50 protein-coding genes and 1 pseudogene (2 of these 51 cut by a window edge) are annotated in these 57,671 nt (G+C 51.6%); 37 read left to right on the plus strand and 14 right to left on the minus strand.

Annotated elements, in window-relative coordinates:
* The 6 genes from BN3772_RS04520 to BN3772_RS04545 all read left to right on the plus strand — a co-directional run.
* Positions 1 to 1,880, plus strand: partial view of a glycoside hydrolase family 52 protein gene (locus BN3772_RS04520; RefSeq protein WP_042197134.1) — the 3' portion only. Its footprint begins 277 nt before the window's first position; 1,880 of the gene's 2,157 nt are visible here — the last part of the coding sequence; its start codon lies off the left edge, out of view; it ends in the stop codon at positions 1,878 to 1,880.
* Positions 1,881 to 2,543: 663 nt separating this feature from the next.
* Positions 2,544 to 4,715, plus strand: coding sequence for an alpha-glucuronidase family glycosyl hydrolase (locus BN3772_RS04525; RefSeq protein WP_042197136.1), 2,172 nt, complete (start codon positions 2,544 to 2,546; stop codon positions 4,713 to 4,715).
* 12 nt (positions 4,716 to 4,727) lie between these two features.
* A complete protein-coding gene (locus tag BN3772_RS04530; protein WP_042197402.1) occupies positions 4,728 to 5,522 on the plus strand; it encodes a Nif3-like dinuclear metal center hexameric protein in 795 nt (264 codons plus the stop codon).
* A gap of 198 nt (positions 5,523 to 5,720) precedes the next feature.
* Positions 5,721 to 6,809, plus strand: a complete 1,089-nt coding sequence (gene tnpB / locus BN3772_RS04535; protein ID WP_086074403.1) for an IS200/IS605 family element RNA-guided endonuclease TnpB — start codon at positions 5,721 to 5,723, stop codon at positions 6,807 to 6,809.
* A 245-nt stretch (positions 6,810 to 7,054) separates the two neighbouring features.
* On the plus strand, positions 7,055 to 8,653 hold the full coding sequence (locus BN3772_RS04540; RefSeq protein WP_086074404.1) for an extracellular solute-binding protein: 1,599 nt from the start codon (positions 7,055 to 7,057) through the stop codon (positions 8,651 to 8,653).
* A gap of 46 nt (positions 8,654 to 8,699) precedes the next feature.
* Positions 8,700 to 12,239, plus strand: coding sequence for a glycoside hydrolase family 2 TIM barrel-domain containing protein (locus BN3772_RS04545; protein ID WP_042197139.1), 3,540 nt, complete (start codon positions 8,700 to 8,702; stop codon positions 12,237 to 12,239).
* A gap of 635 nt (positions 12,240 to 12,874) precedes the next feature.
* On the opposite strand, the gene BN3772_RS04550 is transcribed toward BN3772_RS04545, so the two are convergent.
* Positions 12,875 to 13,528 (minus strand): GntR family transcriptional regulator, encoded by a 654-nt coding sequence (locus tag BN3772_RS04550; RefSeq protein WP_042197141.1) that lies wholly within the window; start codon positions 13,526 to 13,528, stop codon positions 12,875 to 12,877.
* Between the two features lie 317 nt (positions 13,529 to 13,845).
* On the opposite strand from BN3772_RS04550, the gene uxuA reads away from it, so the two are divergent.
* The 4 genes from uxuA to BN3772_RS04570 all read left to right on the plus strand — a co-directional run bounded on the left by uxuA (position 13,846) and on the right by BN3772_RS04570 (position 18,407).
* On the plus strand, positions 13,846 to 14,922 hold the full coding sequence (uxuA, locus tag BN3772_RS04555) for a mannonate dehydratase (protein WP_042197144.1): 1,077 nt from the start codon (positions 13,846 to 13,848) through the stop codon (positions 14,920 to 14,922).
* 1 nt (position 14,923) lies between these two features.
* On the plus strand, positions 14,924 to 16,534 hold the full coding sequence (locus BN3772_RS04560; protein ID WP_042197146.1) for a mannitol dehydrogenase family protein: 1,611 nt from the start codon (positions 14,924 to 14,926) through the stop codon (positions 16,532 to 16,534).
* Positions 16,535 to 16,552: 18 nt separating this feature from the next.
* Entirely contained in the window at positions 16,553 to 17,959 is a 1,407-nt protein-coding gene (uxaC, locus tag BN3772_RS04565) for a glucuronate isomerase (RefSeq protein WP_042197148.1), read from the plus strand.
* 157 nt (positions 17,960 to 18,116) lie between these two features.
* Positions 18,117 to 18,407 carry a MazG nucleotide pyrophosphohydrolase domain-containing protein gene (locus BN3772_RS04570; protein ID WP_042197150.1) on the plus strand — a complete coding sequence of 97 codons (291 nt, stop codon included), beginning with the start codon at positions 18,117 to 18,119 and terminating at the stop codon, positions 18,405 to 18,407.
* A gap of 57 nt (positions 18,408 to 18,464) precedes the next feature.
* Here BN3772_RS04570 and BN3772_RS31150 read toward each other — a convergent pair whose 3' ends face one another.
* Positions 18,465 to 18,647 (minus strand): hypothetical protein, encoded by a 183-nt coding sequence (locus BN3772_RS31150; protein ID WP_042197152.1) that lies wholly within the window; start codon positions 18,645 to 18,647, stop codon positions 18,465 to 18,467.
* Between BN3772_RS31150 and BN3772_RS04575 the strand changes: the two genes are divergently transcribed.
* Positions 18,579 to 18,929 (plus strand): ATP-binding protein, encoded by a 351-nt coding sequence (locus tag BN3772_RS04575; RefSeq protein ID WP_244444681.1) that lies wholly within the window; start codon positions 18,579 to 18,581, stop codon positions 18,927 to 18,929. The two genes, BN3772_RS31150 and BN3772_RS04575, sit on opposite strands and share 69 nt — an antisense overlap.
* Before the next feature lie 273 nt (positions 18,930 to 19,202).
* On the opposite strand, the gene BN3772_RS04580 is transcribed toward BN3772_RS04575, so the two are convergent.
* Together BN3772_RS04580 and BN3772_RS04585 are read right to left on the minus strand one after the other, a co-directional pair.
* A complete protein-coding gene (locus BN3772_RS04580) occupies positions 19,203 to 20,153 on the minus strand; it encodes a class I SAM-dependent methyltransferase (protein ID WP_042197157.1) in 951 nt (316 codons plus the stop codon).
* An 84-nt stretch (positions 20,154 to 20,237) separates the two neighbouring features.
* Positions 20,238 to 22,631 (minus strand): ABC transporter ATP-binding protein/permease, encoded by a 2,394-nt coding sequence (locus BN3772_RS04585; protein WP_042197159.1) that lies wholly within the window; start codon positions 22,629 to 22,631, stop codon positions 20,238 to 20,240.
* Positions 22,632 to 22,841: 210 nt separating this feature from the next.
* Between BN3772_RS04585 and BN3772_RS04590 the strand changes: the two genes are divergently transcribed.
* From BN3772_RS04590 to BN3772_RS04605, 4 genes are all read left to right on the plus strand, one after another.
* Positions 22,842 to 23,516, plus strand: a complete 675-nt coding sequence (locus BN3772_RS04590) for a response regulator transcription factor (protein WP_042197161.1) — start codon at positions 22,842 to 22,844, stop codon at positions 23,514 to 23,516.
* The gene (locus tag BN3772_RS04595; RefSeq protein WP_042178885.1) at positions 23,513 to 24,553 is read left to right on the plus strand and encodes a HAMP domain-containing sensor histidine kinase; all 1,041 of its coding nucleotides are present in this window, start codon (positions 23,513 to 23,515) and stop codon (positions 24,551 to 24,553) included. Before BN3772_RS04590 ends, BN3772_RS04595 begins: the two co-directional genes overlap by 4 nt.
* A gap of 381 nt (positions 24,554 to 24,934) precedes the next feature.
* Positions 24,935 to 25,477, plus strand: a complete 543-nt coding sequence (locus BN3772_RS04600; RefSeq protein ID WP_042197164.1) for a GNAT family N-acetyltransferase — start codon at positions 24,935 to 24,937, stop codon at positions 25,475 to 25,477.
* Between the two features lie 117 nt (positions 25,478 to 25,594).
* A complete protein-coding gene (locus BN3772_RS04605) occupies positions 25,595 to 26,179 on the plus strand; it encodes an NAD(P)H-dependent oxidoreductase (RefSeq protein ID WP_042197166.1) in 585 nt (194 codons plus the stop codon).
* A gap of 112 nt (positions 26,180 to 26,291) precedes the next feature.
* Here the strand turns inward: BN3772_RS04605 and BN3772_RS04610 are convergent, their stop codons facing one another.
* Positions 26,292 to 27,323 (minus strand): S-layer homology domain-containing protein, encoded by a 1,032-nt coding sequence (locus BN3772_RS04610; RefSeq protein ID WP_086074406.1) that lies wholly within the window; start codon positions 27,321 to 27,323, stop codon positions 26,292 to 26,294.
* A gap of 162 nt (positions 27,324 to 27,485) precedes the next feature.
* Between BN3772_RS04610 and BN3772_RS04615 the strand changes: the two genes are divergently transcribed.
* Both BN3772_RS04615 and BN3772_RS04620 read left to right on the plus strand, forming a co-directional pair.
* Entirely contained in the window at positions 27,486 to 28,199 is a 714-nt protein-coding gene (locus BN3772_RS04615; protein ID WP_042197168.1) for an ABC transporter ATP-binding protein, read from the plus strand.
* On the plus strand, positions 28,192 to 29,790 hold the full coding sequence (locus BN3772_RS04620; protein WP_042197170.1) for a hypothetical protein: 1,599 nt from the start codon (positions 28,192 to 28,194) through the stop codon (positions 29,788 to 29,790). Before BN3772_RS04615 ends, BN3772_RS04620 begins: the two co-directional genes overlap by 8 nt.
* Positions 29,791 to 29,872: 82 nt before the next feature.
* Here BN3772_RS04620 and BN3772_RS04625 read toward each other — a convergent pair whose 3' ends face one another.
* Positions 29,873 to 30,316 carry a MarR family transcriptional regulator gene (locus BN3772_RS04625; RefSeq protein ID WP_042197173.1) on the minus strand — a complete coding sequence of 148 codons (444 nt, stop codon included), beginning with the start codon at positions 30,314 to 30,316 and terminating at the stop codon, positions 29,873 to 29,875.
* A gap of 154 nt (positions 30,317 to 30,470) precedes the next feature.
* On the opposite strand from BN3772_RS04625, the gene BN3772_RS04630 reads away from it, so the two are divergent.
* Positions 30,471 to 31,442, plus strand: a complete 972-nt coding sequence (locus tag BN3772_RS04630; RefSeq protein ID WP_042197176.1) for an aldo/keto reductase — start codon at positions 30,471 to 30,473, stop codon at positions 31,440 to 31,442.
* A 186-nt stretch (positions 31,443 to 31,628) separates the two neighbouring features.
* Positions 31,629 to 33,089: a S8/S53 family peptidase gene (locus tag BN3772_RS04635; protein WP_042197179.1), complete on the plus strand. Its 1,461-nt coding sequence runs from the start codon at positions 31,629 to 31,631 to the stop codon at positions 33,087 to 33,089.
* A 76-nt stretch (positions 33,090 to 33,165) separates the two neighbouring features.
* Here the strand turns inward: BN3772_RS04635 and ahpF are convergent, their stop codons facing one another.
* Both ahpF and ahpC read right to left on the minus strand, forming a co-directional pair.
* The gene (ahpF, locus tag BN3772_RS04640; protein WP_042197181.1) at positions 33,166 to 34,695 is read right to left on the minus strand and encodes an alkyl hydroperoxide reductase subunit F; all 1,530 of its coding nucleotides are present in this window, start codon (positions 34,693 to 34,695) and stop codon (positions 33,166 to 33,168) included.
* A gap of 14 nt (positions 34,696 to 34,709) precedes the next feature.
* Positions 34,710 to 35,273: an alkyl hydroperoxide reductase subunit C gene (gene ahpC, locus BN3772_RS04645; RefSeq protein WP_042197182.1), complete on the minus strand. Its 564-nt coding sequence runs from the start codon at positions 35,271 to 35,273 to the stop codon at positions 34,710 to 34,712.
* 344 nt (positions 35,274 to 35,617) lie between these two features.
* Here ahpC and BN3772_RS04650 point away from each other — a divergent pair, with 344 nt between their 5' ends.
* From BN3772_RS04650 to BN3772_RS04665, 4 genes are read left to right on the plus strand one after another with little or no spacing between them, the layout of a single operon-like run.
* Positions 35,618 to 36,196: an RNA polymerase sigma factor gene (locus tag BN3772_RS04650; protein WP_042197185.1), complete on the plus strand. Its 579-nt coding sequence runs from the start codon at positions 35,618 to 35,620 to the stop codon at positions 36,194 to 36,196.
* Positions 36,177 to 36,485, plus strand: coding sequence for a hypothetical protein (locus BN3772_RS04655; RefSeq protein ID WP_042197187.1), 309 nt, complete (start codon positions 36,177 to 36,179; stop codon positions 36,483 to 36,485). The genes BN3772_RS04650 and BN3772_RS04655 overlap by 20 nt, the downstream gene beginning before the upstream one ends.
* A gap of 36 nt (positions 36,486 to 36,521) precedes the next feature.
* On the plus strand, positions 36,522 to 36,902 hold the full coding sequence (locus BN3772_RS04660) for a PLDc N-terminal domain-containing protein (RefSeq protein ID WP_042197189.1): 381 nt from the start codon (positions 36,522 to 36,524) through the stop codon (positions 36,900 to 36,902).
* 13 nt (positions 36,903 to 36,915) lie between these two features.
* The gene (locus tag BN3772_RS04665; protein ID WP_042197191.1) at positions 36,916 to 37,296 is read left to right on the plus strand and encodes a p24 family protein; all 381 of its coding nucleotides are present in this window, start codon (positions 36,916 to 36,918) and stop codon (positions 37,294 to 37,296) included.
* A 93-nt stretch (positions 37,297 to 37,389) separates the two neighbouring features.
* Here BN3772_RS04665 and yidC read toward each other — a convergent pair whose 3' ends face one another.
* Complete coding sequence (yidC, locus tag BN3772_RS04670; RefSeq protein WP_042197193.1) at positions 37,390 to 38,232, minus strand: membrane protein insertase YidC; 843 nt, start codon at positions 38,230 to 38,232, stop codon at positions 37,390 to 37,392.
* 388 nt (positions 38,233 to 38,620) lie between these two features.
* Positions 38,621 to 39,607: a phosphotransferase enzyme family protein gene (locus tag BN3772_RS04675; protein WP_042197195.1), complete on the minus strand. Its 987-nt coding sequence runs from the start codon at positions 39,605 to 39,607 to the stop codon at positions 38,621 to 38,623.
* 237 nt (positions 39,608 to 39,844) lie between these two features.
* On the opposite strand from BN3772_RS04675, the gene pnuC reads away from it, so the two are divergent.
* From pnuC to BN3772_RS04690, 3 genes and pseudogenes are all read left to right on the plus strand, one after another.
* Positions 39,845 to 40,522: a nicotinamide riboside transporter PnuC gene (pnuC, locus tag BN3772_RS04680; RefSeq protein WP_042197197.1), complete on the plus strand. Its 678-nt coding sequence runs from the start codon at positions 39,845 to 39,847 to the stop codon at positions 40,520 to 40,522.
* Complete coding sequence (locus BN3772_RS04685; protein ID WP_042197200.1) at positions 40,519 to 41,526, plus strand: AAA family ATPase; 1,008 nt, start codon at positions 40,519 to 40,521, stop codon at positions 41,524 to 41,526. Before pnuC ends, BN3772_RS04685 begins: the two co-directional genes overlap by 4 nt.
* A gap of 33 nt (positions 41,527 to 41,559) precedes the next feature.
* A pseudogene (locus BN3772_RS04690) lies at positions 41,560 to 42,228 on the plus strand (NUDIX domain-containing protein); the annotation flags it as partial.
* A gap of 12 nt (positions 42,229 to 42,240) precedes the next feature.
* On the opposite strand, the gene BN3772_RS04695 reads toward BN3772_RS04690, so the two are convergent.
* A complete protein-coding gene (locus BN3772_RS04695) occupies positions 42,241 to 42,831 on the minus strand; it encodes a hypothetical protein (protein ID WP_042197202.1) in 591 nt (196 codons plus the stop codon).
* Between the two features lie 171 nt (positions 42,832 to 43,002).
* On the opposite strand from BN3772_RS04695, the gene BN3772_RS04700 reads away from it, so the two are divergent.
* The 10 genes from BN3772_RS04700 to BN3772_RS04745 all read left to right on the plus strand — a co-directional run bounded on the left by BN3772_RS04700 (position 43,003) and on the right by BN3772_RS04745 (position 52,847).
* Complete coding sequence (locus tag BN3772_RS04700) at positions 43,003 to 43,668, plus strand: TetR/AcrR family transcriptional regulator (protein ID WP_042197205.1); 666 nt, start codon at positions 43,003 to 43,005, stop codon at positions 43,666 to 43,668.
* Complete coding sequence (locus tag BN3772_RS04705; protein WP_042197208.1) at positions 43,661 to 44,959, plus strand: MFS transporter; 1,299 nt, start codon at positions 43,661 to 43,663, stop codon at positions 44,957 to 44,959. Before BN3772_RS04700 ends, BN3772_RS04705 begins: the two co-directional genes overlap by 8 nt.
* Positions 44,944 to 47,262 carry an FtsX-like permease family protein gene (locus BN3772_RS04710; RefSeq protein WP_042197211.1) on the plus strand — a complete coding sequence of 773 codons (2,319 nt, stop codon included), beginning with the start codon at positions 44,944 to 44,946 and terminating at the stop codon, positions 47,260 to 47,262. The genes BN3772_RS04705 and BN3772_RS04710 overlap by 16 nt, the downstream gene beginning before the upstream one ends.
* A gap of 9 nt (positions 47,263 to 47,271) precedes the next feature.
* Entirely contained in the window at positions 47,272 to 48,030 is a 759-nt protein-coding gene (locus tag BN3772_RS04715; protein ID WP_042197214.1) for an ABC transporter ATP-binding protein, read from the plus strand.
* Positions 48,031 to 48,034: 4 nt separating this feature from the next.
* A complete protein-coding gene (locus BN3772_RS04720) occupies positions 48,035 to 48,247 on the plus strand; it encodes a hypothetical protein (protein ID WP_042197217.1) in 213 nt (70 codons plus the stop codon).
* Complete coding sequence (locus tag BN3772_RS04725) at positions 48,231 to 49,790, plus strand: SMI1/KNR4 family protein (protein ID WP_157643542.1); 1,560 nt, start codon at positions 48,231 to 48,233, stop codon at positions 49,788 to 49,790. The genes BN3772_RS04720 and BN3772_RS04725 overlap by 17 nt, the downstream gene beginning before the upstream one ends.
* 18 nt (positions 49,791 to 49,808) lie before the next feature.
* Complete coding sequence (locus tag BN3772_RS04730; protein WP_042197223.1) at positions 49,809 to 50,342, plus strand: DUF1572 family protein; 534 nt, start codon at positions 49,809 to 49,811, stop codon at positions 50,340 to 50,342.
* A gap of 12 nt (positions 50,343 to 50,354) precedes the next feature.
* Positions 50,355 to 50,864: a GNAT family N-acetyltransferase gene (locus BN3772_RS04735; RefSeq protein WP_042197226.1), complete on the plus strand. Its 510-nt coding sequence runs from the start codon at positions 50,355 to 50,357 to the stop codon at positions 50,862 to 50,864.
* Between the two features lie 386 nt (positions 50,865 to 51,250).
* Entirely contained in the window at positions 51,251 to 52,057 is an 807-nt protein-coding gene (locus BN3772_RS04740; protein WP_042197228.1) for a class I SAM-dependent methyltransferase, read from the plus strand.
* Positions 52,058 to 52,268: 211 nt separating this feature from the next.
* Positions 52,269 to 52,847: a Crp/Fnr family transcriptional regulator gene (locus BN3772_RS04745; protein ID WP_042197231.1), complete on the plus strand. Its 579-nt coding sequence runs from the start codon at positions 52,269 to 52,271 to the stop codon at positions 52,845 to 52,847.
* A gap of 7 nt (positions 52,848 to 52,854) precedes the next feature.
* Here BN3772_RS04745 and BN3772_RS04750 read toward each other — a convergent pair whose 3' ends face one another.
* From BN3772_RS04750 to BN3772_RS04760, 3 genes are read right to left on the minus strand one after another with little or no spacing between them, the layout of a single operon-like run.
* Positions 52,855 to 53,568: a DUF4386 domain-containing protein gene (locus BN3772_RS04750; protein ID WP_042197233.1), complete on the minus strand. Its 714-nt coding sequence runs from the start codon at positions 53,566 to 53,568 to the stop codon at positions 52,855 to 52,857.
* Positions 53,569 to 53,623: 55 nt separating this feature from the next.
* Positions 53,624 to 55,246, minus strand: a complete 1,623-nt coding sequence (locus BN3772_RS04755) for a response regulator (protein WP_042197235.1) — start codon at positions 55,244 to 55,246, stop codon at positions 53,624 to 53,626.
* Complete coding sequence (locus BN3772_RS04760; RefSeq protein WP_042197237.1) at positions 55,243 to 56,985, minus strand: sensor histidine kinase; 1,743 nt, start codon at positions 56,983 to 56,985, stop codon at positions 55,243 to 55,245. Before BN3772_RS04760 ends, BN3772_RS04755 begins: the two co-directional genes overlap by 4 nt.
* A 321-nt stretch (positions 56,986 to 57,306) precedes the next feature.
* On the opposite strand from BN3772_RS04760, the gene BN3772_RS04765 reads away from it, so the two are divergent.
* Positions 57,307 to 57,671, plus strand: the beginning of a protein-coding gene (locus tag BN3772_RS04765; RefSeq protein ID WP_042197240.1) for an extracellular solute-binding protein. It continues 1,240 nt past the right edge of the window; 365 of the gene's 1,605 nt are visible here — the first part of the coding sequence; its start codon is at positions 57,307 to 57,309; its stop codon lies off the right edge, out of view.

Below are 57,671 nucleotides of genomic sequence, written 5' to 3' on the forward strand. Positions count from 1 at the left end.
TCAGCCGGACGCTGGGAACGGCAAGTGATACGTGGCAGGCTGGGGACCTGACCTTTAAGGTATATTCTCCTGTCCGGTCCGTACCTGATCCATCCGCCGCTGATGACGAGTCGCTGAAGGCAGCGCTGCTGCCGGCGGTTTTTGCTGAGCTTACGCTCGATAACACCCGGGGAACTATTGCCCGCAGAGGCTTCTTCGGCTACGAAGGCAGCGATCCATACAGCTCCATGCGCAGGCTGGGCGATACGAGCGGCGGGGCTTTTCAGGGAATCGGACAAGGCCGGCTGACGGCTATTGCCTGTGAGGAGGAAGGTGTGCAGTCGGCGCTCGGCTTTACCATGGAAAAGATTCTGGAAGCCAAGCTTGAGCACAATCTGTCCTTTGGTCTGGGCGGCACCGGCGCTGTACTGATGGAGGTTCCGGCGGGCGAAAAGCGGACGTACCGGTTTGCGGTTTGCTTTTACCGCGGCGGTCTGGTAACGACAGGAATTGATGCCAGTTATACGTATACCCGCTTTTTCCGGAATATTGAGGAGGTGGCCGGTTATGCACTGGAGCATTTCGCTGAGCTGACTGCTGCCTGTGCGGACGCTGATGCCTGGATTCAATCGGCCGGTCTCAGCGCAGACCAGACTTTTATGCTGTCGCATGCGATTCACAGCTATTACGGCAGCACGCAGCTGCTGCATGACGGGGAGAAGTATCTGTGGATTGTCAACGAAGGCGAATACCGGATGATGAACACGCTGGATCTGACGGCGGATCAGCTGTTTTTTGAGCTGGTGATGAATCCGTGGACGGTACGGAGTGAGCTGGAATTGTTCGTGGACCGCTACAGCTATGAGGATAAGGTTGTGTTCCCGGGTGAAACCAGGGAGTATCCGGGCGGAATCAGCTTCACCCACGATGTCGGCGTAGCCAATGTGTTCTCGCGTCCGCAGTATTCCGCTTATGAGCTGGCAGGGCTGGATGACTGCTTTTCCTATATGAGTCATGAGGAGCTGGTGAACTGGCTGGTCTCGGCGCTTGTCTATATTGAGCAGACCGGGGACCGTGATTTCACGGATAACATGCTGGCTACGCTCCGGGCCTGCTTCGAGAGCATGCTGAACCGTGACCACCCGGATAGGGAGCAGCGCAACGGCCTGATGGGCCTGGACAGCAACCGGACGCAGGGCGGTGCCGAGATTACCACCTACGACAGTCTGGACACCTCGCTCGGACAGTCGCGCAATAACATCTATATGGCGGGCAAATGCTGGGCGGCCTATGTGGCGCTGGAGAAGTTTTTCGGCCAGGAAGGGCTGGCGGAGCTGGCAGCGGAAGCAGGCCTGCAGGCGGAGAAATGTGCTGCATCCATTGCGGCAGAGCTGAACAGTGAAGGATATATTCCGGCCGTCATTAACGAAAATAATGATTCCCGTATCATTCCGGCGATTGAAGGGCTGATCTTCCCGCTCTTCACCGGATGTCAGGAAGCGCTTGATCCGGCCGGCCGGTTCGCCGGGTACCTCCGTGCGCTGAACACGCATCTGCAGACCGTACTGGTTCCGGGCGTCTGCCTGTTCGAAGATGGAGGCTGGAAGCTGTCCTCCACCAGCAATAACTCCTGGCTCAGCAAAATCTATCTCTCGCAGTTTATCGCCAGAGAGATCCTGCATCTGCCTTGGGAGGAGAGCGGCCGTGCGGCAGATGCTGCCCATGTGGGCTGGCTGCTGCATCCCGAGCTGTCCTACTGGTGCTGGAGCGACCAGATTCTGGGCGGCCTGATCGGCGGCAGCAAATATTACCCGCGCGGCGTTACGGCAATCCTCTGGCTGCTGGAAGGTACGGGCAGCCGTTCGCTGACGGAGCTGGCCCGGCAGGCCTGCGCTAAATAGCGGATTGTGTAACCTGAGCAGGCAGGCTCTATTACTGTTAACTGCAGTTTGTGCAACTAAAAGCAGAGGAAATTCGCGTTTGGACGAAATAGCTGCATTTGGTACAGCTAAATCGGCTGAAATCGGGCTAAGTGTGCATAATCGGCCGGTATAGGTGTACGAAGTACACTTAAAACAGTTAGTGGAGCAAAAATGGCCGATATAGTTGTACAGAGTGCAGCTAAAGTTGTCAGGTATAGCAGACACATACCTTATTGGAATCAGGTCAGGTTCATGCAGGAGTGCTGGGCAAATGTGTATGGGCTAGTAGGCCGGGTGGGTGCGTAAGTCCACAGTAGTACACAAATTTGCCGGCGGGGTGTGGGTGAGCAGCTAGCGGCAGCGGGTGTGCTGAGCAACTAGCTGGTCGGATGTAGCGGGAGGCAAGCCTGGTGAGTAGGGTGGATCAGTGAGCCGGGCGGGTGTAAGTCCGGTGAATAGGGTGGATCAGTGAGCCGGGCGGGTGTACAGAGCCAGCTGTGGAATCGATGTGTGACGCGTAGGCGCAGAACGGACAGGATGAATGAGTATATCAAGTGTGTAGAAGCAAGTGTGTAGAAGCAAGTCTGGTAATGAAATGTGTGAAGTAACAATAAACAGGAACAAGCAGGAGGAGATTTCCGGATGAATGAGGCGGGCGGAATTAACAATCTGTTGCAGGATCATGGCTACAAAGCCTGGCTGAGCTGCCCTGAGCTGCCGCAGGGCAAGCTTCAGGAGCAATATGTGAAATGGTGCGGAGCGGTGAGCGTTACGGAGACGGACGGGACCGTTCAGGCTGCACTCACGGAATGGCGGAGAGGCCTTGCCTCGATGCTGGGCATTGAGGTGCAGGTACAGGCGGAAGCGGCTGCTGAGACTAGATCAGCGAGCGATTCAACGAATGCTGCTGCGGCAAATACCGCAGCCAATATCCCGGCTCGTTCTGCCGGAGCCGGCACAGAACCGTTCGTTGCCTTCGGCATCTTCGGGGGCGGGAACGCGCTGATTAGCAGCGTGTTTGCAGAGGCTGACATCCGCAAGGTGGGCCGCGAGGGCTTTGCCATCCGTACGAGTGCAGAACATAACTGCATTGCGGTTGGTGCCTCCACACCGGCTGGTGTGCTATACGGAGTATTCCATCTGCTGCGGCTCATGGGCACGCTGCAGCCAATCGAAGCACTCGATGAAGCAGTCAACCCGGTCAACGGCCTGCGGATGATTAACCACTGGGATAACTTTGACGGCAGCGTGGAGCGGGGCTATGCCGGCAAGTCCTTTTTATATGACAATAACCGGTTTATCGGGGATATGGAGCGGGTACGCGATTATGCACGCCTGATGTCCTCTGCAGGGATCAATGCCATTGCAATCAACAATGTAAACGTGCATGCGCTGGAGACGCTGTTCATCTCGGAGTATTTGCCGCAGGTGGCCGAAATCGCGAACCAGTTCAGAGTATACGGTATCCGGCTGTTCCTGAGCGTAAATTTTGCCGGTCCTATGCAGGAAGGCGGGGCGGGCACTGCCGATCCGCTCGATCCGGGCGTGCGAACCTGGTGGCAGAACAAGGCGGCTGAAGTTTATCAGGCAATCCCGGATTTCGGCGGCTTTGTGGTCAAGGCGGATTCGGAGAACCGTCCGGGCCCGTTCACCTATGGACGCGACCATGCTGACGGGGCCAACATGCTGGCTGAAGCGCTGGAGCCGTTCGGCGGCATCGTCATCTGGCGCTGCTTCGTGTACAACTGCAAGCAGGACTGGCGGGACCGCAAGACAGACCGGGCAAGGGCTGCCTACGATCATTTCAAGCCGCTTGACGGCAGATTCAAGGACAACGTCATCCTGCAGATCAAAAACGGCCCGATGGATTTCCAGGTCAGAGAACCGGTCTCCCCGCTGTTCGGGGCACTTACGCAGACCAATCAGATTATTGAATTCCAGATCGCCCAGGAATATACCGGCCAGCAGCGCCATGTCTGCTACCTGGTTCCCCAGTGGAAAGAAGTACTGGAGTTCGAGACCCTAGCCAAAGGGGAGTCTTCTCCGGTGAAGCACATCGTGGACGGTTCGCTGTGGGGCAACAGGCTCAGCGGGATTGCGGCGGTGTCCAACACCGGCAATGACATTAACTGGACCGGCCATCTGCTGGCCCAGGCCAACCTGTACGGCTACGGCCGTCTGGCCTGGAATCCCGGGCTTAGCGCGGAAGCCATCGCCGCTGAATGGATTGCCCTGACCTTTGGCAGCAATCAGGAGGTAGCGGATGTGATCAGCGGGATTTTGCTGGATTCATTAGAAATCTATGAATCTTACACTGCACCGCTTGGTGTGGGCTGGATGATCAATCCGGAGCATCACTACGGGCCGAATGTGGACGGCTATGAATATTCGAAGTGGGGCACCTATCATTACGCCGACAACCGCGGGATCGGGGTTGACCGGACAGTGAAGACGGGGACCGGCTACAGCGCCCAGTATATGGGCAGTAACGCTGCACGCTACGAGTCGCTTGAGGAATGCCCGGATGAGCTGCTGCTGTTCTTCCATCACGTGCCGTACACCCATGTGCTCCATTCCGGCAAAACCGTAATTCAGCACATTTACGATACGCATTTTGAAGGGGCGCAGCGGGCGGAAGGGCTGTTGTCCTCCTGGCAGAGCTTGAAGGACAAGGTAAGAGAGGATCTGTATGTGCAGGTGGAACAGCGTCTTACAGGCCAAGCCGCGCATGCGAAGGAATGGCGTGACCAGATCAACACGTATTTTTACCGGAAAAGCGGTATAGAAGATCAGTTGTCACGAATCATCTACTAAATGGATATGAACATGACGATTACCTTCGGAACGGTTATTGACTGGCTTACGGACGGAATCCCCGTGCCGGAGCAGACGGTAGACAGGCTGGAAACAGGAACACCGGAGACGGAGGTGCGGGGAATTGTCACCGCATTTACCGCCTCGCAATATGTGATAGAACAGGCGGCTGCCCTGGGAGCTAATCTGATCCTTTCCCATGAAGGGATCTATTACAGCCATCACGACCAGCGGGAGCGGCTTGGACAGGACCCTGTTTACCTGCAGAAGTCTGCGCAAATTGCCGGAACGGAGACAGGCATCTACCGTTTCCATGACTATGTGCACCGCTATACGCCGGACGGTATTACCGAAGGGCTAATTGCTGAGCTGGGCTGGCAGGAGTATGTGGAGGAGCACCGTCCGGCCGTGTCCGTTCTTACTCTTCCGCCCGCATCGCTGAGAGAAATTGCGGAGTATGTGAAGCGTAAGCTGCAGATATCCTATGTGCGCGCAGCAGGGGGATTAACCGGCTCCTGCAGCCGGATAGGCATCCTGGTCGGCTACCGGGGCGGCAGCCAGCTGGCGATTCCCCTGTACGGGGAAGAGGGGCTTGACCTGATCATTGCCGGTGAAGGCCCGGAATGGGAGACGCCGGAATATGTCAGGGATGCGCTGCAGCAGGGGCGCAGCAAGGCTTTGATTATGCTTGGACACGCCGAGAGTGAAGCTCCGGGCATGAAGCTGCTGGCCGAGCGGCTGGCTGCTCAGTTTCCGGCGGTGCCGGTGCGCTACATCCCGGAACGTCCGGTGTTTGAAGTGATTTAACGCCTGAACCTCCTTGCTGCCAAGGAGGTTTTTGGTTTGGCGGGATGTCCTGGCAGCGGGACAATGCAGGCTTTTTATCTAAAAAAGCTGAGAATACTCCACCCTCGATAGGGTGGGAATGAATCTGCGGTATTTGAACCTAAACCCGAACGTATGTGCTATAATATGAATAATATTACCAAAAATGAGGTGTCGCACATGCTGATACATCAAGCCTATAAATACCGGATCTACCCCACACCGGAACAACAGCAACTCATAAGGCGTATGTTTGGCTGCTGCCGCTTTGTGTTCAATACCTTTTTGGACACTTGGAATCAAAGCTATGCGGAAACGGGAAAAGGTTTGTCCTATCACGCTTGTGCGACAAAACTCCCTGTACTAAAAGCGCAATACGACTGGCTGAAAGAAGTCGATAGCATCGCTTTGCAGTCGGTTGCCCGTCATGTGGCGGATAGCTTTGATCGCTTTTTCAAAAAGCAAAATCAAGCGCCACGCTTTAAGAGCCGGAAGCATCCGGTTCAAAGTTACACGACCAAATTCACGAACGGGAATATCGCCATTGATGGGAGTCGCTTGAAGCTCCCAAAACTCGGCTGGATGCGTTTTGCAAACTCCCGGAAGCTGGAAGGACGGATATTGACTGCTGCCGTGCGTCAAAACGCCAGTGGAAAATTTTTCGTTTCGCTTGGTTGCGAAGTTGAAAAGAACCCACTACCGCAAGTGGACGCACATACCGGAATCGATCTGGGTTTGAAAGAGTATGCTGTAAGCTCGAATGGTGAACGGTATGCCAATCCCCGCTTTTACCGCCAATATGAGAAAAAGCTGGCGCTTTGGCAGCGGCGGATGGCTCGGCGTACTTCGGGCGGCTCCAACTGGAAGAAAGCGAAGCAGCATGTCGCTCGCATTCACGAACGTATTGCGAATAAACGAAATGATTTTCTCCACCAACTGACAACGAAACTGATCCGTGAAAACCAAACGATTAGTATCGAACATCTGCGTGTCGCGAATATGATTCAGAATCCCAAGCTTTCAAAATCCATCGCGGATGCGTCTTGGGGGGAGTGGGTACGGCAACTGACGTACAAAGCCCTTTGGTATGGACGAACCCTTCGGATCGCCGATACGTTCGAACCGACCAGTCAGCGGTGTCACGTGTGTGGCACAATCCACTCGGAAGTTAAGAATCTTGCGGTTCGGGAATGGACGTGCAACGCTTGCGGTACGCTTCATGACCGTGATGAAAACGCCGCTCATAATATTGCACAAGTAGCGGTTTAACCGCCACCTATCCAAATGATAGAACTGCGGGAACGCAGGAATCGCTTGCTAAATAAGAAGAGGTTACTCTTCTGTTCGCAAGAATCCGCCACTTCAAGCGCTAGCTAAGTGGGGGAGAATTCAAGATAATGACAATCCATTATGCATATTGAACATTGCTCCGGGTGCTGGTTATCGCTTACATTGAAGGTGCATGAAATCGCACAGGGCGGTAACCGGACCCATATTTTACAGTGGAGGTCATCATGTTGATCAAAAGTTGGAGAAAAGGAAGGGCCAGGCATTCAGCCGTTTTTGTACTGGGCATTGTCCTGCTTGCCGGAGGCTGCGGGGGCTCTAATAATGAAAGCGCTTTGAAGATTCCTCCGGGCAATCCGTCTGCGGACCCCGCTGATTTTTCCTATCCGATGACAGGGGATATCACACTCACCTTTATGAATGAGCAACTGGGAGGCACGCCGGAGCGTCTGCCGATTGAGGACGAGTACGAGGCCCGGACCGGAATCCGTATCGGGCAGCTGGGAGGCACGCCGATGACCGACCAGAAATTCAGTCTGCTGCTGGCGTCAGGCGAGCTGCCGGATATTTTTCTCAACACCTGGCTGCAGTTTCCCGGCGGTCCCGATAAAGCGGTGGAGCAGGGCTATATTCTCAAGCTGAATGATCTGATCGGACAGTATGCCCCCAACCTGAAACGGACGCTTGCCGAGCATCCCGAAATTGACAAAATGATCAAAACCGATGCCGGCACCTACTACGCCTTCCCGTTCATCCGTTCGGAAAACGGCAGGGTATACGGCGGACCGATTATCCGCCAGGACTGGCTGGACGAGCTGGGGCTTGGCATCCCGGAGACGATCGGCGAGTGGCATACGGTACTGACTGCTTTTAAAGAAAGGAAACAGGCGGCCGCCCCGCTGACGCTCCGTACCTTGTTCCTGGGTGAGCGGACCGGCGGATTTGCCGGCGCCTTCGGGGTGATGGGGAATTTTTACGTTAATGACGGGAAGGTGGTCTACGGCTACCTGGAGCCGGGCTATAAGGAGTACCTGAAGACGATGGCGCAGTGGTATAAGGAGGGGCTGATCGATAAGGATTTTGCCTCTGTCGACGCGGCGACTGTGGATAAAAAAATGGCCTCCGGCGAGAGCGGAGCGACGATCGGCTGGCAATTTTATATTGAGAGCTACAATTCGGCAGCACAGGCCGCCGGGAAACAGGCTGATTTTGCAGCAGCCCCGTATCCTGCAGCCGCCAAGGGGACAACGCCGGAGTTCGGCCAGCTCGACAATGCCTATGCGGGAACCTACTCTGCGGCAATTTCGGCTAATACGAAGCATGTGGAGGCGGCGATGCGGTGGCTTGATTATGCTTTTACCGAAGAGGGAAGTATGCTGAATACCTTTGGCATTGAAGGAACTACGTATACTTTGGTGGACGGCGAGCCGGTGTACACGGACTTTGTGGCGAATAACCCGGACGGTATTTCCAGCGATAAGGTGATGCTCAAATACTCGCACAGCACTAACTTTCCAATGATTCAGCAGGATAATCATCTGCCGGTGAAGTTTGCCCAGACCACTGCGGCCCTGGACATCTGGAAGAATACGAACCACGAGCGCCATCTGCTTCCTCCGGTTACCCCGACAGGTGAGGAATCCGACGAGCTGGGCAGCATTATGAACGACATCAATACCCTGGTGAAGGAGGCAGAGCTCAAAATTATTCTCGGCACCGAGCCGGTGGATAACTACGACAAATACGTGCAGCAGATGCGGGATATGGGGATTGAGCGGGCGCTGGACATTCAGCAGGCAGCCTATGAACGTTATCTGAAGCGCTGAGACCGGGCGGGTATGCCGGAGACACAGATCAGGAGGAGATCATATAATGAACACTTTACGCAAAATAAACGGGGGCTGGCAGTTCAGTAAGCAGCCGCTGTGCTCTGAGCTGACAAAGGTAATGGCGGAGGCGGACTGGATGCCCGTTACCCTGCCGCATGACTGGCTGATCTACGATACGAATGCGCTCTATGAGAACGGGGAGGGCTGGTACACCAGGACGCTTACTCTGGATACAATACCGCCGGAGCGCTGCTGGTCTCTGCGGTTTGAAGGCGTATACATGGACTCTACGCTGTATGTAAACGGACAGGAGGCGGGGGAGTGGAAGTATGGGTATTCCACCTTTGAGTTTGACATTACGCCTTATTTGCAGGAGGGGGATAACACCATTGTAATGCGGGTTGTTCATGAATCGCCTAATTCCCGCTGGTATTCCGGGGCAGGCATCTACCGCTCGGTGTGGCTGCGTGAATATCCGCTGAGTCATATTGCTGCAGACGGAATCTACATTGCTGCACGGCCGGCGGATGCCGGGAACTGGACGGTGGATGTGGATACAGAGCTGGTGCTTGGCGACACTGCCGTCCGGACGCTGGATAATGAGCAGAGCTTGGCGGCTGACGGGGAAAAGGTGGCATATGCGCTTCGTCATACGGTGCTGGACAGCGACGGTAATACAGTAGCCCGGGAGGAGTCCGCAGTGCTGGTGGCGGACGGCAGCGGGACCGTGCATGCCCATAGCAGGCTGGTTGTGGAACAGCCTGCGCTCTGGGACATTGCCAGTCCGAGCCTGTACTGGCTAAAGACAGAGCTGCTGGAAGGCGGGAACGTTATCCAGGAGGAGCGTGAACGGTTCGGCTTTCGGACAGTGGAGCTGGACAGTGACAAGGGATTTTTCCTCAACGGCCGCTCCTTTAAGCTGAACGGGGTGTGCCAGCACCATGATCTGGGTGCGCTGGGGGCAGCGGTTAATACGGCTGCGCTGCGGCGGCAGATCGTGCTGCTGCAGGAGATGGGCGTGAACGCCATCCGCACGGCCCATAATATGCCTGCGGTCGAGCTGATGGAGCTGGCCGATGAGCTGGGCGTGCTGATCGTTTCGGAGGCGTTTGACATGTGGGAGCGCAGCAAGACGCCTTACGACTACGCCCGTTTCTTCCCGGATTGGTGGAGGAAGGATATTGCCAGCTGGGTCCGGCGCGACCGGAACTGTCCGAGCCTGATCATGTGGAGCATCGGCAACGAGATCTATGATACCCACGCAGGTGAGCGGGGCCAGGAGGTTACCCGGATGCTCCAGGATGAGGTGCTGCTGCATGACCCGCGCGGCAACGGCTTTGTAACGATCGGCTCGAACTATATGCCATGGGAAAATGCCCGCAAATGCGCAGACATCGTCAAACTTGCCGGTTATAACTATGGCGAGAAATATTATGATGCTCATCATGCGGAGCATCCGGACTGGATCATTTACGGAAGCGAGACCTGCTCGACGGTGCAGAGCCGGGGTATCTATCATTTTCCGCTGGACCAGCCGGTACTTGCTGACGATGACCAGCAGTGTTCGGCGCTTGGCAACAGCTCAACAAGCTGGGGCGCGAAGAATACAGAAACCTGCATCACCGGAGACAGGGATGCCAAGTATTCCCTGGGACAGTTCCTCTGGACCGGCTTCGACTATATCGGGGAACCGACCCCATATCATACCAAGAACTCCTACTTCGGACAACTGGACACCGCCGGGTTCCCGAAGGATTCCTATTATATTTATCAGGCGGAATGGACGGATTACCGCACTTCCCCGATGATTCATATTTTTCCGTATTGGGATTTCTCCGAAGGTCAGCTGATTGATGTCCGGGTCTGCTCCAATGCGCCGCGGATTGAGCTGTTCCTGGATGATGTCTCCCAAGGTACGTATGACATTGACCATGAAAATGGTCTTCAGCTTGTAGGGAACTGGAAGCTGCCGTACAAGGCAGGGGTTCTCCGGGCCGATGCCTATGATGAGCATGGTCAGGTGATAGCTTCGGAGCAGCGTGCTTCCTTCGGCAATGCCGCCTCCCTTGTGCTGGCAGCAGACAAGCAGGAGCTTGCTGCTGACGGGCAGGATCTGATCTTCGTTACGATCACTGCCGCGGATGCAGCGGGTCTCCCTGTGGAGAATGCCAGCAACCGGGTGCAGTTGAGCATCGAAGGACCGGGACGGCTGGTCGGCCTGGATAACGGGGACAGCACAGATTACGATGCCTACAAAGGCGCAAGCCGCCGAATGTTCAGCGGCAAGCTGCTGGCGATTATCGCAGGCACACTGGAGCCGGGGGCGATTACGCTGCGCGCGGAGTCGGCGGGTATTGCCGGTGCGGAGATCGTGTTGCAGTCCGTGCCGGCTGCTGCGGGAGCGGAAGAGCGGGTGCTCTATGCGGATTGTCCGCTGGAAGCCGGGCGGGGAACCAGCGGGAGCGCCGGGGATACCGTCGGCGATGCCTTGCCTGAGGTGCCGGTTCGTAAGCTGGAGCTCCTCTGCCCCGAAGGCACGCTGCTGACCCCGGATAAGTCCGGCTTGCCCATCCGCGTGAAGCTGCATCCGGAGAACGCCACTTATCAGGATGTGGAATGGCGCATCACCAACGCGGCCGGAGTGGATTCCAATATCGCCTCCCTTGAGGTGAACGGGCATGAAGTGCTGATCACTGCGCTCGGTGACGGCGATGTATATGTAAGGTGCGGGGTAAGGAACGGTGCAGATGGCATCCGGCTGTACTCACAGATGGAACTTAAGCTGAGCGGCTTCGGGCAGGCTTATCTGAACCCATATGAGTTTGTCTCCGCAGCCTATCACAGCAGCGCCAGCTACAATCTGACTAACGGCAATGAACGCGGCGTAGCGACGGCGCGTGAAGGGCAGAGCCTGATCTGCTTCGAGCGGATCGACTTTGGCAGCTACGGTGCTGATGAATTGACACTGCCTATATTCGCTTTGGACAGTGAGGAATATCAGATCGGGATCTGGGAGGGTATTCCCGGCCAGTCTGGTGCAGTGCTGCTGGATACCGTGCTCTATCAGAAGCCGTCACAATGGAATGTATACCAGGAGGAAAGCTACAAGCTGCCTAAGCGGTTGAGCGGAATTGTGACATTGTCCTTCGTCCTGCAGAAGAAAATTCACCTTAAGGGCTTCCGCTTTGCCCGCCGGCACAAAGCCTTCGCCAGTCTCGGCGCCCTGGAGAACAGCCGGATATACGGGGATACGTTCTCTGTTACGGAGAATGCGGTTGAGGGAATCGGCAACAATGTGTCCCTGATCTACGAGGATATGGACTTTGGTGCACAGGGGGCAGTGCGGCTGCAGATCTGCGGGCGGTCTCAGCTTGCGAACAATACGGTCCACCTGCTGTTCGGCAGCCCCGACGGCGACTCCAAGCAGCTTGTTGAATTTCAAGGGGCGGACAGCTATACGGTGCGGGAATTTGTGCTTGAACCAGTGTATGGTGCACAGACTGTGACATTCCTGTTCCTGCCGGGCAGTAACTTTGATCTGCAATGGTTCCGGTTTTTGCCGGGTGGAGAGGAAACAAATTAAGGTAATAAAAACTTTTAACAGCCTGTCCTCGAATTCCGGGGGCGGGCTGTCTTCTGTATCGCTGGCTTTCCTGCAAACAAGGTGAAGCATAACCGTAGTAAACGATATGAGGATAATTGGGTAAAATGGTGTGTTTTGGAATGACAAAGTGTGTGGAAGGTTGAAAATGGAGTTATAGCGCAAGAGGATGAGTCAGGTTAGTTAAAGTAACATTATTAGTTTAGGCAAACGGCCGGAATCAAAGGCAAAAATGCCTCTGATTCCGCCCAAAGTGGGGTAGCGCCGAAATCTGCCAGTTGGCTTGGCTAACTGTTAAGGGTGAAGTGAAGTTCGGGACTTAGTAGTGTGTTCTAGTCAGGAAAAGTGGGGGGATGGGGAAAGTGGGGTTGCTGTGCAAGAGGAGTAGTGAGGGTAGTTGAGTAATATTGTTAGTTGGGTGCGTGGCGGGAATCCGTGAGGTGGGATCAAAGGCAAAAATGCCTTTGATATCGCTCAAAGTGGACGCACGGCCGAAATCAAAGGCAAAAATGCCTTTGATTCCGCCTAAAGTAGGCAAACGGCCAAAATCAGAGGCAAAAATGCCTCTGATCTTCCCGCCGGCAGACGCACCACGCAGATCTGGCCTCCGGGCCGCCCTAGCCCCGGATATAATCCGCAAAATTCTCCTGCAGATAGAGGGAATTGATATCCTCCCGCAGGTGGTGGTGGATCAGCGCCTCCAGCTTGCCGGTTTCACGCCGGGTCATGTATTCGAGGATGCGCTGGTGCTCGTCCCAGATTTCCTCCAGCTTTTCTTTTCTCAGCATGTGCAGTCTGCGGTAGCGGACGTAGTGTACATTGGACTGCTGGATCAGATTCCACAGATATTCCCGTCCGGCCAGCCGGAACAAGGCGGCGTGGAACGCATCGTCCAGATTAAGGAACGGCTCGGTAGCCGCATCTTCAAGGATAACGGCCTTTTGCCGGTCCAGAATGTCCTTCAGCTCATGCACGCCCTTCAGCGCAAGATGCTCGGAGAGATATTTGATGATCTCCTTCTCCAGCGCACTCCGCAGAAAAATAATCTGCTCCACAGATTCCAGATCAATATAGGAAACAAGATTCCCCTTCTTCGGGTAGACATCAATATAAGCTTCAAGGCTGAGCTGCTTCAGCACGTCACGCAGAGGAGTCCGTGAAATCTGGAACCGTTCGGACAGAACGGTCTCACTGAGGATAGCGCCCGGCTTCAGAGTCAGGGTGAGAATTTCCTGCTTTAGTGTTTTCATGATTTCTTCTTTAATTGACATGGCTACTTTTGCTCCATTGGTATATTTTAATGTCTAGTATACATCATGCCAAAGGTTTAAAAAAGAACACAATCGGAGCCTTGTGAAAAAAACTTCAATTAATACTATTGTAAGGGGATACATAAGTGTTTCCAATTGGCTATTGACAACTTTACAAAGTTTAAATTATGATCAAGTCAAACTTGTATACAAGATAAGGCTGAGCATCAGACTAGGCGGATTGGTTTCGCTTCAGACTGGCTGTGCACAAGGGGCTATTGCTTTTCTTTACATTATTTGGTTGTCTTTTGCTTTTACATTATAAGGAGGGTTTATTTATGAACATGACATGGAGATGGTATGGCGAAGGGAACGACAATGTTACTCTTGATCATATCCGGCAGATTCCGGGGGTAATGGGCATTGTCTGGTCGCTGCACCACAAAGTGGCTGGTGAAGTCTGGGAGATGGAGGAAATCCAGAAGGTTGCGGATCAGATTACAGCCAAGGGCTTCAGCACTGCAGTAGTTGAGAGTGTTAACGTCCATGATGATATCAAGATCGGTCTGCCGTCCCGTGATAAATACATCGACATTTACATTGATACGATCCGCAAGCTGTCAAAAGTCGGCGTAAAGGTGATCTGTTACAACTTCATGCCGGTGTTCGACTGGACACGTACGGAGCTCTACAAGGAGCTGCCGGACGGATCGAACGCCCTCTTTTATGAAAAGGCTGCCATTACCGATAATCCGCGCGATATGGTTGACCGCATCCTCAAAGGCGCAGGGGAATTCACGATGCCGGGCTGGGAGCCGGAGCGTCTGGCTAAGCTCGATGACCTGTTCGCGGCCTATGCCGATGTGTCAGAGGATAAACTGTTTGAGAATCTGGTGTACTTCCTGGAGCGTATTATGCCGGTATGTGAAGAAGTGGATATCAAAATGGCTATTCACCCTGACGATCCGGCCTGGCCGATCTTTGGACTGCCGCGCATCATCCGCAGCCGCGACTCCATCCGCCGGATGCTGGATGCTGTAGACAGCCCGTACAATGGACTGACGTTCTGCACGGGCTCGCTCGGCACGAATCCCGAGAATGATCTGCCGGCGATGATCCGCGAGTTCCATGACCGGATTTATTTTGCCCACATCCGTAACGTTAAGGTATTCGATAATGGGGACTTTATCGAAGTGTCCCACCGCGGCCGCGACGGCAGTGTTGATGTAGCTGAAGTGGTTAAGGCCTACCATGAGAGCGGGTTTACCGGCTATGTCCGTCCGGACCACGGCCGCCACTTGTGGGGAGAAGAGAAGAACTGCCGTCCGGGCTATGGTCTCTACGACAGAGCGATGGGTATTATGTACCTGCTTGGTGTATGGGATAGCCTGGAGAACGTAAAGGGGGCGAAGTAACATGCTGCGCCTGACCCGATCCGGTATCCAGAATGAGGCGGCCTCCTGGGAGGCTGCCGGCGTAGAGCTTCCGAAATTCGATTATGATACAGTGGCGAAAAATACGCTGAAGAAGCCGGAATGGGTGCATTTCGGCGCAGGCAACATCTTCCGCGGATTCGTGGCCAATGCCCATCAGAAGCTGCTCGACAGCGGGGCGGCGGACACGGGGATCATTGCAGCGGAGACGTTTGATTTTGAGATGATCGACAAGGTCTACAAGCCGTATGACAATTTGACTCTGCTGGTGCTGATGAATGCGCGCGGCGACTTCCAGAAGAAAGTGGTCAGCAGCATCGTGGAAGGCATCACTGCCGACAAAACCCGCGAGGCGGACGACCAAAGGCTGACTGAAATCTTCGAGAACCCGAGTCTGCAGATGGCCAGCTTCACGATTACCGAGAAGGGGTATTCCCTGACCGGGCCGAACGGCCAGTATCTCGGTATTGTCGAGAAGGATATCGCCGGCGGGCCGGAGCAGCCCATTCATGCGATGAGCATTGTAGCGGCCCTTGCATACAAGAGGTATCTGAAAGGCGCGTACCCGATGACTTTTGTCAGCATGGATAACTGCTCGCATAACGGTGATAAGCTTAAGAGCGGGATCGTCACAATAGCCAAGGAATGGGCGGCAAAAGGCTCGGTGGAAGCGGGCTTCGTAGATTATCTGCTGAATGAGCAGCTGATTACCTTCCCGCTGTCGATGATTGATAAAATCACACCGCGCCCGTCCGAAACCGTCCAGGCTGCACTGCTGGAGCAGGGCATCGGTGAGATGGATGTTATTGTTACTTCCAAGAATACCTATACTGCACCGTTTGTTAATGCCGAGATCAGTGAATATCTGGTTATTGAAGACAAATTCACGAACGGCCGTCCGGCGCTGGAGCAGGCGGGAATTATTTTCACCGACCGGGATACGGTCAATAATATTGAAACGATGAAGGTTACCACCTGCCTTAACCCGCTGCATACAGCGCTTGCCGTGTCCGGCTGCCTGCTCGGCTACACCCTGATCGCTGATGAGATGAAGGACGAGACGCTGCGCAAGCTGGTGGAAATTATCGGCTATAAGGAAGGGCTGCCGGTCGTTGTTGATCCCGGTATTATCAGTCCAAAGCAGTTCCTGGATGAGGTGCTGAAGGAGCGCTTTGCCAATCCGTTCATTCCCGATGCACCGCAGCGGATTGCGACAGATACCTCGCAGAAGGTGGGCATCCGCTTCGGAGAAACGATCAAATCGTATGTCCGCAGGGAGGATCTGGACCCGGCTGACCTGACTGCTATTCCGCTGGCTATCGCGGTATGGTGCCGTTATCTGCTGGCTGTGGATGATAAAGGTGAAGCTTTTACGCTCAGTCCTGACCCGCTGCTCGAAACATTGCAGGGCCATCTGCAGGGTGTGAAGCTGGGCGACACCAGCTCTAATGTGCGTGCTATTCTCGAAGATGAGCAGCTGTTCGGCGTGAAGCTGTATGACATCGGCCTTGGCGGCAAGATTGAGGGCATGTTCTACGAGCTGCTGGCCGGACCGGGAGCGGTAAGAAGCACACTTGAGAAATACGTGAAGTAAAGGCGGGGAGCATACGTAATGAAGGGATTAATCCAGGAGGATTTTCTGCTGCAGTCGGAGGAAGCGCGGATATTGTATCACGAGTATGCCAAGGCGCTGCCGATCATTGACTATCACTGCCACCTTGATCCGCAAGCCATCGCAGAGAATAAACGATTCAGCAGCATCACCGATGTCTGGCTGGGCGGGGATCACTATAAATGGCGTGCGCTGAGAACCTTCGGCGTGGAGGAGAACTATATCACCGGTCCGGCTTCAGATGAAGAGAAGTTCGCCAAGTGGAGCGAGGTGCTGCCCTATACGGTCGGCAATCCGCTGTACCACTGGTCTGCGCTGGAGCTGAAGCGTTATTTCGGTATCGAAGAGCAGCTGAATCCGCACAACTGGCGGGAGATCTATGACCACTGCAACAAGCTTATTGCGACAGACGGCTTCACGGCCCGGGGATTGATCACAAGCTCTAATGTGAAATGGATCTGTACGACCGATGATCCTGCGGATGACCTCAAGCACCATGCTGAATTAGCGGCGCAAAAAGAGTTCAAAACCGGCGTCACGCCAACCTTCCGTCCGGATAAGGCCATGTTAATCGGGGCTGAGACGTTCCCGGCTTATCTGGCCACCCTGGAGCAGGCGGCAGGCTACGCGATTACCAGCTATGACCTCATGGAACGCGCCCTGCTGGAGCGGATCGGATACTTTGATAAGCATGGCTGCATGATCTCGGATCACGGCTTCACCGATCTGCCGTTTGAGGAGGCATCCTCCTCTCAGCTTGAAGCAATTTTCAGCAAACGGCTCAGCGGACAAAGCCTCAGCAAGCTGGAATGTGACCAGTATGCAACGGCCTTGTTCCTGGCCATGGGCCGGGGGTATGCAGCGCACGGCTGGACCATGCAGCTGCATATCGGAGCGCTTCGCAACCCGAATACCCGGATGTTCCGGAAGCTCGGGCCGGATACGGGCTTCGATATCATCGGCGACCACAGCTATGCCGAGCGTCTATACAAGCTGCTGGATGGTCTTGACCGGACAGGCGAGCTGCCGAAGACGATTGTGTATAATCTGAACGGCGCGCAGAATGATGTGCTGGCGGCGATGATCGGGGCTTTTCAGGGTGAAGGCATCAAGGGCAAGGTTCAGTTCGGCTCCGGCTGGTGGTACAACGACCAGAAGGACGGTATGATCAAGCAGCTGACCTCACTGTCTAATCTGGGTCTCCTCAGCTGTTTTGTCGGGATGCTGACCGATTCCCGTTCCTTCCTGTCTTATACCCGCCATGAATACTTCCGCCGGATTCTCTGTAACCTGATCGGCGGCTGGGTGGCAAGCGGCGAAGCGCCGCGCGACCTGCCTTTTCTGGGCGGCATCGTACAGGACATCTGTTATAATAATGCAGAGCGTTACTTTGGATTGGCTGAGTGAGGCTGCATTTATCCGGACTCGCGGCCACAGCTGCAGCAGAACAAAGAATAGTAAGTTTTCACGCAGAGCCCGCTTTTTCGGGCTCTGCGTTTTTTTCATGTATAATGAATTAAGATTTGTAGAAGAGAGAAAAGAAAATGGGCGGGGAGCGGAAGAAATGGATGCAGCAGCGTTTCAGCAGTATGTCAGAAAGTTTAGTGAAATAAAGGGCTTTGATACGAGCACTATTGAGCAGCGGATGCTGTATCTGATGACGGAGGTCGGTGAATTATCCAAAGAGGTGCTGTCCGTCTCCTTTCATCCGGATGCCGAACGTAAAGCTAACCTGGGCTATGAGATGTATGATGTGGTTTGGAATATTTTTGATCTGGCGAACAAGCTGGATATTGATCTGGAACAGGCTTTCCGGGAGAAGCGGGAGATTAATGACCACAGGAACTGGGATTGAATGAATTCTATTTGATATAACTAGTGAAAGGACGGGCAGAATGATGTTGAAAACAGATTACATCGACGTGCCGAGAAGAAGGGGATCAGGCTGCATGCGGTATATGACAGCACGGAAAGTCCGCTCCTGCTTGGTGACAGCCCAAAGATTATCCAGATTCTGACGAACCTGGTGAGCAATGCGCTGAAATTCACCGAACAGGGCGAGGTCAGACTCACTGTCCGGAATGCAGGCTTTCACCCGGAGAATGTCACTTTGTCCGTTGAAGTGAAGGATACCGGAATCGGACTGCCGCCGGACCAGCAGGATATACTGTTCCGCTCCTATTCACAGATTCATGAGCATCGTTCTCCGGGTAAATACGGCGGAGCGGGGCTCGGACTTTCCATCTGCAGACAGCTGGCCGGGCTTATGGGCGGTAAAGTGTGGCTGAAGGAGACCAGTGGTAAAGGATGTACCTTTGCCTTTGCTATTCCATTTGCGCCCGCAGCAGCGCAGAACCTTTCAAGTAAAATATCTTAGGCAGAAATGGCGTTTTAAATGCCGGTTAACGGGTAAATTTGAATTGTGAATTGCTTTCCTGCATCAGTAGCTGCTGACAATCTGGACAATAACACCGGTCATGCAGGGAGCCTCACAAATCCCGCCCTTGTCAGCCGAAAGAAAGAGCAGCGCCTTGCGCAGGCAATGTCGTCGGAGGACAGGTCAAGCGGAGCAAAGGCGGCATGCCGGCATTAGCCGGCGTGCCGTTTTTATTTGCGGTTATACGCCGGCGGCTAAACCTGTATGTAGGGTTCAGAGATTTCCCGCCGGGTTCCGTCTGAACAGGTACACTGCATTGTCGCCCGACGGAGGCAGAAGGAGTGCGGATAAGCGTTCGCTCAGCTCCATGCTGAATGGTCCGGGACTGTGGTAAGCCTCGAAATCACCGGTTGTCTGCGAATTACGTGTTCCAATCACAATATAGAGCTGTACAGAATCCGTCTTGAACACATGTCTTTCATAGGGATTCCTGGGAACAGGCCAGGAGCACATCACGACTTCAGGGTTATATTTGGCCAATGCTGTCTTGGCATCCGCCTTCTCTACAAATGCAGGATAATCAATGTAATGCTTCCAGCTGTAATCATCGGTGGCTGTGCAGTTCATGCCGGCTTCATTCATGAAGCGTGTTAGCGTTCCGTCACCCGCTGCAATCTCCAGGCATTTGCGTCCACCCGTAAGCACTGCCAGCTCCTTAATCAGCTCTTTGGAGTAGAAACAGTAAATCCCCTTTTTGCCCACAAGCGGCATCAGAATCTTCTTGTCCTTAATGAGCCTCCAGAAAAAGCGGAACAAAGGAAGGGATACCGGCTTTCGCTCGAATCCTTTACGGAACAGCAGCTTCTGCAGGATCGTTCCGTCCCAGCGGTTAAAACGGACATTGCCTCCAGAGTTAGCGGATACCGCAACATTCAGCTGCTCCAGCAGGTGGATGGCAAACCGGGCTTTAATTATATTCGGCAGAAAAGCGTTCACGGTGACTTCATTCATCCCGCTTTTGCTGATTTTGGCATTGGCGGTTTTGGCGCTGGCGGTATAACGGCCGATGACGGCCTGTATGACATTAGCTCCGGCATTATTTTTAATCTCACCCAGCTCGCGGAGCACCTCTTCCTTATACTCCGGATATTGCTGCAGCAAGGTCTGTACAGTAATCTCATTTGCCAATATTTTTTTGGCGGTTTCATTTGTGAACTTCCTCATTTTATATACTCCAGTGCTTCGTTTTTTCTTCATTATAAATAAAAAAAGAAGCCGGTCCAAGACCGGCTTCCTGTATGGCAAGAGTTATTCGCTGCGCAGCGCCACGACTGGATCTTTTTTGGCTGCGAATTTGGCAGGGATGAAGCCGCCCAGCATGGTCAGGCCAACGCTGAGTACAACAAGCCCGAGGGCATGCAGCGGATTAAGCTGTGCGACATTCGACAGGTCTGTCAGTGACTTCAGCACCATATTGACCGGAAGGGTCAGCAGATAGGCAATCCCGATGCCAAGCAGGCCGGAAAGCGAGCCGATAATGCAGGTTTCCGCATTGAATACGCGGGTGATATCCTTCTTGCGGGCGCCGAGCGCGCGCAGTACACCGATCTCCTTCGTCCGTTCCAGTACGGAGATATAGGTGATGATTCCAATCATAATCAGGGATACGACGAGTGAGATGGAGGCAAAAGCGATCAGCACCATCGTGATTCCGTCCATAATACCGCTGGAGAGACTGGTTACCATTGCAGCCAGATCGGTGTAGACAATCATTTCTTCATTGCTGTGGCCTTCATTCCATTTGTCGAGATAAGCAACAATATTCTCTTTGGCCCCAAAATCCTTCGGATACAAGGAGATCGATGAGGGTGTTGCTACAGCGCCAAGTGCTGCAAGCGCAGCTTCCTTGGAATTTGCACTGCCCGGGTCGGTGCTCGTGCTTGAGCCGCCCATGCCCATTCCCATACCCATGCCCATACCGCTCATATCAATTCCGCCGATTTGGGAGAATACCTTGCCGGTCAGTACATTCACCTGATCCTGCTGCTCCTGGGCCTGTACAATGGCTGAGCCCTGTGCATTCTCAATGAACTGTTCCGACAGGCTGTCCGAATAAGCGATTCCTGCCGACATGGTGGACATCGGTGAATCCTGCTGCTTGCGGATAATTCCGGAAATCTTCAGGGTAACCGCGTTAGCGTCATTATACATCTCGCTCAGATCGGCGGCGTTGCCGTTCAGGCTGAACATCCCGTCTGCTTCAGTATAATAATCATCATTATAGATCAGCTTAAACTCCCGGCCGACAATATCATCGAAGCTGAGATTAGCTGCATTGTAATCAAGACCGAGGGCTTCGAGAACACTCTGGTTCATACGGTTGTATTCATCGACAACCATTACCAGATCAGTCGGCTGCTCGGGCAGACTGCCGGCGAGCAGATCATAGTAGTCTGCCAGATAGCTGCCTTCTGTACCGTCCGGCTTATCCGGATAGGAGGTGAAATTCAGGCTGGCTGTGTCTACAGGAACAGCGGCTTCGCCGTCCGAACGGAGAATGTTCATATTAACCTTACGGCTGTAAGATACTCCGTCGAGATAGGCAGGGTCGATATTGTCCAGGTAGTCCAGATATTCCTTGCTGAGCACATTGGAATGCAGGACGGTGTTAGCGGTTGGATCATATGGATAAACTTCACTTGCATCGGTGAACTCGGTCCATTTGCTGTCAGCCGCTTCCGGTTGTGCTCCCGGAGGATTGGACATATCGATCTGCGCGGCTGTTTCGCTGATCGTCACAGGGAAGTTGGATAAAGCACCGGATTCATAGCTGCTGATCTGCTTGTCGAACCCGTTCGATAAGGACAGGATCAGTGCAATTCCGATGATCCCGATGCTGGAGGCGAAGGCAGTCAGCGCCGTTCTCCATTTTTTGGTCGAGATATTTTTACCGGATAATTTAAGTGCGGTAAAGTAGCTCATTGCCGTCTTTTTCAGCTGATAATTCGTGTTAGTCTTAAGATCAGCCGGGGGATTGGTATCAGAGATGACTTTACCATCCCTGAATTGCACAGTCCGGTCGGCATAGGCTTCTGCCAGCTCCGGGTTATGGGTAACCATAACAACAAGCTTGTCTTTGGCAATCTCCCGGATCAGCTCCATAATCTGCTCACTGGTCACGGTATCAAGTGCGCCGGTCGGCTCATCCGCGAGAATAATGTCAGGGTCGTTGGCCAGTGCTCTGGCAATGGCAACACGCTGCATCTGGCCGCCGGACAGCTGGCCCGGCTTTTTGTGGATATGCTCCTTCAGCCCGACTTTTTCCAGCGCTTCTACAGCCTTCTTGTGTTTAACATCGGCGCTTACGCCGCTCAGGGTCATCCCCATCTCCACGTTATCGGTTATGCTCAGGTGGGAGATCAGATTATAGCTCTGGAAAATAAAACCGACACTGTTGTTGCGGTAGGCATCCCAGTCGCTGTCCTTGAAGTTCTTGGTTGAGGCTCCGTTGATGATCAGGTCACCGCTGTCATATTGGTCAAGCCCGCCGATAATGTTAAGGCAGGTTGTTTTACCTGAGCCGCTGGGTCCGAGAATAGCCACAAACTCGCTTTTCCTGAAATCGAGACTTACATCATTAAGTGCCGTTTGCGTGAAACTGCCTGTGGTATAGCTTTTGGAGATATTTTTGAGCTGCAGCATACCGTTAATCTCATCCTCTCTTTATCCTTGATTCTCTGTCTTTGCGCAAAGCGTAACATACGATTATGAACTGAACATCAACTCCGTGCCGCCGGCAGGCAGGGGAGAAGCCTATGTATAGTTACTGATACGTGCGTTGGTTCACAATCGGTTCATAAAGTTGTTGTACAATAGTTAAGAATGGAACCTTAAGAGAATGCAGGTGCATAAATGATTAACATTCTGGTAGTGGAAGACAACGGCAAGCTGCGGCAGCTGATAGGCACCGTACTGGCGAAGCACGGCTATAACCCGGTACTGGCCGAGGATGGCCAGCATGCGCTGGAGCTGCTGGATACACAGCATATTGATCTGATTATCTCCGATATTATGATGCCGAATGTGGACGGGTATGAGCTGACCGGACGGCTTCGTGATGCGGGCTATAATACTCCTGTGCTGATGGTTACGGCAAAAGAAAGCTTTGAAGATAAGCAGCGCGGCTACCTGGCAGGTACTGATGACTATATGGTGAAGCCGATTGATGTGAACGAGATGATTCTGCGGGTCGGGGCGCTGCTGCGCCGGGCTAAGATTGTAAGTGAGCGCAGGCTGGGAATCGGCGAACTTATCCTGAATTATGATTCGCTGACGGTACACCGCGGGGCCCACAGTGCGCTTTTGCCCCAGAAGGAGTTCTATCTGCTGTACAAGCTATTATCCTATCCGAACAAAATATTTACCCGCCAGCAGCTGATGGACGAAATCTGGGGAATGGATTCAGAGACGGATGCCCGTACGGTGGATGTGCATATCAACAGGCTGCGTGAACGCTTCAAAGATTGCCCCGAGTTCGAGATTGTAACGGTGCGCGGACTGGGATATAAGGCGGTGAAGCATCTGTGAGCAGGCCGGGCAAAAACGGTAATCTGTGGGGGGCGCTGGTACTGAGCGTCTTTCTGATCCTGCTGTGTGACGGGATACTGATGTTCGGCCTCAGCATGCTGATTGTCAAATCAGGCCTGATTGATGTAGGGCGGTTTCATATTTTTTGGCCGGTGTCCGTGCTGCTGCTTGCAAGCGTGCTTACCGGCACAGCTATTACAGCAATTGTCGGGCGGAAGCTGCTGGCTCCGATTAACGATCTGAGTGAAGCGGCGAAGCGGGTAGCCAAGGGGGATTTCAGTGCCAGAGTGGCACATGAGGATCATAAAGTGGATGTAATCGGCGAGATGGCGGTGAACTTTAACAGCATGGTTCAGGAACTGGGCGGTATGGAGACGCTGCGCAATGATTTTATCGTCAATGTGTCGCATGAATTCAAAACGCCGATTGCTGCGATTGAGGGATATGCTTCGCTGATGCAGGACCAGGAGCTGTCGCCGGAGGAACGTGCGGACTACAGCAGGCTTATCATTGAGAGTACCCGGCAGCTGTCATCGCTGTCCAGCAACATTCTCAAGCTGTCCAAGCTGGAGAACCAGGAGATTGTTGCCGGCAGGATAAAGTTCGCGCTTGATGAGCAGCTCCGCCAGGCCCTGCTGCTGCTGGAAGCCCAGTGGAATGATAAGGCGCTTAATCTGGATCTGACACTTGAGCCGGTCGTTTATTACGGGAATGAAGAGCTGCTGATGCAGGTATGGCTGAATCTGCTGGGCAACGCGATCAAGTTCACGGACAGCGGCGGAGAGATAACGGTCAGTCTGGCTCAGACGGAGCATGCGGTAACTGTGCGGATTAAGGATTCGGGTACGGGGATGACCGAGGAAGTAATGATACGGATCTTCGAGAAGTTCTATCAGGGTGACAAGTCGCGTTCCGCTGAGGGCAACGGTCTCGGCCTCGCGCTGGTGCGGCGGATTGTGGAGTTGAACGGCGGAAATGTATCGGCGGAGAGTGTGCCGGGGAAGGGCTCGGTGTTTACCGTTATTTTGCCGGTGTAAGGGGAATGCAAACCACTACCTGTGCGGGGACTAACTGTATTCTGTGCAACTAAAACTACTGAAAAAACTGCATCTGCGCGTATAACTGTACGCTGTGCAACTAAAGCTGTCCGAATCGGCTAAAAAGGCCGTTTTCGGCTTTTTTAGTTGCACGGAATACACTTAAAGTGCTGTTGCAGCAAAAAACAGGGATAATAAGTGTATAAAGTGCAGCTAAGCTGATAGGACGCTCTATGATGGAGATTCTGCAGCGTGTGCCCGGCATAGAGGAAATAAAGCGCGCTGCGGCGAATGACATGGTATCCTGAACAAACGCAATGCTCCTTGTACAATAGACCGGTGAATCTGGTCACCACTAACATTTTTGGGAGGCTGCTAACTATGTCATATAACAACGGTGACAGAACAATCTCCACAGAACGGCTGCTGCTGAGATTATTCACCTCGTCTGATGCCGCAGAAGTAGCCAGGCTGTGCAATAACTACAATATCTTCAAGACAACAATGTACCTGCCGTATCCTTATACGATAGAGGATGCCCTGAGCTGGATTGACCGCCATGAGGCTAACTTTGATGCAGAGCTGTTGTATGAGTTCGCCGTAACAGACAAGCTCTCCGGAGCATTATATGGTGCGGTAGCATTGTCCCACAGCGGCAAATTCAACCATGGCGAGCTGGCTTACTGGATAGGCGAGGAATTCTGGGGAAACGGATTTGCTACTGAGGCGGCGGCGGCAATGGTCAAGTTCGCTTTTGAAGACAGGCTGTACCATAAAGTATTTGCACGTTACTTCAGCACCAATGCAGGCTCGGGTAAGGTAATGGAGAAAGTTGGCATGAGTAAGGAAGGAATCCTGAGAGATCATATAAGAAAAGAAGGCAGGTACGTGGATCTGGTGCATTACGGTATTATCCGTCCATAGAAAAATGAAGTTGCTTTCTCGAGTTGTAACTGATATAGTTACAACTCGAGAGGCGCTTTTTTTATTGCGCAGCTTGTGCCCGTAATCTAATACTATATAACCGGAGGTTGTAAAATAATGAATCACCTGATCGTCTACGCTCATCCGCATGAAGGAAGCTTCAACCAGGCTATTCTTGATACTGCAGTAACTGCTCTGCAAGGCCAGGGCCACGAGGTTCATGTCCGTGATCTGTATAAGCTGGGCTTCAATCCGGTATTATCCCCTGCAGATACTGCAGCGATGCGTGAAGGCAACACGCCGGCAGATATTGCCGCAGAGCAGGAATATCTGCGTAAGGCGGATGTTATTACTTTTGTCTATCCGATCTGGTGGACTGGACTTCCGGCTATTCTCAAAGGCTATGTAGACCGTGCTTTTTCTTACGGCTTCGCTTATCAGTACAATGCGGAGGGCGGCATAGACAAGCTGTTCACAGGCAAGCAGGGGATCATCGTTAACACCCACGGTACTCCGGGGGAAGTGTATGAGGCTATTGGCATGCACAATTCACTGAAACAGACGTCAGGCGGCGGAATCTTTGAATTCTGCGGCGTTGAAGTGCTGGAGCATCTCCTGTTCGGCGGTGTGGGAAGCGGTGCGGGTGATGAAGAGCGCAGCAGGATGCTGGCTCAGGTAAAGGAAACCTTCAGCGCTCTGTAAGCCGTCTGGGCAGCAGAAGCAGCATCAGATAAACAATACACACCAAAGAGAACGGCAACCAGTGCCGTTCTTTTTGGTGTGTGTTAACAGGAATGAACCACTTCAAAATCTATTATATGGAGTTTTTATTCTTCAGAATCTCCTGCACCCGGCTGACCATCGCAGTCCCGTCTGTACGGGTAATCGGGTCTTTCGGATTAAAATTGCCGTCCTGATCCAGGCTGACAATCTTGAGGGCAATTGCTGTCTGAATCGCTCCCGAGTTCAGAGTGTCCATCTCTGCGTTGTCCGCAATGTCCACCGGAATGAGCTTATACATCGGCAGCTGGCCGCTTGACTGCAGCGTATTGATGAGCAGGTAGGTGAACGATTCTCTGCTCATGCTGGCCGCCGGGTCAATCTTGATCTGCAGATCCGCTTCCGGGCCTACGGCTTCCTTAATTAATTGAACCGCTTCTTCTGCGGTAAGGATCTCGCTCTGGGCACCCGGTGCCGGATGTGCTTTGAGGTATGCGAGCGCATTGCTAATCGCCACTGCAGCTTCAGCCCGGGTAATCTGCTGCTTCGGATTCAGCTTGCCGCTGTTATCCAGCTTCACTACCCCGTAAGCCAGGGCACGCTGGAGCGAGCCGGAATATTCCACTGTAACCTGATCCTGATCTGCAAATTCCACAGGTGCGATCTTGATCATCGGCAGGCGTCCGCCCAGTTCAATTGCATCAATAAGCTGATGGGTAAAAGCTTCACGTGTCAGCTTACTGCCCGGCTGAAGATCGGCCGGCAGGTCTAGCCCGTGCACACCGGCAATGATGAGAGCTTGCGCATACCAGGCGGAATCATTCGCATTCACGAAATAATCCGTAGCCTTAGGGGCCTTCACAAACCGGATCGTATCCAGATTGAGTCCGGCAGCATTGACGATCATTTGCACACCTTCCGCTTCAGAGATCGGCAGATGCGGGCCGAACCGGGTTGCGCTGATTCCTTTGATCAGCCCTTGATCCTGTAAGGCAATGATTATATCTTTATCTGCAACATTATTCAGATCGGTAAAGGCGGCGGCAGAAGCGAATTGTTCTCCGGCAAAAGTAAATGCGATTGCAGCAGCGGCGGATAGTGTAACAAGCTTGAATGATTTTTTCATTAGAATTCACCTCAGGGTTTAGTTTGTGGTTAGTTATTTGTTTTCATAGACGGACGAAGGTGCAAAAAGGTTACAATGTATTTTTTATCCGAAGGAATGAACGATTTCCCCGGGCTATTCGTATTACAGTCAGTTGTTGAACAGTATGGAAGAGGTGAAGGCATGTTAACCATCAGACAATTTTCGAAAAGCTATAAGGGCGGGAAGAAAGCTGTACATAACCTCAGTCTGACAGTCGAAAAAGGGGATATCTACGGCTTTATCGGTCATAACGGGGCGGGCAAAACGACAACGATCCGGGCGGTGGTCGGTGTGCTCGATTTTGAAGAGGGCGAGATTGAAATTGACGGCATCTCCATGAAAAAAGATCCTCTGGCCTGCAAGTCACGTATCGCATATATTCCTGACAATCCGGATCTGTACGACCATCTCACGGGGATTCAGTACCTGGGTTTCATCGGCGATCTGTTTAACGTATCCAGGAAGGACCGTGAGCTGCTCATAGCCAAATACGGCGGCGCTTTTCAGCTGACTCCCCATCTCGGGGATCTGATCTCCGGGTATTCCCACGGCATGAAGCAGAAGCTGGCGATTATCTCTGCGCTCATTCACAAGCCGAAGCTGCTGGTGCTGGATGAACCTTTTGTGGGACTGGACCCGAAGGCGGCACATACGCTGAAGACGATCATGGCAGAGGTATGCAGCGAAGGCAGTGCGATTTTTTTCTCGACACATGTACTGGATACGGCGGAGAAACTGTGCAATAAAATTGCGATTATCAAGGAAGGCCGGCTGATCGCCGGGGGCAAAACCGAGGATGTCAAAGGGGAGAACAGTCTGGAGGAAGTTTTTATGGAGCTGATCGATCATGATTAATATCTGGAGACTTACGAAGCTGCAGCTGCTCTCCACCTTTGGGCTCAATAAAGCCCTTCATACGAAGGATGCAAAAGAAAGACGTAAGCAGCTTCTGGTTAGTCTTGCTATCGTTTGCGGTGTGCTGCTGGCCGCCGTGTTTTCGTTCGGATACAGCTATGCGATGGCGGCAGCTTTTGAGCAAATCGGCCGTCTGGATCTGCTCCTGGCCATTATGATGGCTGTTACATCAGTGGTTGCATTCTTCACCACGGTGTATAAAGCGGGCGGCGTGCTGTTCAGCTACAAGGACTACGATCTGCTGATGTCGCTGCCGGTGAAGACGAGTCATGTGGTGGCGAGCCGGGTACTGCAGCTGTATGTGCTGAATCTGTTTTTTACTCTGATAGTCATGCTGCCGGCGGGAGTGGTGTATGCGCTAAAGGTGCGTCCGGAAGCCTATTATTATCTGCTTTTTGTACCGCTGCTCTTAAGTATCCCGTTCATTCCGATTATTGCCGCGACGGTGGTCGGTGCACTGATCAGCTGGGTATCCTCCCGGTTCCGGGCAAGCCGGATGATTAATCTGGTGTTAACCCTGCTGTTTGTGGTTGTCCTTATTCTCGGCTCTTTCACACTGGACGGAAATCAACCGGAGCTGGCTGATCTGGGAACAGGGCTGGCGGATATGATATTCAAGCTGTACCCGCTTGCGGAGCTGTATGTGGATGCAATAAGTGCTTACCGTGTTGATGCTTTTCTTGTATTCACACTGCTGTCCGTGCTCTCTTTCGCCGTGTTCTGTACCGTACTGGGAACCCGTTATAAAGCGATTCATACGGGGCTTTCAACCAGCCGGGCAGGCCGTAAATATACCATGCAGCCGCTTAAGGCATCCACAGCCTTTCAGGCCCTGTACCGGAAGGAGCTGCGCCGCTATTTCAGCTCATCCATCTATGTGCTGAATACAGGAATCGGCATGGTACTGCTGTTCATAATGTCAGTGGCTCTGCTGTTTACCAGTCCGGAGCAGCTTGGACAGCTGGCAGATGTTCCGCAGCTGCAGCAGTATCTGAACACTCTGGCGCCAATATTTGTGTCATTTTTCGTAGCCCTTAGCTGCACTACGTCCAGCTCAATTTCTCTGGAAGGCAACCATTTATGGATTCTGCGGAGCTCGCCTGTGCCCAAGCACATTATTCTGCTCAGCAAGGTGGCGGTGAACCTGACCATTACCGTACCGGTTACGGTTGTGAGCTGTGTGCTGTTGATGATATCACTGGGTACAGAGTGGCTGGAAAGTCTGCTTCTCCTGGTAATTCCGGTTATCTACGCCTGCTTCTCCGCCCTGACAGGAGTTATCGTCAACCTGAAGCTGCCCAAGCTGGAGTGGACCACCGAGGTTCAGGTTGTTAAGCAGAGCGCAGCGGTGCTGGTGGCGATGCTGCTGAGTTTTGTCAGCCTGCTGGTGCCTTTGGCGTTAAAGTTCCTGCTGACAGGATTAGACGGAAAAGTAATTATGCTCGGAATAGGCGTCATTTTGGCCGGATTGTGCGCGGGGATGTACAGATATTTGAAGAATGCGGGAGAGCGGTTGTTTTTGGGGTTGTGATTTAATAGTATACAGGCAATACCCCTCCGCTAGTTCTGGCGAAGGGGTATTAGTCATTTTCAGCAGCTGGCGAGCTCAGCGGTTAAGGATTTTTTGTTTTATCTGCCAGTCGTGCAATCGACTCGATGTCCTGGCTGGTTATCAGATCCAGAAAATGTCTGCGAATAGCTTTTGAAACGATGGGCAGGGCTTCAGCCAGTGCTGACTTTCCGGCAGACGTAATCATAACCTGTACACCCCGGTCCGTGTCGGAAGGCTTTCTCAGAACCAGACCGCGCTTCTCCATACGCGTTAAATGATGGGACAGACGGCTTTTATCCCAGTCCATCGAGTCGGCTAACTCCTGTTGCCGCAGCTTGCCGTTCCCGAACTGGACTAACCTGTCCAATACTCCGAAATCACCCTCTGATAGTCCGGTATGATCAGACATTTCTTTTACAACGCGGCCGAAAACACGCTTAAAAGAGCCTTTCCACATATTCCATATTTGCATTTCATCTTCATTAAGCTCGCTCATATTGTCCATGAAAATATAATATCATGGTTGACGTGTCAACCACAAGGTGGTAAAGTGATCAAGTAAGTTGACATGTCAACCAAGAAAAAGGCTTGCTCTTTAGGTTGACACGTCAACTGATGTGGAGTTTAAAAGCTACAATACGAAAGGGAGTGCAGGTTCAATGGAATATGTAAAGCTTGGACGAAGCGGATTAGAAGTATCGAGGCTCAGTCTTGGAACCATGGGCTTCGGGGTGCCGGAACGCGGAAATACCCCATGGTCACTAAAGGAAGAGGAGAGCAGACCGGTTATCAAGCAGGCAGTTGAGCTGGGAATTAACTTCTTTAGTACTGCAAATATGTATTCCGACGGAACCAGTGAAGAAATGCTTGGACGTGCTTTAAAGGATTTCACCCGCCGTGACCAAGTTGTTATTGCTACAAAGGTTTTCGTACCGATGCGTAAGGGTCCGAATACAATGGGACTTTCCCGTAAAGCGGTCATGACCGAGGTGGACAACAGTCTCAGAAGGCTCGGAACAGATTACATTGATCTATATCAGATCCACCGCTGGGACTCTGCTACACCAATTGAAGAAACGATGGAAGCCTTGCACGATTTAGTTAAGGCAGGCAAGGTCAGATATCTGGGCGCCTCCTCCATGCTGGCATGGCAGTTCGCGAAAGCTCAGCATACCGCGGAGCTTAATGGCTGGACACGGTTCATAGCGATGGAGAACAGGCTGAATCTGCTGTACCGGGAGGAAGAAAGAGAAATGCTTCCGCTCTGTAAAGACCAGGGCGTTGGCATCACGCCGTATCTGCCGCTGGCCGCAGGCCGTTTAACCAGAGACTGGGATCAGTCCACACCAAGGTCGGAGAAGGATCAGATTGCCAGAGCAATGTTTGTTAATACGGAGGAAGGGGACCGTAGAGTCGCTGAGAGAGTAGCGGAGGTTGCGGCTAAGCGGGGAATTGGGCGTGCTCAGGTTGCGCTTGCATGGCTGCTTCAAAAGGAAGGAATTACAGCTCCGGTCATCGGTGCTACCCGGATTAGCCATCTTGAAGAAGCTGTTTCTTCGCTGGACATTCAGCTAAGTGCTGAAGAAATAGCAAGCTTAGAGGCACTCTATATTCCCCATCCCTTAATATGAATTAGAGTGACTTCAATCACTTCCTTTTATATCAAAATGATCTAGTATTTATGATAATATTCGTATGCAATATAACAATCAATAATTTAACAACAAGGCCATCCCATCTGGGGTGGCCTTTAACTTGTTGACTTAGCCGGCTAGCTCAGCATTAATCTTTTTTTTAAGAGAAGGGATGAGATTGTAATGACTAATAAACCGCATGAACCTGTATGGTCAAGGCTCGGCTTTCCTCATCCGCCAGAAGAAGACGCCGGCCGAGGCGTCGGAATTGTTATCATTGATATGCTAAGACCGCATCAAACGATCCGTCATTTGGGTTCACGGCTCAAATATATATCTGTGAATCAGGATTTATCTGTCGAGTGCCGGGACCTTGCCTGCGAAGAGCCTGATGATGCCGACGGTGACCGCGGAGAGCATGGGCTAATGGCATTGCTGCTGTTAGCACATGAGCCTTTTGAAGCGGAAGGAATGCAGTATACAAGTCTGGCCCCGGCGGCTCATTTCATTGTGCTTAACCATCAGGCCTTCAGGGAGGGGGAAGGAGAGCGGCTGAAGCGCGGGATCGGTTATATTCTCGAACGAAGCCGGGAATGGAACATCAGAATCATACTAAGCATGGGCTGGCACGCCTTGGATGTTGTGACTCTACTTAAAAATACAAACAGAAACTCAACGGTCCAGGCGCTGGTCCCGGCGCTTAGGCATGGCATTCTGGTCGTATGTGCTAACGGTAATTCAAGTTCAATCAATATCATGCCTCCGGCAGAATTTCTGGCAGTTGGCGGCTACAATGATCATGGCTTTGCAAAAGCGGAATTGCACTCTCCCCATCCGGATGAGCCTTACGGCAGAAACGGTGATGGGCATATCAGACCGGATATTCTCGCACCGAGAGTGTATCTGCCGGTTCCTTTTTGCGAGACATACGAGCAGCCTGAGGCGTTGTCGTATTTTTGGGGGACGTCCGGGGCATCCGCAATTGTAACAGGGATGTGTGCAGCTTTATTCTCCAAATACCCGGAGCTTCAGGCAGACACTTTAAGGAATGTACTGGTGGATTGCGGAGTTTCGTTTGAAGGCTATGATAATCAAGCGCCTAGAGTAAATGCTGCGAATGTGATACAAGCGCTGGGCGAGGGCTATTTCATAAACGGTACTCCGGGCCACGCGTTCCCCATTAGTGTTCAGAATCCATCCATATCTATTGTTTCAGACGATCCCATAGAACGGGCACTGGCGCTCTCTATATTGCTCGAAGAACAGCGTTGTGGACGTGCAGAGCTCTGGGCTTATACACAAGATCCGTCATCTGTGATCCGGAAAATCGCTGTTAAGGCACTGCACAAACCAGATAGTGCTGATGAACGAACTACATTCTGGACAAATCTACGCGAGGAGCAGGAGGGCGGAGTGCGCGGCTGGTATGCGTACGGGTTATTACAGGAGGCTACAGAAAATGAAGTGGAATACTGGATTCCATGGGCAGCTGATCCCAACTGGAGTGTCCGCTGGTGTGTCAGCAGGTATCTGGATAAGGTTCCGGGATTTCCGAAACTGGAAATGACGTATGATCCTGATGAAATACCGGGTAAGGCATTGCCGGTTTTGGAATGGTTTGAACGATATGTAGAGGATATATGACCACAAAAGCAAATCATAAAAACCGGTCCTGCTGCCCATGGGGGAAAACAGCAGAACCGGTTATTTATAATGCAGATTAATTGCGGATCAGATAATCGAATGCACCCAGGGCGGCGGTTGCTCCGGAGCCCATGGAGATGATGATCTGCTTATAAGGGCTGTTGGTGCAGTCACCTGCGGCGAATACGCCCGGAATGCTGGTTGCGCCGTGGCTGTCGACGACGATTTCGCCGAAGCGGGTACGCTCCAGGGTATCCGCAAGCCAGTCGGTGTTCGGCACAAGGCCGATCTGTACGAATACACCTTCAAGCTCGACATGCTGCTCCGTACCGGTGTCGCGTTCGATAAAGGTAATGCCGTTCACCTTGTCGGTGCCGGTAATTTCCTTAGTCTGAACGTTCTTATGCACGGTTACGTTAGGCAGGCTGTACAGACGCTTTTGAAGCACAGAGTCTGCCTTCAGCTCCGGCATGAATTCCAGCACAGTAACATGACTGACAATACCCGCAAGATCAATTGCCGCTTCAATACCGGAGTTGCCGCCGCCGATTACGGCGACATGCTTGCCGGCGAAGAGCGGGCCGTCACAGTGCGGGCAGTACGCTACGCCTTTGTTCTTGAACTCGGCTTCGCCGGGAACACCTACATTGCGCCAGCGGGCGCCGGTAGAGAGAATGACCGTCTTGCTCTTCAGCACGGCGCCGTTCTCCAGCTCAATTTCGATGAGATCTTTTTTCTCCAGACGCTTGGCGCGCAGGGTCTTCATCACATCGATTTCATATTCCTTCACATGCTCTTCCAGGCTCGCGGCGAGCTTCGGCCCTTCGGTGTACTTGGTACCGATGAAGTTCTCGATGCCCATCGTCTCCATAACCTGGCCGCCGAAGCGCTCAGCGACGATACCGGTACGGATTCCTTTGCGGGCCGCATAGATAGCGGCGCTTGCGCCGGCAGGACCGCCACCGACAACCAGAACATCAAAGGGTGCCTTGTCGGATAATTCGGAAGCATCCGGTCCGGTCCCCAGCTTGGCGAGAATGTCTTCCGCGGTCATCCGGCCGCTGCCAAAGAACTCGCCGTTCAGGTAGACGGACGGAACCGCCATAACATCCTTGCTCTCAACTTCGCTTTTGAAAGCAGCACCATCGATCATCGTACTGGTTACGCCGCTGTTAAGTACGCTCATCAGGTTCAGCGCCTGCACCACATCCGGACAGTTGTGGCAGGTCAGGCTGATGTAGGTCTCGAAGTGGTATTCACCCTTGAGGCCCTTAATCTGATCAATCGTCTCCTGCTCCGCCTTTGGAGCTCTGCCGCTCACTTGCAGCAAGGCCAGCACCAGCGAGGTGAATTCGTGGCCGAGCGGAACACCGGCAAAGGTAATGCCGGTATCTTCGCCCGGACGATTCACGCTGAAGCTTGGCGTGCGCGGAAGTGAAGTGTGTTCTACTTTGATATTGGCTGACATTTCGGCCAGCTCATTCACCAGAGACAGCGTTTCTTGCGAAACGCTGTCGTCTCCGGCGCTGACCTTCAGCAGTACCTCGCCCTCCATGAGCTGAAGATACTGCGCTAACTGTGCTTTGATATCCGCATCAAGCGCCATAATTCATCCGCTCCTTAGATTTTGCCTACGAGGTCAAGGCTTGGCTTCAGGGTTGTGCTGCCTTCCTGCCATTTGGCCGGGCATACTTCACCCGGATTGTTGCGTACGTACTGTGCAGCCTTGATCTTGTTGACCAGGATGCTGGCATCACGGCCAATGCCGTCTGCATTGATCTCGACAGCCTGGATTACACCGTCAGGGTCAATGATGAAGGTACCGCGGTCAGCCATACCGGCTTCTTCAATCAGAACGTCGAAGTTGCGGGAGATGGTGTGGGACGGATCACCGATCATGATGTATGTGATTTTGCCGATAGCTTCGGAGCTGTCATGCCATGCTTTATGTGTAAAGTGGGTATCGGTGGAAACAGAGAATACTTCAACACCCAGACTCTTCAATGTTTCGTATTCGTTCTGCAGGTCTTCCAGCTCAGTAGGACATACGAAAGTGAAATCTGCAGGGTAGAAGCAAACTACACTCCATTTACCTTTGAAATCAGCTTCGGATACATCGATGAAGCTTCCATTGTGGTAGGCAGACGCTTTGAACGGCAGTACTTCTTTTCCAATCAGGGACATATTAATTTTCCTCCTAAGGTGTGCCTGCAAGAATGCGGCTTTTTTTGAACTGCTATTAAATAGCATTTCTTTATTGATAATAATTATCATCTAGAAATTATTATTTGTCAAGCATGTGTTATCCATTTCACAAGTCGTTGATAAGAAGACAGCAGGATACTACTACATATTTCAATAATAAATTACCCTGCAATCGCCCGGACGATTGTGTAGAATATTTGAACAATACATATAAGATGGAGAAAGCACCCGTTCAATCTATCCGCAAAACTTTTCTTGTGAAATTTCGAACAAAGCTCTCATATCATTCGTAATGTAAGTTGAACAGCAGACGGAGGGGGAGAATGATAAGCGACAGACAGCTTGTAGAAGACTATCGGTCCGGACAGCAGGCAGGGCTTGAACATTTAATTGACCGGTACAGGGATGATTTATTCCGGTTTTGCTGTCATCTTTCTCTGGACCGGCAGGAGGCAGAAGACTTATTTCAGGAGGTCTGGGTGCGTGTGCTCCGCAAGCTGGAGAAATACGATCCGGAGCGGCCGTTCAAAGCCTGGCTGTTTCAGGTGACCGTTAATTTACATAAGGATCGTTACCGCAAATGGAAAAAGCTGCGTGAGCGCCTGACGCTGGCCTGGACTGACGATAACAGCAAGCTCAGTGAACCCGGAGACGGCGCACCGTTAACAGAAGATTTTTTGCTCAAAAAAGAAGAGTTTCTGTATCTGGAGCAATGCCTGCGAACGCTGCCCAAGCGTTATCTTGCCCCGTTAATTCTATTTTATTATGAAGAATTCAGTTATGAGAGTATTGGCGAAGTGCTTGATGTTCCGCTGGGAACCGTGAAGTCCAGACTTAATCAAGGGAAAAAGCTGCTAAAAGCAGCAATGGGGGGCAGAGATCATGAAGCAACCAGTGGATAGTGAGGAGATGTTAAAAGAATATTTCAACGCTCCTGCAGCCGCACCGCCTCATTTGGTCGCGGACACACTCCGGAGGATTAATAACCGTCAGCCCATTGGCCTTTTAATCAGCGCAGCGGCACTGAATATCATAATGGCGCTTTTTCTGGCACTGGTTCTGCTGGCCGGCCCGCTCCTTTTATTCTGGAAAATAGTTATCTTGCTGATGGTTGCCTTATTTCAGATGATTGCTGTAATTCTTCTGCTATACCGTATCTCCTGCGGCACTTTGGAGGCTTCGACGAATTAGAATATGCGGACATTATTATTTTCAGAAGGGAGTACTATGAAGAACCGGGCAGGGCTTGAAAGATTTGTTTTTTGGGCGTTCACAACGATTGTTGTGCTGGTATTCGGGACAGTGTTCATTATGATGGCTCCTTCTATAAAAGAAGCATTTGAGGATGACTTTGCGCTGGCTGTAATTACGGGGCTTATGCTGCTCTTTATAGCTTTGAATGTGCTGATCGCTGTGTTTATCTATAAAGATGCTTCCAGCAAAAAAATGAATCCCTGGCTGTGGATGCTGGCTGTTATTTATATTCCCAACTTTATCGGACTTGTGTTATATTTCTTTGCCCGCAGACAGCAGCATATCCCTGCGGCCGCTGATCCGGGGGCTAATCCCGTACAGTGCCCACACTGCGGTAACTTAATCCACCCATAAGGAGTGTCAAGAGATGAAGAAGAAATGGATTGTACCGGGAATGCTCGTGCTGGTGCTTGCAATGCTGCTGACCGCCTGTGACAAAAAAATGATGTTCATAGCCTCTGAATCCGGCTCGAAAATTAAGGCTTCGTATAAGCTGTTCAGCGGTACGGACGATAAGAAGGTTAAGCTCAAAAGCGGGGAGACGCTTACTGTTGATTATAAGTCCAAGGTGGAGCGGGGAGAGCTGACCATAGCGCTCTATGATCCGGACGGTGAGCTGGTCAAGGACTTTAATACAGGCGAAACTGGGAGTGAGGAGATTACGGCAGGCAAGGATGGGACGTACAAGTTTATTATCACCGGCGAAGGCGCCAAGGGCAGCTATGAGATAAAGTTCAGCACTGAATAATAGAGGCGATCTTGTTACCGGGCTGCAAGCCCAAAACAGAGCATCTGAGGCATGGCCCCGGATGCTCTGTTTTTGTGTTGTTTTACAACTGAATTAATTTTCTTCAGCGCTGACAGGCCGGTTAGTACCCGCTACCTTTGGCTTTGTATATCTTTTATTAAGAATGATCGTTTGCACGATAATGAATATGCCGCCAACTGCCCAATACAACGGTAAAGCGGCGGGCATCTGATAAGAAAATATACCCATCATGACCGGTGACAGCAGTCCGAGGAACGCCATCTGATTCTTTTGATTGGGCTGAACCTGTGCTGAAGCCGATTGAGATACCCGGAACTGGACGTAATACACAGCAGCGGCAATCAACGGTAAAATCATATCTGTGGTCCCCAGGTTAAACCACAAAAAATCGTGGGCTGCAATCTCCGGGGTGCGGCGAATGGCATAGTAAAATGCGAGGGTGACCGGCCATTGGAGAAGCATCGGTAAACATCCCATGCTTAAGGGATTGAATTGATGCTTCTGGTACAGCTGCATCATCTCGGCTTGCTGTTGTTTTTTGGCATCCGTGCTGCCATCGTTTTTATACTTCTCCTGGAGTGCGTTCAGCTCCGGCTGAAGGACAGCCATCTTATCCTTCATGACCATTTGCTTCTTGGTCTGATTCATCATAAGCGGCATGATCGCAAGTCTGATAATCAGGGTCATCAGCACGATCGCTAATCCGTAGTTTCCATGAAAAGCATCCGCGATGAATTTGATCATGAGCGAAAAAGGATAAATCAAAAAGTGATTAAAGATCCCTGTTGAATCAGCACTAATTGGATCTGTTGGGGATGCTGCTGAACACCCGCTGAGCATAATGACTGGAATCAATACGATCAGGATGACGAGAATGGGCTTGGCCCATTTTTGGAGCAATTGAATATTGTTCATTGTTGTCCTCCCTAATTGAATGTCTGGATATCAATGTGGGGGAAGGACAGCTGTCTTCATCAGCCGGTGCTTCTCTTCTTCTGGCAATACGTACGATCCACCGCTGAATACTGTTCACTTGTGATAATCTGTCAGCTACATACCAGGATGAACCGGCTGCAGTCATTTCATGATCCCAGTGTAGCTTAGGTGAACGGAAATAGGTGAATGGAAGGAATACTAAGGAAGAGAATAGGGCGATCGAGAGTGCCAGTTGAAACAAGTCATAAAATTGCTCCAGTCAGGTTCACCTCCGTATGAGCTGTGCTTGGAAAAATATGAATAAGGGTCATACGTCAGAATAACCGCGGAGTTTCAGTAACATGTCTATTCTTCATTTCTTTACTGTCTAAATATTTCCTAACATAGCGGATAGGTTTTTTAGATTTTCTGCAAGCCAAATCATTTCTTTTGCGAAGCGGGCTGGCGGTACACTATGCTGATCCATGTCCGCATGAATCCACCATGTGCTTTCCATATACCACAACAGCTGTAATGAATGGGTTAAATAGCCCTCTGCCACGTTCCGTTCCTCACGGTACCCTTCCATAAAGGCCGATGCCAGAGAGACATCCAAATGATCATCTAAGGCACAAGATATAACAGCACGGGCCACATCAAGCTGCGGATAGTCGTACTTTAGCCGATCGAAATCCAGAATTGCCGTTAATCCGTTGTCATTGAATAAAAGATTATCTGCCCAAAGGTCACGATGTGCCCATCCTGTATGAAGGAGCCTGAGAATTTCTATATCCATTTCTTCAGTAGCCTCAAATTGAGTCTCTATACCGGCAAGCAGCTGAGGTTTACCCGCTTTTGCAGTCTTTTCCCTGACTGCGTTCCAGTGGGCTAGACGCTCCTCACGGCTTGGAGGAATAAATTGCGGACTATGATTAATGCCAAGAGTCCCGTCATTTAAGATCCGGTGCATTTTTCCTGTTGCCCGGCCTAAATCGTATATTTGATGGACATTGGTCCTGCCTGGCGGAATTAAGATGCCCTGGCAATATTCCATTACCATGAAGAGCTCTCCGTTATCCGATTCAAGCAAAATACGCCCATTATGGGATAACAGTTTGGGGCACGCAAGACCTTGGTCATGCAATCTGATCTGCTGGGAGAATGCAAATAACAGCTCCTCCGGGTTAAACAATTTATATCTTTCTTTGTTGTATTGTTTGAGTAAAAACGCTCCTGCCTCAGTCGTAACTTTCCATTTTAAGTTCAACCAGCCCCGTTTTATTGAGGTTGTCTCCATTACATTCAAAACGAATACACGATCAAAGGTTCTTAGTAGATCATCCAGAATCATTTCCTCTGCAGATATAGCCTCCATTTGGGTCAACTCCGATATGTATAATGTATATGTTTATATTCCGTATGTAGGCTTCTATAACCTTCCCGGATAAACGCTTCAGAAACGAATAATCGGATTGCTGTCACGGACAGCTGATTGAAAATGTTCCTTGCATTCTAAGGGAGCCTCTGTTAAATTGATATTAACAAGTTGAAATTATCAAATAGTTAATAAGTATTGATGTGCAGAACAATTAAATAAACGGAGGGATGCAGCATGAGTAAGGCTACGGGGAACTGGAAGTGGTTTGAAATTCTCTGGCTGATTGTATTTACGGCTATAGGCGTTCTTTTTACGCTATTATCCAAGGATTCGTTATTTGGCTTCACGGTATTTATCACCGGGGTGCTGTGTGTAGTGCTTACGGCGAAGGGGAAGCTTATGAGTTATGTATTTGGCATGTATAACACGTTCGGCTATGCTTATCTGGCCTATATAAATGGATTGTTCGGGGAAGTGATGCTGAATTTGCTGTTTTTTGTCCCGATGAATATCGCCGGCTTCTACATGTGGAAGAAGAATTTTCAGGGCGGCAAGCTGGCGATGCGGCAGATGGAGCTTAGAGGCATGCTGCTGATCGGGGCAGTCTGTATCTCCGGCTTCCTGCTGCTGGGCTTCGGGCTCTCGTTCATTCCGGGGCAGAATTCACCTTATATTGATGCTCTAACAACGGTTTTATCGGTTGTGGCAACCATTCTGATGGTACGCAGATTCAAGGAGCAGTGGCTGGTCTATATTGTGCTCAATATGTTCACGGTGCTGCTGTGGGGTATCCGGACGGCGGATGGGAGCAGTGAAGGCCCGCTGATGATCGTCATGTGGAGTGCCTATCTGCTCAATGCAGCGTACGGCTACTATAACTGGAACAAAGGGGCTAAGGAGGCGCTGGCATGAAGACACTTGGATTAACGCTGGGCAAATTCGCCCCGCTGCATAAAGGGCATCAGTATATGATCGAGACGGCGCTGCAGGAGGTAGATGAACTCATTGTGGTAATCTATGAAACGGCGGTTTCCCCTATTCCATTGCATATCCGGGCGGGCTGGATACGTAAGCTCTATCCGTCGGTCCGTGTGATTGAGGCCTGGGATGGTCCGGACGGCTATTCCGACGACAGGGAGCATGAGATCCGTGAAGAGCAGTACATCCTGGGATTGTTAAAAGGCGAGCAGGTGACCTGCTTCTATTCCAGCGAGTTCTACGGCATGCATATGAGTATTGCTCTTGGTGCAGCAGACCGGCGGGTGGATGAGGCGCGTGAGAAGGTACCTGTATCAGCCACAATGGTCCGTTCTGATCCGTATAAGTACAAGGATTACGTAAGTGACCTTGTATACCGGGATTTAATTACCAAAGTGGTATTCGTGGGAGCAATGTCCACCGGCAAATCCACCATTACGAAAGCGCTGGCCCGGCGGTACCGGACGGCTTACGCCAGTGAATATGGACGGGATTACTGGGCAGAGCATCAGGTGGACCGCCGGATCGGGCTTAAGGCTTTTGACGAAATTGCTGTGGGTCATATTGAGCGGGAAGAGCGGGCATTGCTTGAAGCGGACCGGTATCTTTTTGTTGATACCAATGCGGTCACCACATATATGTACGCGCTGGATTATCACGGGCAGGCACCTGAGCTGCTGACCCGGCTCGCACTGGAGAATGCGCAGCGGTATGATCTGTTTTTCCTGTGCGATGACGATATTCCTTACGATGATACGTGGGACCGCAGCGGGGATCAGAAGCGGCATGTGTTTCACAAGCAGATTATTGCGGATTTGCAGGCCCGGCGGATTCCTTACATTACACTCAGGGGAAGTCTTGAGGAGCGGATGCGCAGAGTAGATGAGGTGCTGGCGGAGTTTGAGCCATACAGCAATTATTTTGGCGGGCAGGCTTAGTAACACATCAGATGAATTAGGGGGCGGATAACAGTGGGACTAGTGGATCGTAACGGACTTACCGAGCAGCAGTATTTGAAGCAATACCGGCCAGGGGATTATGAACGGCCTTCGGTGGCGGCGGATATGGTAATATTTGCGGTCACAGGCTTGGAGGATGAAGGACCTAAGCTTCCCGAGAAAGAGCTTCGCCTGCTGCTTATCCGCCGGGGAGGACATCCGTTCCTGGGACAATGGGCGCTGCCCGGCGGTTTTGTCCAGCCGGACGAGACGGCAGATCAGGCTGCTGCACGGGAGCTGCGCGAGGAGACCGGCTTAAGCGATGTTTATCTGGAGCAGCTTGGCGTTTTCTCGGATGTCGGCCGGGACCCGCGCACCTGGGTGATAAGCTGCAGCTACCTTGCGCTGATCGACAGCAGCCGTCTGCAGATACAGGCAGGAGATGATGCCGAGGACGCTGCCTGGTTTACGGTGAGTTACCGGCAGCTGGCGGAGCATACGGAGCAACTGGGTAAGAGCTCCGTTCTAACCGGCAGGTATGAGCTGAAGCTCAGCAGCGGCGGCCAAGAGCTGACGGCGGTTATAGACCGGACTGTAACAGCCAAGCTGTACTCGAAGTCAGTCGAATACACCATAGAGTCGGGTGAAGGCTTGGCCTTTGATCACGCGAAGATAATTGGTAGTGCTATTGAGAGGCTGCGGGAGCAGACCCGTTCATCCGTTTTTTGAATGGAAGGACTGTTTGACTAGCTGCCGGAATAACTTGTTTGTAAAATATTGATTGATAAAAAGAACCAGCTTCTGTTCAATCCATAATTGCTCTCCGCCTGGCGGATCATGTACGAATAGAACCATTTCCGTTTTGCTTCCCGAAAGATCTTCGTAGTACATGGCTAGGTTAATTATGGACAGACTGGAACCGCCTTTCTGGGCAGCCATAGCAAACTGTGGGTCTGGCACCTGTAATCTGATCAAGTCATTGAAAATTGGCCGTGCATCCTCATGCAGTCTATTTCCCTCAAATATACTTTTGATTAGAAGGGCGTATTCTTTTGCGGTTGACCGCGGGAATTTCTCTGACCAGATCCTTTGGAATTTCCAGCGGCCACGCGCGCGCCGGTTCAACTGCTTAATCCATTTTCCTTCATTATCGCTTCTGAGCAAATCGAATATTTCTATAGCTTTGGCAGTGTATTCCCCATAGGAAAAGTTTTTCATCATTTTAGCAGCCTGACGCATAGTTACCCCGTGTGAATCCTTTAGATAGGTTGGCATTAAAATGGCCGATGAGAAAGCCTGTATCACCTCTAAAGACTCTAATTATATTTTTGCAGATAAAATGTGAGAGATGTATCTTTTCATTGTTAGAATATCATGTTATTATTTACCACATAACCGACAGACAGTCGGTCGGTAAATGAGTGAGTGAATGAATTCATTTATATAACCACCCAACTACATAACAAGGAGCCACCCATGAGAATTGTAAAAGAAGCCGAAGCGCGCAGAAACGAAATCCTCGACGCTGCCGATGAACTGTTCGGTCAGAAAGGGTTCGACGGAACGAGTACCAATGATATTCTGAACAAGGTCGGGATTGCCCGGGGCACGCTGTATCATCACTTCAAGTCCAAAGAAGATATTATGGATGCGCTGATTGAGCGGTACAGCAGCAGGATGCTGGGGGCGGCGCAGGCCATTGCCCTGGACACCACGATTCCGGTCGTCGAACGTATTCTCCGTGCCGTTATGGCTATGAATATCAGCAGCGGTAACGGGGGAGAGAGCAGCAAGGAGATTATGGAGCATATCCACCGGCCGCAGAATGCGCTGATGCACCAGAAGATCCAGAAGATCCTTGTTAACGGTGTTCCGCCGATTCTGACCCCCATTGTCCGGGAGGGTATTCAGCAGGGATTGTTCCACACGCAGTACCCGTATGAAAGTATAGAGATGATAATCATCTATGCGAACACCATTTTTGATGAGGAGATGGTTGAGATGACAGACGAGGTGCGGCTGTCGCGCATTTTGGCTTTTATCGCCAATGTAGAACGGCTGCTTGGGGCTGAGGAAGGAAGCCTGATGAGTGTAATGCAGGCGTTCGGCGGCAGAGAGGGAGATGAGCCGGGCAATGAGTAACCGGGAGCGGGGCTTCGGCAGGTTTCTCCTGCTGTGGTCGGGACAGCTTGTGTCGTCAGTCGGCAGCGGACTCACAGCGTTCGGTCTGGGGGTATACCTGTATCAGCAGACCGGGCAGGCATCCGCGATGGCTCTGGTTACTTTGCTGGCGTTCATGCCTTCACTCTTATTAAGTCCTGTTGCCGGCGTGCTTGCGGACCGCTATGACCGGAGACTGTTAATGATGCTGGGCGACAGCCTGTCTGCAACCGGGCTCATCTACATTCTGGTCTGTCTGCTTAGCGGTGAAGCGCAGCTCTGGCAGATTTGCCTGGGAGTTACTGTAAGCTCAGTATTCTCCTCACTGCTTGATCCGGCGTACAAGGCAACGGTGACGGATCTGCTGACGGAGGAGCAGTATATCAGGGCAAGCGGTTTCGTGCAGGTGGCCGGATCAGCCAAGTACCTCATCTCCCCTGCGCTTGCCGGCTATCTGCTCATGGTGTCGGATGTGAAGCTGCTGCTGATTATCGACATCTGCACTTTGGGGGTAACCGTTGCTTCGACACTTGCTGTACGCAAGGGGCTTCCTTCCAAGCAAACGGAACAGACCGGGTCCTTCATCCTTGAGCTAAAAGAAGGCTGGAGCGCGGTTTCCGTAAGCCAAGGTGTGCTGATGCTGGTAATAATGACATCGGTAATGACCTTTTGCCTCGGATTCATAGAGACCCTGTCGATGCCGATGATCCTGGCTTTTGCCGATAGCGCTGCACTCGGTACGCTTGAAACCGTCATCGCACTAGGAATGCTGGCATCCAGCATCCTCATTGGCCTTCTCCCGCTCACAAAGAATTTTGTGAAGATCCTGGCGCTGTCCCTTTTCTGCGGAGGGCTGTGTATGGCACTATTCGGGCTCCGGGAAAATGTGCTTTTGCTGGGCGTTTCCGGGTTTTTCTTTTTCGCCACCTTACCGTTTGCCAATGCCAGCCTGGATTATCTTCTGCGGACCAATATCAGGAATGCCGTGCAGGGGCGGGCCTGGTCACTAATCGGGCTAGTTTCACAGCTGGGCTTCATTGCTGCTTATATGCTGTCAGGGGTACTCGCTGACCGCGTGTTCACTCCGCTTTTGACAGATAAGGGGCTGCTTGCAGGTACGCTGGGCCGGATTACCGGTACAGGCAGCGGCCGGGGAATCGGACTTCTGATCATTATCGCGGGGCTGCTGTTAAGTGCGGCTGCAATTGTTCTATATAACCTTAAATCTATTAAAAAGCTGGAAACCGGAGGTGAACCATGTACTACAGGATAATCCGGGGCGACCTGCGCGCAGGTAAGCTGATTACACTGACCACTCTATTGTTCGTCACCGCTGCTGCAATGCTGGTCTCCCTGTCAGCCATTCTGACCGTCAATCTTGCGGGGGCCATTGATACACTGATGACACAGGCGAAGACGCCGCATTTCATGCAGATGCATTCAGGAGAGCTGGACCGGGCACGGCTTACGGCTTTTGCAGAGCAGAACGGCAAGGTTGATGAGTTCCAGGTGCTTGAATTTGTAAATGTAGAGAATGCGCGGATTATCATCGGCGGCAAGTCACTGGCGGACAATGTCCAGGACAACGGGTTCAGCACACAGAGCAGTATGTTCGACTACCTGCTGGACCTGGACGGGAAGGCTGTAATACCCGCTGACGGGGAGCTGTATGTGCCAATTGCCTATATGAAGGACGGAACCGCCAAGACGGGAGATACAGCTGTAATTGCCGGAAAAGAATGGACTGTGGCCGGATTTCTCCGCGATTCCCAGATGAACTCCCTGCTGGCCTCCTCCAAAAGATTTCTGGTCAGTGAGCATGACTACACCGCTATCCAGGCCTCCGGGAGCACGGAGTATCTAATTGAATTCAGACTGAAGGAATTATCTATGCTTGGCGCTTTTAAAAATGACTACACCTCGGCAGGACTTGAGGCAAACGGGCCCTCCATCACCTACCCTCTGTTCAAAATGCTTAATGCCATGTCCGACGGGCTGATGATTGCGATTATTCTGCTGGTCAGCCTGCTTGTTGTTGCTGTCGCTTTTATGTGCATCCGCTTTACTTTACTTGCCACTATTGAACGGGACACCCGTGAAATCGGCGTCATGAAGGCTATTGGACTTCGCGTCTCAGACATCAAGAAGCTGTATCTCGTAAAATATGCGGGCATTGCAGCCCTTGGCTGTGCTCTGGGATATGCCCTTTCGCTGGTGTTCAGGGGGATGCTGCTGGACAATATCCGGCTGTACATGGGCGGGAACGAAAAGGCTTCGTTGACCCTGCTGCTTGGACTGGGCGGAGCTGTACTCGTGTTTCTGGCTATTACCGGCTATGTGAACAGGGTACTGGGACGTTTCCGGAGAATCTCTGCTGCTGAAGCAGTACGGTTCGGTACCACGCAGGATAAATCAGGGGGAGCCAGGCAGCTGCGGCTGAGTGCAAACCGGCTGCTGAACACTAATATTTTTCTTGGAGTCAAGGATGTGCTTGCCCGGAAAAGCCTGTATGTGACGATGCTTGCTGTAATCATCATTGCCGCATTCGTTATCACCGTCCCCCGGAACCTGTACAACACGATTGCTGCCAAAAGCTTCATCACCTACATGGGCGTAGGCAACAGCGATCTGCGTCTGGATATCCAGCAGACGGACAATATCGCTGCCAAAGCGGCGGAAGTGACTGCGGTTATGGAGAAGGACCCATCAATCTCCCGGTATGCCGTGCTGACAACGGAGAGCTTTACTGTCCTGAAAGAGGATGGAGCGGAGGAGAGAATCAAGATCGAGCTTGGCGACCATTCCGTTTTCCCCGTGAAATATGCTAAGGGCAGAGCGCCTGATGCGGGCCATGAAATTGCCTTATCCGTGATGAATGCCGATGAGCTCGGCAAGCAGACCGGTGATGTCATTACGCTGAAGTCCGGCGGGCAGTCACTGAATCTGACGGTATGCGGCATCTACTCAGACGTTACCAATGGCGGGAAGACCGCCAAGGCTGCCTTTGCCAGCCAAGCAGCAGATGTGATGTGGTCCGTCATTTATGCGGAGCTTGTGGATAAGACACTTACCGGCGGCATAGCAGAGAAGTACGCAGACCGGTTTTCTTTTGCCAAAGTATCCGGTGTCGATGAGTATGTTGCGCAGACCTTCGGCCCGACCATAAGCTCTGTGGGAACGGCTTCCCGGGTAGCCATTGTTATGATGCTGCTGATCAGCGTGCTGGTTACGGTGCTGTTTATGCGGCTGCTGGTAGCGAAAGACCGGTATCCGATTGCCGTCATGAAGTCACTGGGGTTCACTAATGCTGACCTCAGAGTGCAGTATTTTGCGCGTGCCGCAGCTGTGCTGGCGGCCGGAATTGTACTTGGGACCATACTGGCGAACACTCTAGGCGAGCGCTTGGCGGGCGCACTTATCGGCTCGTTCGGTGCAGCCTCCTTCGAATTCGTGGCCGATCCGCTTGCGGCGTATCTGTTCAGTCCGCTTATGCTGGCCTGCCCGGTGCTTATCGCCACTATAATCGGTACATCAGGCACGGGACACATCACCATATCCGGTCATATTAAGGAGTAGATAAGGAAGATGAAGAAGATTATAGCTGCTGACCATATCGACAAAGCCTTCGGCCAGGGCATAGAGCGGCGCAAGGTGCTTAATGGAGTATCGGTAAGCATCAGCGGGGGGGAGTTCGTGTCGGTGATGGGGCCGTCCGGCTCAGGCAAATCGTCGCTGCTGTTTGCTGTGAGCGGGATGGACACGGTTGATGGCGGGCAGGTGCTTTTTGACGGCAGAGAGCTTGGGGCCCTTAAGGAGAATGAGCTGGCTGACCTGCGCCGGACGCAGATGGGCTTTGTATTCCAGCAGCCAACGCTGATGAAGAATATGAACCTGCTGGATAATATTATCCTTCCGTCCTTGCGTGATAACAGAAGGAACGTGAAAGCCATCACGGAAAAAGCGAGGCAGCTGATGTCCAAAACCGGCATTGCCGGGCTCGAAAAGCGGGACATCACCCAGGTATCCGGCGGCCAGCTGCAGCGGGCAGGCATTTGCCGGGCGCTGATGAGCAGCCCGCAGATCCTGTTTGGCGACGAGCCGACCGGAGCGCTGAACCAGGAGGCTGCCGAAGGCATCATGAGCCTGTTCGCCGACATCAATGAGACGGGGACTGCGGTGATGCTGGTCACTCATGACGCCAGAATTGCCGCCAGGACCGGGCGTATTCTGTTCATGTGCGACGGGCAGATCGTGAGCGAGCTGCGGCTGCCGAAATTCAGGGGAACGGAGCTTGAGGGGCGGATGGAGCAGGTTGTGACGCGGATGAGGGAGCTGGGGATATAGATTTTTGAGGATCAAAGATCATGCTGTACAAATTTTTGTGCGCTATGATGAGATTTTGGATAAAGCAGACGTCACAGCCCGGATGTGCCACATGCCGGACTGGGGACGGCTGCGTGCGGTACAGAGAGACAATGTGCGGTTTATTGCCGGAACGGTGAATTATGACGATGCTTATAACAGCCAGCAGCTATTAAGCCAATTTGCTGATTTATGGTGAGAGCTGTTCTATTTATAATAGAGAAGGATCTAAATACGTATTATACGAATGGGGCCATTATATGCCGTTATTTAATGACAATGGAGAGTGCAGCCTGATTGAAGCTTTGAAAGCATACATACCGGAGGTAGAGGAGCTGCTGAATCCGGGAGTGGAGGAAGCGCAAATCAGGGAGGCTGAGAAAGAAATCGGGTTCCCGTTTCCGGATGATTTCAAAAAACTGTATATGAAGCATAACGGCGAGGGAGATCAGGTCATGGGCGTCATGGCCGGATTTTCCTGGCATATTTTGCCTAACGGGAATCATTGGAGGAATCCGAGCCTGAATATAATCTCCGGTAAACCGGATGCGATAAAAGAAGGAGGATACAGGAAGGGCTGGGTCCCTTTTGCAGATGATGGCGGCGGGTCGGTTCTTATTATGGATCTGGAACCCGGAGAGAAGGGAACTTATAGTCAGGTAATCTCGTTAGACCGTAATACGAATATTTCTTATGTCCTTGCAGAGAGCTTCGGACAGTTTGTAGAGTCCATCGCAGCCCAGCTCAGAACAGGTGATTTAGAACCGAAGGAAACGGAGGATGTGATCTTTGTTCACCGGAAGCGGGGACATTTGTTAGATGATTTGCTGGCGCTGACCCATATGGAGAACGAACAGAACAATCCCATTGCCGTTAGCGGATACTGGGCGGAGTATTTTGCAGATAAGCTTGAAGATGGCTGTATTTCTACGGAAACGTTGAACCAACAGAAAAGGATCTCTATACGGGATGAGCTGGCGGAAAAATACGGTACAGTGTCTTTGGACATTTTGACCCGGATGCCTAATCTTAAGGAACTTATTATCCATGCTAATCACGTTGCAGATTATGAAGTATTGAAGCAGCTGACAGGACTGACAGAGCTGGTAATTGGCGGGTCCTCTTTTACAGAGTCCGATCTGGATTACTTAGCTTATTTAGAAGATTTGAGGAAACTGGCCCTGGTAAGACTTACAATAACGAATGTTCACAAACTGAAGGATATCCCCAAATTAATAACACTCAGACTAATTAAAGTAGATTCAATCGACAGCAACACAATAGGTGCTCTAGTGAATTTGACGGAATTAGAATTGGAAGACTTAGAAGCTGGCGATTTAAGCTACATTTCAAACCTTACGAAATTGAAAAAGCTGGAACTCAAAAAAGTGGTAATCCCCGATTTTGCATTCATGAAAGATTTGAAGAATCTGACCACATTCAGAACGGACGGCCGGGCAGAAGACGAATCAGACATGGCAGATCTGGGGGAATTGCGCAAACTGGAAGAGTTTAAATATCCAATCGGCGATTTATCCGTCTTCCAAAATTGCCTGAGTCTGCGGGAAATTGGTGTTAATGCATCGAGATATAGCGGGCTGGCGGAGATTGCCGGATGCAATATTAGAGGAATTACTGTATTTCACGCAACCTCAGAGGAACATGCAAAATCAGTAGTTGCTGAGTTCGGCAAATATTTTAACCTGGGCTCTTATGGATGGTCGGTAACATGGAAGGAATGAAAAAGAGGAGGTATTCTTGTGATCGAGCTAATCCAGCATGTGATGGAGGATATGAACAAGCAGCTTGAGCGGATTGAGAAGAGCCTGAATCTGTTAAACGATGAGCTGGTGTGGACCAAAACGAAGGATTCCATGAACGCTATCGGCAACCTCTGTCTGCATCTGGCAGGTAATGAATATCAGAATTTGGTCAGTGCCATCGGAAACAGGCCGTTCATCCGGGAGCGGACCCGTGAATTCACCATGGACGGAGGATTCACCAAGGAAGAGCTGGTAAGGCTTCTCCGCAATACGCGGTCACAATCGGAAGAAGTATTGGCTGCTGTCTCAATGGACGATTTATCCCGTGAGGTTATGATCCGCTATGAGCAGGAGGACTGGAACCGGATGTACCGGAGTGCTGCCGGGGCCGGCGAAACTTATGATACACGAACCATTGGCCGTCTGCTTGTCCAGGTATCTGCTCACTATGGTTATCACGCCGGGCAGATTGTGCTGCTTGCCAAAATGCTGCAGGACACCGATGAGCATGTCACGGGCCAATACCATTGAGGAGGGTACGCTGTGATTAGACTGGAGCCGTTCGAACGCAGTAATTTTAGGCAATTAATTGCCTGGATTGATTCGCCGGAGTTTATGGTGCAGTGGGGAGGGAAAACGTTCAGCTACCCTTTAACGGATCAGCAATTAGAGCATTATATCAACAGTGATACACTAAGCTACCGGGTGGTGTATGAGGAGAATAACGAGGTCATCGGCCATATCAGTTTAACGCCGGACCCGGATAATCAGTCAGGTAGAATAGGAAAGGTAATCGTAGGAAACAGACATTTACAGGGGCTTGGCATCGGACAGCAGATGATTGGGCGGGTTCTGGATATCGCATTCGGACAGCTGAAGGTACACAGGGTCAGCCTTGGTGTATTTGATTTTAACCATGCGGCCATTGCCTGCTACGAGAAGGCGGGGTTTGTAAAAGAAGGCATGTTCCGGGAAGCGCGCAAAGTCGGCAACGAGTTCTGGAATCTGTGGGAGATGGGGATTCTGGAGCAGGAATGGCTGGCAAGAAGATAAACAATTAAATGAGTGAATGCTGTCTCATGAAGCTGAATAAGCCTTCCATCCTGCCTTTCCTGCAGTGATAGAGTTAGCAAAGCAACGATTACAGCAGGCAGGAGGGGTTAGCTGGTTTATGGAGGCCGTGCTGGTCTGCGGTAAAAGGATTAATTACCCTGCCTGTGGGCGTGTATGAAATGAGTCTGGCGGTGTGGCTATTGGTGAAGGGGTTTGACCGGGGGAAGCTTGAATAACCGAAGCATAGTTGAGTGGAAAGGCTTTAGGAAGTGCTAAACGGTTTATAACCAAACTCTCCCTTGAAGGCAGTCATTTCCCATATGTAAAATAATGGATGAAAGACTGGCTAGAGCTGCTGCCAAGCAAGTGTACAAGGAGAGGTGTTAATGCGATATAACTGGATCAATGCGGAGGAATTTTCGTTCAACTGCTTCCTGCTGCTGGACCGCTGGATTATTGAGATGATCTGCCGGAATTACCGGGAGTGGGCCGAATTTGAAAAGAGTCTTGGAGCCGCGCTGGCCTATAATCCCGCGGTCGCCTGGTACTTCGTTCAGCGGAGTCCGGAGAGTAAAGCTTATGTGGAGCAGATCATTGCAACTGCAGCAAAGGGGCTGAGTGCCGAAGAGGTGCGCCGGGCGGAGGTGTTTGTCCTTCAGGCGATGGAAACCTCGGTGGTGTACGCTTACCCGGAAGTTATGAACCGGAATTGTAACTACATCTATGATTGGGACAAAAAGCATCTGCTCGACTTGGCCGATTTCAGAGGTGCTCTTGTACTTGATGTGGGAAGCGGCACCGGACGGCTTGCCTTTGCGGCGGCGGAGCAGGCCAGACAGGTCTATGCGAGTGAGCCTACGGACAGGCTGAGAGAGTACATACGCGATAAGATTAAGCGGGAGAACATCAGCAATGTAAAGGTTCTTGATGGTACAGCGGACAGCCTGCCCTATGAGGATAATACCTTTGATATCGTGATGTCAGGGCATGTCGTAGGCGACCACTATGACCTTGAGCTGGCTGAACTGACCAGAGTGGTCAAAAACGGCGGTGTGATTATCGATTGTATCGGAGATGACGACCATACAAGAAAACCCGATGAAGAGCTGTTGCGGCGGGGCTTTGAGGCCTTTTACCATGTCAGCAAATCCGGCGGAGATATCTACACGTACCGTAAGACAATAATGAAATAGACAAACGGCATGGCAGCGGCGCTAATGACACTAACCTGTTGTGGCTGCCGGTAGGTATTCACTGACTGGCCGGAAATAGGATTTAGAGCTATAATAAGTGACATTTTCCGCCTAATCACAATAAATAAAGAACAAATATACGTTGAAAGAAAAGTCTTTTCACCATAAAATAGCGGGTAGGTACTACAAAATGCTGAAGAGGAAGACGGATATGAAAAACAGCTTGCTCAAATATATGACGGGCTTGAGTTCCCTTAGCGAAGAGGAACAACAAGCTATTTTAGACGAAATCAGCATAGAAGAATTCAAAAAGGGAACCGTGCTTTTTAGACAGGGTGATCTCACCAGTAACTGCTATTTTATTCTGGAGGGCTGCGTACGGCAGTATTCGGTGGATGAAGCGGGACGGGAGGTTACCTCAAATTTTTATACGGAAGAAGAGGCCATCGTCAATTTTAATTACCACAGGACAGATAAATCCTCTGATTACACTCTGCAGTGCGTCGAAGATTGTGTAATGGTTACCGGAAGCCTGGATACGGAGCAGCAGATGTATGCCAAGTATAGTGAATTGGAGACGATGACCCGGAGGATGATCGAGGCGAATTTTGGCAAAATACAAGCAGATTTCGCCGCGTTTATCGCCTCTTCACCTGAGGAACGTTACAAGGATTTATGTGCCAAGCGGCCTTCCTTAATCGGCAGAGTCCCTCAGCATCAGTTAGCGAGTTATCTGGGCATGAGCCCGGAGTCACTCAGCAGAATAAAGAAGAGAATTTCCTCCGGATAACGATTAGCTATGCCCGCGCTTTCCCTCCCCTAAACAGCAGCCATAACGCAAAACCCAGTTCCCCCGCCGACATAGGAATGATAAAGACATCCTCAACAATTTCCCCGACTGCCTCATATTCAGGAAGTAAAAGCTTGCATACATGAGTAAAAATATATCCAGCCGAAGCAATTAGCAGCAAAACAGCAACCCATCCCGGAACGTTAACCGCCCGAAGTGCCAGCATGCCCAAAACGAGCAGATGCCCGCCAAAAACAATTAAGCCGACGGACCACATGGCGTCAAATGCTTTTAAATACAGCAGGATTTGTCCGCCTAAGTGAACGGAGGTATAACCCTGCGTATACTCTGTATCCGTTGTAAGCAGCTGCACAAATAGTAAATTCATTACCGCGATGCCCAGGATAGCCGTGTATATTAGCCGCAGCCACGCACCAAGCAGGGACAACGGCTGATTAATAGGCTTCAGGAAAAGATAACACGACCAGGCGACGATAATATCGAGCACCAGGATGATAATCCAGCCGGCCAGCTCTGCGCGGAAGAGATTTTTTTGCTTCAGCAAGCTTTGTAATGTGGCATTTGCATCCCCTTCGGTGAGAAGTGCTGAATGGGCGTAGCCATATGAAAAAGCGGCAACGAGCGCCATGATCAGCAATCCTATCCCCGATATTATAGCCGCTGTCCGCTGATCCGATAATCCCCTCGATGTGTTATCCATAAATAATCCCCCTTGCACTCTGATGAGTCCATCTTACACCGGGGGATGTGTTCGTTCATTGACTTAAGTTAAGAGGCTGGACATGCTGCTCCTTCTTATACTCATTCGGCGATAAACCGACCTCCTGCTTGAACAGCTTGGAGAAGTAGGAGTAATTGGAGTAGCCGGTTTTGCTGGCGATGGTGTAGACGGACAGGGTGGTTGTCTCCAGCAGATGTCTGGCGGCGGCGATGCGGACCTGGATGACGTAGCTGCCGAGGGAGATTCCGGTTTCGCGCTTGAACAGCCGGGCCAGATAGTCGGGATTGAGGTAGACGATTTCCGCCAGATCGTTGCGGGTCAGGTCGTCTCCGTAGTGCTCGTGGATGTACTGCTTGATCTCCTCGGCAATTGATTTGGGCTGGGCGGCGAAATCGCGGTACTCCATGGCGGTGTTGACCAGGTACTTCAGGTATTCCTCTATATCCTCAATCGAGTGCAGGGAGTGGAGCAGCAGCTTGTCATTGGTTTTGCCGGCGTAGAGCTTGTGGGCCTGGATGCCCTTTTGCTTGAGAAAAGAGTACACCAGCTGCACCATGTCCAGCCGGAACAGGCCGAGCACCGAAGTGTCGAGCGACCTGTAGCTGAGCATAGACCGCAGATAGCGGATGGCCTCCTCCAGAAAAACAGCCAGCTTGTTCTGGTTCAGCAGCTCCTCAAGCCGGGCCAGATCCGGCGGGGTATAGGAGGACTTCGGCTGGCGCAGATCGTTCTCCACCAGATATGTCTGGTTCCGGCATCTCGTCAGCTCCTCATCCATGTTCAGCAGCTGCTTCAGGATGCTGCCGATCTGCTGCAGCCCACCCGTCAGGCCGATATTGCAGCAGGCATCGCATTTCAGATAAGGCACCGCCTTTTGGATAAAAGAAGTCCCGGTCGCCTGCAGCATGGCATTGTCCAGCGGCGGCTCGTTCCATTTGAGGATGGCGATCCAGCTGTACTCTTTTACCTCCAGAATGCTCTGGACCGTGTAGCCGGGATGCTGCAGCAGCTCATACAGCACATTCAGCAGCGCGAAGTCGAACAGATCCTTCTCTTCCTTGCCCATGCTGCCGTTATGGGGGAAGACATTGAACAGGACAGGCTGAATGAGATCGTTCATCTGATAGGACAGATTCTGCTCTTCGATTGAGCGGCGAATATCAGCCTGCTTGACCGGGGAGGAGGTGCTGCTGCTGACCAGCTTGCGCCAGAAATGCTCCAGGTTTTTGGACTGGTTTTTCTGCCAGAAGTAGCCTCCGAGAATTGCCTCCTCATTGCTCTGCTGCTCCTTGGCGCGGATAACGGCTTTTTGGATAATCAGCATCAGCTTGTCGAACTCGATCGGCTTAAGGAAATACTCGAAGCTCTGCAGCTCAATCGCCTTCTGGGCATAGTTGAAGTCCGCGTAATTGGTCAAAAGGATCGCCTGAACGCTGAGATTCTGCTCCCTGATCCAGGCCAGCAGCTCCAGGCCGCTGCCCTGCGGCATTTCAATGTCGGAGATCAGAATCTGCACGGGATGCTTCTCCAGAATCTCGCGCGCCTGGGCCACATTGTTTGCTGTATATACGGTTTCGATGCCGAGCTGCGGCCAGCCGATTTTTTTCTGCAGAGCGGCAATTACGTAATAATCATCATCTACCAGCAAAATATTCATAGATCTAACTTCCTTTCTGCTGCAGGCTCCGGAAGATCGGGCAGGTGTAACGTGATGCATGCGCCGCTGCCGGGGATATTGGTGAAAGTAACATCGGCCAGATTGTAATAGAGATACTCCAGCCGTTTCAGTGTGTTCATTATGCCGATATGCGTACCCTTGGTCTGATCGAGCGGCTGTCCGCTTTGCAGCTTCTCCAGCACCTCCGGCGGAAACCCCGGTCCGTTGTCCGACAGCTCGATCCGCGTACCGGCAATTCCCTCCTCCAGCTGGCAGCGCTGCACAGTGAGCGTGATCTGCATTTCATTTTCGCGGGAGATCGCGTATTTCACTGAGTTCTCAATAAAGGTCTGCAGGACGAGCGGCGGAATCTTAACATGCCTGGCCTCCTCCGGCAGCTCCACCCGATAGCCGAAGGCGTCCCGGTAGCGCTGCTTCTGAATCTCCAGATACATCTGCACATGCTCAATCTCGCTCTCCAGCGGCACGAAGTTCTCCCCGTTCTGGAACAGGTAGCGGAAGTACTTTGAGGTGGTCATCGCCATATCCTCAATTTCCTGATACATTTGAATTTGAGCCATGCTGTAAATGCTGGTCAGGCAGTTCAGGAAAAAGTGCGGCTTAATCTGCTGCTTCATATAATCCAGCTGAATCTGCTGCTTCTCCAGCTCCTGCTCGTACATCGTAATTTTGAACGTTTTGATCTGCTGGATGAGATCCTTGAACTGGGAGTTGGCCTGCTCGAGCTCGATGATTTTGCTGCCCTTGTAGTCTGCCGGCTGGCTTTCTTCATTAATTCGGGCCAGATTCTCTGAGAAGCTCTGGATCGGTCCAAGCACCCTACGGTTGAAGAAGATCATAATGATCGACAGCGACGAGATCACCATGAAGAACAGCAGGACGATCAGGAGCTGGGCAATCATAATTTTTTCAAAAGCCCCGAATTTGATCACCATGTTCGCACTGAACGTTGTATTCAGAAACTCGCTGCTGATTGTAGTGCTCGGCTGCTTAAGCAGGGAGAAGCGTCTCTCATCAGGAACCGCTCCGCCGCTGTTGGACACCGGACTGGATAGACTGGTGCCCTGGTCATCCACGAGCGAAGCGTAGCCGCTCTCCCCCAGATTAATCTCGCGCAGCGGTCGGATCAGGTTGTCGGCAGAGATCAGTCCGATGAGATAACGGTTGTAATACGGAACGATGTTAATGACGTAATATTTGCCGTTTACCAGAATAGGCGTCCATTTGGAATAGAACTTTTCGTATACCTCCTTGTCATCAATAAAAGAAATGATCTGCCGCTTCAGCTCCAGATAGTCCGGATAGTTCACGCTGATCGGCGCACAGTTCAGGAAGTAGGACTGGTTTTTTAAATAGTAGAAAAAATGATATTCCTGGCCGTAGTTCTTCTGCAGCTCGGTAAATTTTTTGTGCAGATTCTCGTTGGACTTGAGGAACTCAATGCTGTTAATGTGATAGGCGTTCATCGTGTTCAGCGTCTCGTCATTGGCCAGCGTCCAGCCCATATAATGGTTCATGTAAGCGAAATCATGATTAATCCGGTTAATGTACAGCGCCGCCGTATCCTTAAGATAGCGGGTGGACTGCTGTCTGACGATAATAATGGAAGTAATGCTAATGATAAGGTCCGCGATGAGGACAATGACGGCAATCAGGATCATAACCCTTACATAGTGGCGGAGGGGAAGCGGCTTTGGTGTTGCTGTTCTTTTGGTCATGGCTGGGTATGTCCCGGTCCCTTTCTGCGCGATTTCAATAATGAATGCGTTTTATTTAGGTAACACCAACATTATAAAACCTTTGCCCGAAAAAATCATAAGTATAGAGGGGCGTTTTGCCGCAAAGTCCGGAAAGCGCTAACAAAGGTCTGGAAAGTGTTATGAAAAAAAGGGCCTGCAAAGAGATTCGTATCCGGGTAACAGGCAAATCTGCGCCAGAGGTCCGAATAACGGCCGCAAAGCGTCCGGAATACCTATCTGTAAGCCGTTATGATTAGACATGTAAAGCGAAAGCACATACAAGAAACGGGGGAATAATACATGGTTAAGCGGAGTAAGAACGGGACAGCCAAAAAGCTGACAACCGGCCTGCTGGCTGCCGTAATGGTTGCCGGACTTGCGGGCTGCGGCGGTAACGGGGAGAACAAGGCTGTAAACAGTGATACAAGCAGCTTCAACAAAGAGGGGCTGCCGATTGTAAGCGAGCCGGTAACGCTGAAGGTACTGACTGTGCGCTGGGGCAGCATGGGAGACACGTTCACGCAGAACCAGTGGCTGAAGGATCTGGAAACGAATACGAATGTCAAAATCGACTGGCAGGTCATGTCCTCCAATGACTGGGCAGAGCAGAAATCAATCATGCTGGCCAGCGGCACGCTGCCGGATGTGGTGATCGGGGATCAGAC

Source organism: Paenibacillus camerounensis, assembly GCF_000723885.1.
GTDB lineage: Bacteria > Bacillota > Bacilli > Paenibacillales > Paenibacillaceae > Paenibacillus_AQ > Paenibacillus_AQ camerounensis.

Coding starts and splice junctions, on each gene's coding strand:
- BN3772_RS04525 (WP_042197136.1), top strand. CDS start 2,544: ATGAATGAGGCGGGCGGAATTAACAATCTGTTGCAGGATCATGGCTAC.
- BN3772_RS04530 (WP_042197402.1), top strand. CDS start 4,728: ATGACGATTACCTTCGGAACGGTTATTGACTGGCTTACGGACGGAATC.
- tnpB (WP_086074403.1), top strand. CDS start 5,721: ATGCTGATACATCAAGCCTATAAATACCGGATCTACCCCACACCGGAA.
- BN3772_RS04540 (WP_086074404.1), top strand. CDS start 7,055: ATGTTGATCAAAAGTTGGAGAAAAGGAAGGGCCAGGCATTCAGCCGTT.
- BN3772_RS04545 (WP_042197139.1), top strand. CDS start 8,700: ATGAACACTTTACGCAAAATAAACGGGGGCTGGCAGTTCAGTAAGCAG.
- BN3772_RS04550 (WP_042197141.1), bottom strand. CDS start 13,528: ATGTCAATTAAAGAAGAAATCATGAAAACACTAAAGCAGGAAATTCTC.
- uxuA (WP_042197144.1), top strand. CDS start 13,846: ATGAACATGACATGGAGATGGTATGGCGAAGGGAACGACAATGTTACT.
- BN3772_RS04560 (WP_042197146.1), top strand. CDS start 14,924: ATGCTGCGCCTGACCCGATCCGGTATCCAGAATGAGGCGGCCTCCTGG.
- uxaC (WP_042197148.1), top strand. CDS start 16,553: ATGAAGGGATTAATCCAGGAGGATTTTCTGCTGCAGTCGGAGGAAGCG.
- BN3772_RS04570 (WP_042197150.1), top strand. CDS start 18,117: ATGGATGCAGCAGCGTTTCAGCAGTATGTCAGAAAGTTTAGTGAAATA.
- BN3772_RS04580 (WP_042197157.1), bottom strand. CDS start 20,153: ATGAGGAAGTTCACAAATGAAACCGCCAAAAAAATATTGGCAAATGAG.
- BN3772_RS04585 (WP_042197159.1), bottom strand. CDS start 22,631: ATGCTGCAGCTCAAAAATATCTCCAAAAGCTATACCACAGGCAGTTTC.
- BN3772_RS04590 (WP_042197161.1), top strand. CDS start 22,842: ATGATTAACATTCTGGTAGTGGAAGACAACGGCAAGCTGCGGCAGCTG.
- BN3772_RS04600 (WP_042197164.1), top strand. CDS start 24,935: ATGTCATATAACAACGGTGACAGAACAATCTCCACAGAACGGCTGCTG.
- BN3772_RS04605 (WP_042197166.1), top strand. CDS start 25,595: ATGAATCACCTGATCGTCTACGCTCATCCGCATGAAGGAAGCTTCAAC.
- BN3772_RS04610 (WP_086074406.1), bottom strand. CDS start 27,323: ATGAAAAAATCATTCAAGCTTGTTACACTATCCGCCGCTGCTGCAATC.
- BN3772_RS04615 (WP_042197168.1), top strand. CDS start 27,486: ATGTTAACCATCAGACAATTTTCGAAAAGCTATAAGGGCGGGAAGAAA.
- BN3772_RS04620 (WP_042197170.1), top strand. CDS start 28,192: ATGATTAATATCTGGAGACTTACGAAGCTGCAGCTGCTCTCCACCTTT.
- BN3772_RS04625 (WP_042197173.1), bottom strand. CDS start 30,316: ATGGACAATATGAGCGAGCTTAATGAAGATGAAATGCAAATATGGAAT.
- BN3772_RS04630 (WP_042197176.1), top strand. CDS start 30,471: ATGGAATATGTAAAGCTTGGACGAAGCGGATTAGAAGTATCGAGGCTC.
- BN3772_RS04635 (WP_042197179.1), top strand. CDS start 31,629: ATGACTAATAAACCGCATGAACCTGTATGGTCAAGGCTCGGCTTTCCT.
- ahpF (WP_042197181.1), bottom strand. CDS start 34,695: ATGGCGCTTGATGCGGATATCAAAGCACAGTTAGCGCAGTATCTTCAG.
- ahpC (WP_042197182.1), bottom strand. CDS start 35,273: ATGTCCCTGATTGGAAAAGAAGTACTGCCGTTCAAAGCGTCTGCCTAC.
- BN3772_RS04650 (WP_042197185.1), top strand. CDS start 35,618: ATGATAAGCGACAGACAGCTTGTAGAAGACTATCGGTCCGGACAGCAG.
- BN3772_RS04655 (WP_042197187.1), top strand. CDS start 36,177: ATGAAGCAACCAGTGGATAGTGAGGAGATGTTAAAAGAATATTTCAAC.
- BN3772_RS04660 (WP_042197189.1), top strand. CDS start 36,522: ATGAAGAACCGGGCAGGGCTTGAAAGATTTGTTTTTTGGGCGTTCACA.
- BN3772_RS04665 (WP_042197191.1), top strand. CDS start 36,916: ATGAAGAAGAAATGGATTGTACCGGGAATGCTCGTGCTGGTGCTTGCA.
- yidC (WP_042197193.1), bottom strand. CDS start 38,232: ATGAACAATATTCAATTGCTCCAAAAATGGGCCAAGCCCATTCTCGTC.
- BN3772_RS04675 (WP_042197195.1), bottom strand. CDS start 39,607: ATGGAGGCTATATCTGCAGAGGAAATGATTCTGGATGATCTACTAAGA.
- pnuC (WP_042197197.1), top strand. CDS start 39,845: ATGAGTAAGGCTACGGGGAACTGGAAGTGGTTTGAAATTCTCTGGCTG.
- BN3772_RS04685 (WP_042197200.1), top strand. CDS start 40,519: ATGAAGACACTTGGATTAACGCTGGGCAAATTCGCCCCGCTGCATAAA.
- BN3772_RS04700 (WP_042197205.1), top strand. CDS start 43,003: ATGAGAATTGTAAAAGAAGCCGAAGCGCGCAGAAACGAAATCCTCGAC.
- BN3772_RS04705 (WP_042197208.1), top strand. CDS start 43,661: ATGAGTAACCGGGAGCGGGGCTTCGGCAGGTTTCTCCTGCTGTGGTCG.
- BN3772_RS04710 (WP_042197211.1), top strand. CDS start 44,944: ATGTACTACAGGATAATCCGGGGCGACCTGCGCGCAGGTAAGCTGATT.
- BN3772_RS04715 (WP_042197214.1), top strand. CDS start 47,272: ATGAAGAAGATTATAGCTGCTGACCATATCGACAAAGCCTTCGGCCAG.
- BN3772_RS04740 (WP_042197228.1), top strand. CDS start 51,251: ATGCGATATAACTGGATCAATGCGGAGGAATTTTCGTTCAACTGCTTC.
- BN3772_RS04745 (WP_042197231.1), top strand. CDS start 52,269: ATGAAAAACAGCTTGCTCAAATATATGACGGGCTTGAGTTCCCTTAGC.
- BN3772_RS04750 (WP_042197233.1), bottom strand. CDS start 53,568: ATGGATAACACATCGAGGGGATTATCGGATCAGCGGACAGCGGCTATA.
- BN3772_RS04755 (WP_042197235.1), bottom strand. CDS start 55,246: ATGAATATTTTGCTGGTAGATGATGATTATTACGTAATTGCCGCTCTG.
- BN3772_RS04760 (WP_042197237.1), bottom strand. CDS start 56,985: ATGACCAAAAGAACAGCAACACCAAAGCCGCTTCCCCTCCGCCACTAT.